The organism is Gammaproteobacteria bacterium, assembly GCA_029882975.1.
Taxonomy (GTDB): domain Bacteria; phylum Pseudomonadota; class Gammaproteobacteria; order SZUA-152; family SZUA-152; genus JAJDNG01.
Genome location: JAOUJW010000043.1, coordinates 1 through 46517, shown reverse-complemented (window position 1 = coordinate 46517; position 46517 = coordinate 1). Strand labels below are relative to the sequence as shown.

The 46517-nt window shown below is 48.4% G+C and carries 46 protein-coding genes, 1 tRNA gene and 1 pseudogene; 19 read left to right on the top strand and 29 right to left on the bottom strand.

Features of this window, described 5'->3' with window-relative positions; translation table 11 throughout:
* The 11 genes from OEY58_21295 to OEY58_21245 form a co-directional block, all read right to left on the bottom strand.
* Positions 1 to 2020, bottom strand: a 2020-nt coding sequence (locus tag OEY58_21295; protein ID MDH5327997.1) for a hypothetical protein, incomplete at its 3' end; no start/stop codon positions are given.
* A gap of 70 nt (positions 2021 to 2090) precedes the next feature.
* Entirely contained in the window at positions 2091 to 2702 is a 612-nt protein-coding gene (locus OEY58_21290) for a hypothetical protein (GenBank protein MDH5327996.1), read from the bottom strand.
* Positions 2699 to 3178 (bottom strand): M50 family metallopeptidase, encoded by a 480-nt coding sequence (locus tag OEY58_21285; protein MDH5327995.1) that lies wholly within the window; start codon positions 3176 to 3178, stop codon positions 2699 to 2701. The genes OEY58_21290 and OEY58_21285 overlap by 4 nt, the downstream gene beginning before the upstream one ends.
* Positions 3175 to 3924, bottom strand: a complete 750-nt coding sequence (locus OEY58_21280; GenBank protein MDH5327994.1) for a S49 family peptidase — start codon at positions 3922 to 3924, stop codon at positions 3175 to 3177. The genes OEY58_21285 and OEY58_21280 overlap by 4 nt, the downstream gene beginning before the upstream one ends.
* 179 nt (positions 3925 to 4103) lie before the next feature.
* A complete protein-coding gene (locus OEY58_21275; protein ID MDH5327993.1) occupies positions 4104 to 4556 on the bottom strand; it encodes a phage terminase small subunit P27 family in 453 nt (150 codons plus the stop codon).
* Positions 4557 to 4823: 267 nt separating this feature from the next.
* Positions 4824 to 5024, bottom strand: a complete 201-nt coding sequence (locus OEY58_21270; GenBank protein ID MDH5327992.1) for a hypothetical protein — start codon at positions 5022 to 5024, stop codon at positions 4824 to 4826.
* Positions 5021 to 5269, bottom strand: a complete 249-nt coding sequence (locus tag OEY58_21265; protein ID MDH5327991.1) for a hypothetical protein — start codon at positions 5267 to 5269, stop codon at positions 5021 to 5023. Before OEY58_21265 ends, OEY58_21270 begins: the two co-directional genes overlap by 4 nt.
* Positions 5270 to 5275: 6 nt before the next feature.
* Complete coding sequence (locus tag OEY58_21260) at positions 5276 to 5590, bottom strand: hypothetical protein (GenBank protein MDH5327990.1); 315 nt, start codon at positions 5588 to 5590, stop codon at positions 5276 to 5278.
* Positions 5591 to 5688: 98 nt separating this feature from the next.
* Positions 5689 to 7371 (bottom strand): phage/plasmid primase, P4 family, encoded by a 1683-nt coding sequence (locus OEY58_21255; GenBank protein MDH5327989.1) that lies wholly within the window; start codon positions 7369 to 7371, stop codon positions 5689 to 5691.
* Positions 7353 to 7487, bottom strand: coding sequence for a hypothetical protein (locus tag OEY58_21250; protein MDH5327988.1), 135 nt, complete (start codon positions 7485 to 7487; stop codon positions 7353 to 7355). The genes OEY58_21255 and OEY58_21250 overlap by 19 nt, the downstream gene beginning before the upstream one ends.
* A 6-nt stretch (positions 7488 to 7493) precedes the next feature.
* Positions 7494 to 7676 carry a helix-turn-helix domain-containing protein gene (locus tag OEY58_21245; GenBank protein MDH5327987.1) on the bottom strand — a complete coding sequence of 61 codons (183 nt, stop codon included), beginning with the start codon at positions 7674 to 7676 and terminating at the stop codon, positions 7494 to 7496.
* Positions 7677 to 7796: 120 nt separating this feature from the next.
* On the opposite strand from OEY58_21245, the gene OEY58_21240 reads away from it, so the two are divergent.
* From OEY58_21240 to OEY58_21230, 3 genes and pseudogenes are all read left to right on the top strand, one after another.
* Positions 7797 to 8624: a hypothetical protein gene (locus OEY58_21240; protein ID MDH5327986.1), complete on the top strand. Its 828-nt coding sequence runs from the start codon at positions 7797 to 7799 to the stop codon at positions 8622 to 8624.
* Positions 8621 to 8959, top strand: a pseudogene (locus OEY58_21235) (Arm DNA-binding domain-containing protein). Before OEY58_21240 ends, OEY58_21235 begins: the two are co-directional and overlap by 4 nt.
* Before the next feature lie 102 nt (positions 8960 to 9061).
* Positions 9062 to 9778 (top strand): site-specific integrase, encoded by a 717-nt coding sequence (locus tag OEY58_21230; GenBank protein ID MDH5327985.1) that lies wholly within the window; start codon positions 9062 to 9064, stop codon positions 9776 to 9778.
* Here OEY58_21230 and OEY58_21225 read toward each other — a convergent pair.
* The 3 genes from OEY58_21225 to OEY58_21215 all read right to left on the bottom strand — a co-directional run bounded on the left by OEY58_21225 (position 9775) and on the right by OEY58_21215 (position 11525).
* Entirely contained in the window at positions 9775 to 10221 is a 447-nt protein-coding gene (locus tag OEY58_21225) for a hypothetical protein (protein ID MDH5327984.1), read from the bottom strand. The genes OEY58_21230 and OEY58_21225 overlap by 4 nt on opposite strands.
* Positions 10222 to 10224: 3 nt before the next feature.
* Positions 10225 to 10941, bottom strand: coding sequence for a hypothetical protein (locus OEY58_21220; GenBank protein MDH5327983.1), 717 nt, complete (start codon positions 10939 to 10941; stop codon positions 10225 to 10227).
* Between the two features lie 496 nt (positions 10942 to 11437).
* Positions 11438 to 11525: transfer RNA gene (locus OEY58_21215), tRNA-Ser, on the bottom strand.
* Between the two features lie 996 nt (positions 11526 to 12521).
* Between OEY58_21215 and OEY58_21210 the strand changes: the two genes are divergently transcribed.
* The 4 genes from OEY58_21210 to OEY58_21195 all read left to right on the top strand — a co-directional run bounded on the left by OEY58_21210 (position 12522) and on the right by OEY58_21195 (position 14337).
* On the top strand, positions 12522 to 13193 hold the full coding sequence (locus OEY58_21210; GenBank protein MDH5327982.1) for a Bax inhibitor-1/YccA family protein: 672 nt from the start codon (positions 12522 to 12524) through the stop codon (positions 13191 to 13193).
* Between the two features lie 99 nt (positions 13194 to 13292).
* A complete protein-coding gene (locus OEY58_21205) occupies positions 13293 to 13475 on the top strand; it encodes a hypothetical protein (protein MDH5327981.1) in 183 nt (60 codons plus the stop codon).
* Positions 13476 to 13620: 145 nt separating this feature from the next.
* Positions 13621 to 13854 (top strand): ribosomal protein L7/L12, encoded by a 234-nt coding sequence (locus OEY58_21200; protein ID MDH5327980.1) that lies wholly within the window; start codon positions 13621 to 13623, stop codon positions 13852 to 13854.
* A gap of 18 nt (positions 13855 to 13872) precedes the next feature.
* Positions 13873 to 14337 (top strand): hypothetical protein, encoded by a 465-nt coding sequence (locus OEY58_21195; protein ID MDH5327979.1) that lies wholly within the window; start codon positions 13873 to 13875, stop codon positions 14335 to 14337.
* A gap of 166 nt (positions 14338 to 14503) precedes the next feature.
* Here OEY58_21195 and OEY58_21190 read toward each other — a convergent pair whose 3' ends face one another.
* Positions 14504 to 15373 carry a hypothetical protein gene (locus tag OEY58_21190; GenBank protein ID MDH5327978.1) on the bottom strand — a complete coding sequence of 290 codons (870 nt, stop codon included), beginning with the start codon at positions 15371 to 15373 and terminating at the stop codon, positions 14504 to 14506.
* A gap of 203 nt (positions 15374 to 15576) precedes the next feature.
* Here OEY58_21190 and OEY58_21185 point away from each other — a divergent pair, with 203 nt between their 5' ends.
* The 5 genes from OEY58_21185 (at position 15577) to OEY58_21165 (ending at position 24477) form a co-directional block, all read left to right on the top strand.
* A complete protein-coding gene (locus OEY58_21185; GenBank protein ID MDH5327977.1) occupies positions 15577 to 16029 on the top strand; it encodes a leucine-rich repeat domain-containing protein in 453 nt (150 codons plus the stop codon).
* A 341-nt stretch (positions 16030 to 16370) separates the two neighbouring features.
* The gene (locus tag OEY58_21180; protein ID MDH5327976.1) at positions 16371 to 17318 is read left to right on the top strand and encodes a HAMP domain-containing histidine kinase; all 948 of its coding nucleotides are present in this window, start codon (positions 16371 to 16373) and stop codon (positions 17316 to 17318) included.
* A gap of 46 nt (positions 17319 to 17364) precedes the next feature.
* Positions 17365 to 18648: an HD domain-containing protein gene (locus OEY58_21175; protein ID MDH5327975.1), complete on the top strand. Its 1284-nt coding sequence runs from the start codon at positions 17365 to 17367 to the stop codon at positions 18646 to 18648.
* A 373-nt stretch (positions 18649 to 19021) separates the two neighbouring features.
* Positions 19022 to 21631: a hypothetical protein gene (locus tag OEY58_21170; protein ID MDH5327974.1), complete on the top strand. Its 2610-nt coding sequence runs from the start codon at positions 19022 to 19024 to the stop codon at positions 21629 to 21631.
* A gap of 230 nt (positions 21632 to 21861) precedes the next feature.
* On the top strand, positions 21862 to 24477 hold the full coding sequence (locus OEY58_21165; protein ID MDH5327973.1) for a hypothetical protein: 2616 nt from the start codon (positions 21862 to 21864) through the stop codon (positions 24475 to 24477).
* Positions 24478 to 24489: 12 nt separating this feature from the next.
* Here OEY58_21165 and OEY58_21160 read toward each other — a convergent pair whose 3' ends face one another.
* Together OEY58_21160 and OEY58_21155 are read right to left on the bottom strand one after the other, a co-directional pair.
* Positions 24490 to 24927 (bottom strand): secondary thiamine-phosphate synthase enzyme YjbQ, encoded by a 438-nt coding sequence (locus OEY58_21160; protein ID MDH5327972.1) that lies wholly within the window; start codon positions 24925 to 24927, stop codon positions 24490 to 24492.
* A gap of 87 nt (positions 24928 to 25014) precedes the next feature.
* Positions 25015 to 25509, bottom strand: coding sequence for a DUF4240 domain-containing protein (locus OEY58_21155; GenBank protein MDH5327971.1), 495 nt, complete (start codon positions 25507 to 25509; stop codon positions 25015 to 25017).
* A 323-nt stretch (positions 25510 to 25832) separates the two neighbouring features.
* Here OEY58_21155 and OEY58_21150 point away from each other — a divergent pair, with 323 nt between their 5' ends.
* The gene (locus tag OEY58_21150; protein ID MDH5327970.1) at positions 25833 to 26801 is read left to right on the top strand and encodes an MBL fold metallo-hydrolase; all 969 of its coding nucleotides are present in this window, start codon (positions 25833 to 25835) and stop codon (positions 26799 to 26801) included.
* Positions 26802 to 26919: 118 nt separating this feature from the next.
* Here OEY58_21150 and mtnC read toward each other — a convergent pair whose 3' ends face one another.
* From mtnC to OEY58_21130, 4 genes are all read right to left on the bottom strand, one after another.
* Positions 26920 to 27594, bottom strand: a complete 675-nt coding sequence (gene mtnC, locus OEY58_21145; protein ID MDH5327969.1) for an acireductone synthase — start codon at positions 27592 to 27594, stop codon at positions 26920 to 26922.
* Positions 27595 to 27621: 27 nt separating this feature from the next.
* The gene (locus tag OEY58_21140; protein ID MDH5327968.1) at positions 27622 to 28194 is read right to left on the bottom strand and encodes a cupin; all 573 of its coding nucleotides are present in this window, start codon (positions 28192 to 28194) and stop codon (positions 27622 to 27624) included.
* Positions 28191 to 28805 carry a methylthioribulose 1-phosphate dehydratase gene (locus OEY58_21135; protein ID MDH5327967.1) on the bottom strand — a complete coding sequence of 205 codons (615 nt, stop codon included), beginning with the start codon at positions 28803 to 28805 and terminating at the stop codon, positions 28191 to 28193. The genes OEY58_21140 and OEY58_21135 overlap by 4 nt, the downstream gene beginning before the upstream one ends.
* Positions 28806 to 28966: 161 nt before the next feature.
* On the bottom strand, positions 28967 to 30436 hold the full coding sequence (locus OEY58_21130) for a hypothetical protein (GenBank protein ID MDH5327966.1): 1470 nt from the start codon (positions 30434 to 30436) through the stop codon (positions 28967 to 28969).
* A 254-nt stretch (positions 30437 to 30690) separates the two neighbouring features.
* On the opposite strand from OEY58_21130, the gene OEY58_21125 reads away from it, so the two are divergent.
* The gene (locus OEY58_21125) at positions 30691 to 32247 is read left to right on the top strand and encodes a fused MFS/spermidine synthase (protein ID MDH5327965.1); all 1557 of its coding nucleotides are present in this window, start codon (positions 30691 to 30693) and stop codon (positions 32245 to 32247) included.
* 12 nt (positions 32248 to 32259) lie between these two features.
* Here OEY58_21125 and OEY58_21120 read toward each other — a convergent pair whose 3' ends face one another.
* Positions 32260 to 32574 carry a DUF4389 domain-containing protein gene (locus OEY58_21120; protein ID MDH5327964.1) on the bottom strand — a complete coding sequence of 105 codons (315 nt, stop codon included), beginning with the start codon at positions 32572 to 32574 and terminating at the stop codon, positions 32260 to 32262.
* A gap of 323 nt (positions 32575 to 32897) precedes the next feature.
* On the opposite strand from OEY58_21120, the gene OEY58_21115 reads away from it, so the two are divergent.
* A complete protein-coding gene (locus OEY58_21115) occupies positions 32898 to 36347 on the top strand; it encodes a DUF6531 domain-containing protein (protein ID MDH5327963.1) in 3450 nt (1149 codons plus the stop codon).
* Here the strand turns inward: OEY58_21115 and OEY58_21110 are convergent.
* Together OEY58_21110 and OEY58_21105 are read right to left on the bottom strand one after the other, a co-directional pair.
* Positions 36344 to 37339 carry a hypothetical protein gene (locus OEY58_21110; protein ID MDH5327962.1) on the bottom strand — a complete coding sequence of 332 codons (996 nt, stop codon included), beginning with the start codon at positions 37337 to 37339 and terminating at the stop codon, positions 36344 to 36346. The two genes, OEY58_21115 and OEY58_21110, sit on opposite strands and share 4 nt — an antisense overlap.
* A 188-nt stretch (positions 37340 to 37527) precedes the next feature.
* Positions 37528 to 37788, bottom strand: coding sequence for a GlsB/YeaQ/YmgE family stress response membrane protein (locus OEY58_21105; GenBank protein MDH5327961.1), 261 nt, complete (start codon positions 37786 to 37788; stop codon positions 37528 to 37530).
* A gap of 226 nt (positions 37789 to 38014) precedes the next feature.
* Here OEY58_21105 and OEY58_21100 point away from each other — a divergent pair, with 226 nt between their 5' ends.
* Positions 38015 to 40876 carry a choice-of-anchor D domain-containing protein gene (locus OEY58_21100; GenBank protein MDH5327960.1) on the top strand — a complete coding sequence of 954 codons (2862 nt, stop codon included), beginning with the start codon at positions 38015 to 38017 and terminating at the stop codon, positions 40874 to 40876.
* 33 nt (positions 40877 to 40909) lie between these two features.
* Here the strand turns inward: OEY58_21100 and OEY58_21095 are convergent, their stop codons facing one another.
* The 5 genes from OEY58_21095 to OEY58_21075 all read right to left on the bottom strand — a co-directional run bounded on the left by OEY58_21095 (position 40910) and on the right by OEY58_21075 (position 45401).
* On the bottom strand, positions 40910 to 41968 hold the full coding sequence (locus tag OEY58_21095; GenBank protein ID MDH5327959.1) for a succinylglutamate desuccinylase/aspartoacylase family protein: 1059 nt from the start codon (positions 41966 to 41968) through the stop codon (positions 40910 to 40912).
* Positions 41968 to 42873, bottom strand: a complete 906-nt coding sequence (gene rimK / locus OEY58_21090; GenBank protein ID MDH5327958.1) for a 30S ribosomal protein S6--L-glutamate ligase — start codon at positions 42871 to 42873, stop codon at positions 41968 to 41970. Before rimK ends, OEY58_21095 begins: the two co-directional genes overlap by 1 nt.
* Before the next feature lie 69 nt (positions 42874 to 42942).
* Positions 42943 to 43386: an ATP-dependent zinc protease gene (locus OEY58_21085; protein ID MDH5327957.1), complete on the bottom strand. Its 444-nt coding sequence runs from the start codon at positions 43384 to 43386 to the stop codon at positions 42943 to 42945.
* Between the two features lie 6 nt (positions 43387 to 43392).
* Positions 43393 to 44469: a magnesium/cobalt transporter CorA gene (corA, locus tag OEY58_21080; protein MDH5327956.1), complete on the bottom strand. Its 1077-nt coding sequence runs from the start codon at positions 44467 to 44469 to the stop codon at positions 43393 to 43395.
* A 95-nt stretch (positions 44470 to 44564) separates the two neighbouring features.
* Complete coding sequence (locus OEY58_21075; protein ID MDH5327955.1) at positions 44565 to 45401, bottom strand: LysR family transcriptional regulator; 837 nt, start codon at positions 45399 to 45401, stop codon at positions 44565 to 44567.
* Between the two features lie 193 nt (positions 45402 to 45594).
* Between OEY58_21075 and OEY58_21070 the strand changes: the two genes are divergently transcribed.
* The 3 genes from OEY58_21070 to OEY58_21060 form a co-directional block, all read left to right on the top strand.
* Positions 45595 to 45822, top strand: a complete 228-nt coding sequence (locus OEY58_21070; GenBank protein ID MDH5327954.1) for a hypothetical protein — start codon at positions 45595 to 45597, stop codon at positions 45820 to 45822.
* A gap of 21 nt (positions 45823 to 45843) precedes the next feature.
* Positions 45844 to 46014 carry a hypothetical protein gene (locus OEY58_21065; protein ID MDH5327953.1) on the top strand — a complete coding sequence of 57 codons (171 nt, stop codon included), beginning with the start codon at positions 45844 to 45846 and terminating at the stop codon, positions 46012 to 46014.
* A 257-nt stretch (positions 46015 to 46271) separates the two neighbouring features.
* The coding region (locus OEY58_21060) for a UPF0149 family protein (GenBank protein ID MDH5327952.1) at positions 46272 to 46517 on the top strand (246 nt) is incomplete at its 3' end.

Below are 46517 nucleotides of genomic sequence, written 5' to 3'. Positions count from 1 at the left end.
GTGCTTTTTCACCTAATACGGTAATGTTTATGTGATCCGAGTCCACGAGATCCGTGAAAACTTCCTTAAAATATTCCTTCATGTCTTGATTAGCAATCCAATTGCCGTTCATGTTCATGTTAACCGTGATATTCCTACCCTCTGTAGTGGCTGCATTGTTTTGGGGGCTTTGCTGTTGCGTTAGTGGGGAGGTCGTTGGACTTGGACTGTAACCACCACCGGTGCCGCCCGCGCTAATGGATCCGCCGCCGCCAAAAGTGGACCGGTTAATCGTGGCAAGGGATGCCGCGCCCTTGAGGGCTACCGAAGCCGCCGCCAATACCGCAACCGGATAGGGAAGCCCAGAGTTAAAGGCCTTCATAATACCGCCGGCGGTATCTATTAGAACCGCGGACCTTGCATACTTCTTGTTTTCTTCAAACTGCTTCTTGTTGGCGTTTCCGTTTATGGCTGCCAAAGAATTCATCAGGCTTGCAGCGCTTGAAAACGCTAACTGTCTGTTGGCTTGACGTTTCTGCTCTTCGGCTTCTGCAATCTTGGTTTTGTCGTTCTCAAACTCAGCCGTTAACCCCAGAATAATGGCGTTTTTTCGAGTTTCCGAGATAATCTCATTCTGGAATGCCGTCTCAATGATAAATAAACGGTTTTCGTAAACATTCTCAAGCTTTTGTAGGTCCGTTGATCGTGCGTTATCCACGTAAGTCTGCACGTCGGCCATTTGCTGCTTAATAGTGTCCACCTCGGCAATCGAGATACCCACCCCGGCAGAGGTTGTGGTTTTTTTGGTCTCTTGCGCATCCGCTTTGACTTGCTGCTGTCTCTCAATGGCCGCTGTCATTTTGTCGATTGCTTCGACTCCCTGGGAAACCAAACCAATGTTTTGCGCATCAAGCTTGGCCTGATCCGCTAACATGCCGTTTAGTGTTGCCTGCAGGCCTCTGCGCTTCTCCAGTAGTGCCGCTTGTTCGCGTGCTGTGTGGCTGAACCCTGCACCTCTGGCCAGTTCTTTATTGACCTTTTCTATCTCTTCCCGCAGCCTGGCTACCGGCGTGCCGATTTCGTCATTAATTACACCGATTTCAACCAGGAATTGCTTAACTTGGCTTAGCCCATTGATAAATTCATCCACCCCTAATAGCGCGGTACGTATGCCGTTTAAGATCTGTATTGCGAAATCTTTCGCCAGATTCTTAATGCCGCCTCGTGCTTTTGCGGTCTCTAAGATCCAGTCACGGAATGTGTCAACGGCTTTTTGTAGAGAGGGGGCTAGAGCCGCTGTCATTTGCGTTACAAGGCCCTCTACTATGTACCGAAGCTTGGTCATGGCGTCATTGGCGTTCTCTACACCCTTAACCGCTGAGGCGTTCAGCGTGAGGCCAAATAGGTCTGCTTGCTCTCGGTACTTGCGCATTTGTTCCGCGCCGCCAGCCAAGGCAGGCAGCAATTCGGTTGCCCGACCACCGAACAGTTGCGCGGCCAAGGCTGTTTTTATGTTCCCGTCTTCCAGCTGGTTTAGCTTGTCCCCAATCAAACCCATAACTGCAGCAGAGTCGTTGATTATGGGTGTTAGGTCAGAAACAGATATACCTAATTGAGCGAATGCGTCTTTGGCTAGGCCCGTGTCCCTGACAACAAAGTCATAGACATTGGTTGAGACACGTCGTGCCGCCTTAGCGAAAGTCTCTAATGAGGTGCCGCCTAAATCTGCAGCCACGCGGAAAGAGGAAAGCTCTTCCGTAGCTATGCCGTAGGTTTTGGACAACTTGCCGATGTTATCAATAACCTTAAGCGAGGCGCTGGCAACCAAGGCGAGCCCTCCCGCGCCCGCCAATAGCACTAATGCCGACTTAAAGGAAAATACAGAAGAGATGGCATTGCCAATGCTCTTTTTGAAAGAGCGAAAAGTTTTGTTGACCTTTTTGGCGAATTTATCCAAGGCCGTACGGGATCGCTTTAATTCCTCTTGGAATTTAGCAGCGTTCAAGCCTAAGGATATTGCTATCGAGCCTATGATTGCCATTTCTCTGTCCTCACGACAGTGATTTTAAAAATCCCCCGCCCATACGATAAATGTTGCGAGGGAATTTATGTTAGTTAAATTTAAACCGGGCGTACCACTTTGGCGCGGGCGCGCCTGAGAGCTCTTTATCTAGCTCCGCCTCAATAGTCTCTAGTTGCGCCCCAATATCCAAATCCTGAGAGTAGACCAAGTTTCGCGCCTTATCCGCTGCCTTTCGAATGGCCGCTATCTGTGCGTTTATTCGTTCCACGTTGCTGCCTATTTGGTTACCTGCCGTCAGTAGAGTGTCACTGTTCATTTTTCTGTAAACCTGCTGATCCAGTTCCCGGACAAACTCTGTAATGGCGTCCTTCTCCTGATCAAGGAGCATCCGTTCCAACGCTATACGATTGCCATTGATTAACCGTTCATATTCAAGACTATTGGACCAGCGTGAGCTTTCTGCTTTTGCCTTTTGAATCTCCAGTTCTTTCACCCGCCGGCGGGCTGCCTCCAATTCAGATTCGACGCATTCGCAATTCTGGTTATGAGCAATGGCTTCTTTTTCGCGTTTGGCTTGAAGTGCGCTGATTTCATCTACAAGAGCCTTTCTTTGTTGACGCCGCTCACTGTAGTACTCATCCATGATTTTTCCACCATGGGCCTGAGCAATGCTATTGATAACAATTTGATCCGGATTCATGCTTGCTGTCTCCTTTGTTGGTTGAATACTGAAAATATTTCATTACCTGAAATTTCTCGCTGGTGAAATAGCGTGCTGGCCAGTTCCGTAATAATTCGCCAGTGGGAACTTACTACCTCCTTAGTGTGCCGTATGGCGGAATAGTATTCCTGTCGCTTGCGGATACCCGCGTGAGTAATACCATGTAACCTGGTAACCGTTAAAAGGTCTCCGTTCCAGCTCTCGGAATCGGTGGTATCGGTTTGGGTAAAGTACCCTTCCGCAATCGGACCGGCCAGGGAGTAAGCCAGGCTTGTAAACAAATCGGATTCCGAAAGATTCGAAGTACATAGGCCTGAGGAATCCGGGCGAATGATGGCGGAACACTGGGTGGCACCAGACAAAACGGCATAAACCGCGTGCCCGGCTTCGTGGTGAGATGCAATTCTTAGTTGGTATGCGGAAGCCTTTGGGCCTAAAACATGTCGCATTTTCATAACAGCCTCATTCGCGCTCTGGCCTGACTGGTTGTCATAACTGCGAGCTTTTTCATGGTCACGTCTAATGTTTGAATTTTGTCTATCAACCCCAGCTCCATGGCCTCATCGGCAAAAAACATTCTACCGTCCGCCATTGTCTGGATTTTTTGGCTTGACAGCCTGCGCCCCCTTGAGAGCACCATTTTGAAGTCTTGGAAATAACGGTCAACAATGCGCCTTAATTCGCTTTGTTGAGATTCGGTAATCACAGTGCCAATAGCTCCGGTTGACTTGTGTTCACCGGTGTCTATCGGAATCGGTCTAATTCCTTCCTTTCTAAAAGCCTCTGAGTAGTCGTATAGCATCAACCTCGTACCTATCGATCCAATCAGGTCATTTCGCCCGGCATAGATTTCTGTGCCTTGGCTGCCAACATACAGGGCTGCTGAATGCATTTGCCCCTCAACCTGGGTTAGCACGGGCTTAACTTTTCGCGCTTGGTAAACCGTGTCTCCAAGCTCTGCCAAACCATCCACGGAGCCGCCGGGGGAATCAATGCGCAATACAATGGTGTCTATCGCGGAATCCAGCTTGGCGGCGTCTATGGCCTGCTTAATGTGTACCGTGGAAGCCAGGCCAAAGAAGCTGCGTTTAATCATTGGTCCGACAATGGGAATAATTGCGGTTTTACCCACTATCTGCACTGGCAAACCGCTGCGTGCTGCGTCATCCACTGGCCCCGCGTTGAACGCACGAACGTACATTATCAGCTCGTTGAAAGCGTTTGGCTCCATAGCCCATAGCAGGGGGAGGTAATTCACAATTGTGCCTTTACTGTCAGTATTTACGTTATTAAACAGTATAGTGCGGCGCTGTGTATTTGTTAGTTTTGTATTTGATTTCAATATTATTCTCCGTCATCGCGACAGTGAAAAGAGCGAAATTATCCAAGCAGTCCGTCTGAATCGTCTTCAACCGGCTTCCTTGGTATTTGAATAGCTAATCGTGATGTTGGGCTCAATCCCAGCGAGCTACCAATTTGGTTAATCAGACCGATTTGCTTATCTCGAATCATGCAAGAAGGATTACGCCGCTCCTGCATGTTTTTGTCCACAAACCGTTGCCCCCGGGCATATATGTCTCGCAGTGCTTCCTCCAAGGACTCAACCGCAATCGCGTAGGATGAAATCAAAAACTCGTCAGCGCCTGTATACACACCGGCGGGCATGGAATCGACAACTCGCTGAAATACTTCTTTTGCCCTTGGGCCTAAGAATGCAGGACACACCGGCTCGCCCTTGGGAACTGGTTCAGATGTATTGAGAGGCCGTTTCCCGGGATTGCCCTCTATTAGCTTCAATTGCGTTGGTTTTGGCTTTCTGCCTCTTTTGCCCATTTTCGTTTCCTCTTTTTTGTCGAATTTCGTGAAAGTAAAATTAAAGGGGCCCCTCCGGTCTAGAACACAAAGCTCTAGAGAGTAAACACCCCACTCCCTATACACTCGGATCCAGCCCCTTCAACACCCTCGACAACTGAACGTTACACAGCAGGACGCGGTGGATTAGGTGCCGCTCTTGAGTCGTTAATGAGAATTCACAATACCCTTGTAATTGCTTACGCTGACCATCCAGCAATTTAATCAGCTCCCTGGTATGCCTCGGTGTCATACTTGTCCTTCCAGATATGCTTGTACCAGCATCCTACCTAACTCTATTGAGCTTAAGCCGCATTCATCCAAGCGACTGACCCACAATGGCCCCATAGCAAATAACAATTCTCCGGCTCTTAGGCGAAGCTCTACCGCGTCTCGACCCTGCCTTTCAGCTTGATTAAGTAAGTCCTTTATCTGTTGTTCTCGTGTCATATCACCGGTTTCCGTTTCTGTATCTTTGGCCTTGCTTTGTTCGCTATCTCGTTTAAATGCATACCAACCAACACTTGAGCAAACCCTTCACTGCTAATGCCGTACGCTTCCAGGGCGGGACCGTTCCATCGAGTAGGCCCATGTTCGTGAATCAGCTTTCCAGCCTCGATCCGCTTGCGCCGGGCTTTGTGGTCCAGGTCGCTGGCCTGTTGCAGTAATCGTTTTGTTTTATCGCTTGGTTCCACGGCTACTCATTCACTCTCTGAAATCGGTTGTAAGAAATAATTCCGGCTCCATGGCCCACCTCGTACAGACTGCCAAGTAATGCTGTCCAGCTCCACAGGAAAGCGACCGAGTGCGGATTCTATTCCTGTTTTGGGTACCGGTTTTCGGGTTCCTTCGGCAAAGCAGCCATCAGGGGACAGGTTAAGGCCGGTAACAAAGTAGCACCCGCGGGTGGAAGATTTGGCGATATGGAAAAAGTAATCACCGGACCGGCCTTCGAGGTGGTGGCCGCGATCTGGAATGCAGTTAATCTGCGTGATGTTAAGAGCCAGTTGGTTCATAGTTTTACCTTGTGTCACACCAATTCACACCCGTGCCGGATGTGCCCCCCCGCGCGCGCGGGAGTATATACGGAACGCCTGTGATCAAGTGTGACATCTTACCTATCATATTGATTTGCCAAGTCTAGTTTGACGGCTATACCAAGGTATCCGCGAGTACGAATTCCGGGTAATTTGTCTTTGTATTTGAATCCTGCGCGTATCATGGCATCCTTAAAACCACCTGGTGTACCAGCGTCTCCGCCCTGCTGTGTTGCAAAATTCTTCCATGATTTGAAAAGAACAGACGAAGATTCACCCACGGTAGCGCCGCTGTGCTCGGTACATTCCTCAAGCCATTGCGTAAAAAGGTCTTGGTCCGAAAAATATTCGTCAGTTTCAGCCCGCACGATATCCGGCACGATCAAACCATTTTGTTGCCAGTCTTTGCAGCCATCCAAAGCCCATTGCAAAATACCCGGATATTCCTCACGGAGCTTCTGCGGTAAACCAGTATCTTTAACATTTGGCTTGAAGTTGAACGGTACTATGTGAAACCGACGCCGCGCGGCTTCGTCTACGTTGTGCAATGCCGGTTTATGGTTACCGACAAACAGCAGCTTGAACTTGGGCACGAACTCAAAAAAGTCTTTACGCATGAACCGAGCGCTTATTTTGTCGCCTCCAGTCAGTTCTTTCAGCCTAGACTCCATCCATCGGTGCCCATGCTCGGTTTCCGCAGCGGAAACCAACCTGGGGCCGTCAAGTCTTGCTAGTTCGGTAGGGTGGCGTTCGTATTTGCTAGCGGTGAATGTCGCCATGTTTGCGTTAATCGCGTAGGTGTGGAGTATCTCCATCATCACATTCAGGAGGACACTTTTGCCATTCCCGCCAGGGCCGTAGATGAAAATTATTATTTGCTCGACGGTCACCCCCGTGAGGAAGTAGCCGAACAACTGTTGAATAAACCGTATCAACTGGGTGTCGTTGCGGGTTATCTCTTTTAGGAATTTCTCGAAAATTGGAATTGGAATTGTTTTCGGGCTTACAAGGGTTGATCGAGTAATAAAATCATCTGGATTGTTTCTCCAGGTCCGGCCGGTTTTTAGGTCTATTGTAAATTGGCGCGTATTCAGCAGCCACGGATCGGCGTCCCATCGCTCGTGCGTGGTCGCGAATTTCCGGTCCTGCCTGGCAAATTCTTCAACATTTGCTGAGGTGCGGTATTTATGAAGGTGCGCCCCTGGGTGTATTTTTGACATATCTCTGCATATTTCACGGCACCATTCGGCAGCTAATCTGGTTCTTTCGATTGCCCAATAGCAACCTGTCCACCAATACCATTTCCCAATGTCGTGATCGAATTGCAGTTGTCCGGTGTATTTCTCCGCGAAGGCCCGCGCTAAATCGTCCTCGGTAGCTCCATACTGTTTGAGAAGGGTTGCGTCGGCATCTTTCGCCGCTTGGATATCGTCCGGTGTCAACTCCACACCACGCTCCCTATCTGAATCCGCTATGACCTTAATGGTTTTTGCGCGTTCCAACTGCTTTGGTGGTACCCGTGGCCTTTCGCCATCCAATGATTTTCCGTAAAAATCACCTGGTTCGATACCATAGACCCTGGAGGAATCAACGACTTCACCAAAAGCGCAGCCAGCGAAACAATGCGCCAGAGTATTTCCGTTTTCCCCCTCGCTGATTTTTAGGCTTGGATTCTTATCATCATGAGCAGGGCATCGGGCCATCCAATATGTACCACAGCGCCTCGCGTTGAGCCGTTCTGCTATTTCTTCGGTGCGCATTGGTTTCTCGCTGCCTTTATGGCTTCGCCGTGGCGTGTCCCGGTCGCGGTATTGCGGATGGCCTCGCGGATGCGCCGGGTTTGGTCTGGGGGAATGAGTAGGGCAGAGGTTGACATTGGTCTCTATCCTTTGCAGCCTGCAAGTTTCTTATGAAGGGCGTCTTTTGGAACAAGAATTCTCGTTCCTATAGTGATGTGAGGTATTTCACCACGCTTAACCCCTTCATATGCTTGATTTTTTCCGATTCCAAGTATTTTGGCCGCTTCTGTTACGGAATAGGTGGCGCAATTTTGTTCGATAGTCATGATTTATCACCGTTGCGATTAATAAGTATGTTATGGTAACGTGCTATTGTTTATAGTAACTAAATATAACTCATGAATTTATACAGGTTACGGTCTCATAGCCGTAACAAAGGACGGAAAATGGCTAACGGTGCAGATTTTTTCCAGTTTTTTTGGCCGGTTCACGAGAATGGCTATGTTTGGCGAGATGCCAGGAAAGACATGGAAGGCAATACTTCTATGGAACCATATTTAACTTTAAAAAAACCGCTAACGGATCAGAGAATGTATGAGCCGCTCACAAAAAAAAGTGGCCTGTTTAGAACATTTGCTTCATTAAGACCTACAAAGAGTGAGATAGCCAATTTTGCGAATAGATACGGCATGCTGGGAGGCGACGTTGATGCGTTTATTGTACCAGACGCGAGTCCTTCACCGGTGGAAGTTGGGGAATCACTTTCCAAATGGAAAAATGAAATAATTTTAATGAAAAACGCGCTTACTCTTTGGGATTTTGCGATGTTGAATGACAGAAAAGGTTTAGCGCAGCATATTGTTTGGGAAGGCACCGGGATGATTAAATGCCGTATGACTAGGTTTAGGGGGTGCGTAGCTTCGCGTGAACTTAGGGCGCACCTACTGGAGAAGTTTGCATTGGGCGATTTGGTTAAACCTGCTCTTTATCAAGTAAATTTGTTTATAAACGAAAGTATTAAGTCCAGGGTCACTCTTCGAAATATGTGGGATCAAGATTATAAACACCACAATTTGCATGCTTTGCCCAATGGGTTGATCGGGGCATTGTGGTTGCAATTTGCAAATGCGTTTAACGGAACAAAGCAGTTCCGCCAATGTAGTTGCGGTGAATGGTTTGAAATATCACCGCCCATAACAAGAAAAACTCGAAAACATTGTTCCTCTGCTTGTAAGCAAAAAGCTTATAGAAGCAAAAAGGAGATAACACAATGAAAGGCCACATCACAAAACGGGGTAAAAATTCCTGGTCACTGGTAATTGACCTCGGACGTGACACCAACGGTAAGCGCAAGCAAAAATGGCATACAGTCACAGGTAAAAAGTCCGAAGCTCAAAAGGAACTCAGGCGCCTGCTGACTGAGTTGGAAGAGGGCACATACATCGAGCCCACCAAACTAACTACCGGCGAATTTTTGGAACGCTGGTTAAAGCAGGTCAAACCGTTGATTGCAACTAAGACATACATACGGTATGAGGAAATATGCAGGCTTCATCTTATTCCCGCTCTGGGCCACCACCTGCTTACTAAATTAAACGGCATTCATATTGAGGACCATTACGCTGAGGCCCGGGAGAGTGGTCGTATAAATGGGGAAGGGGGGCTGTCTGAGCGCACTCTATTACACCACCACCGCGTATTATTTGAAGCCATGAAGCGGGCGGTAAAATTGAAGCTACGGTCCCGGAACCCAGTTGAAGACGTTGAGTCTCCACGCCCAGTTAGCAAAGAGGTTCAGGCATTAGATGAAGAACAAACCGTTGCACTCTTAAAGGTTGCTGAGGGAACTCCCTTATATATGCCAATATTGTTCGCGGTCACCACCGGTTTACGCCGCGGTGAATTGGTCGGCTTAAAATGGAAAGATATCGACTTGGAAACATCAGGTGTCACCGTGAGCCGATCCATTCAGCAAACAAAGGGAAAGGTGGAAATCAAGAAACCGAAAACTGAATCCAGTAAACGTACTGTAACTATTCCAAGTATCGCAATGGAAGCCTTGCAAACCCACAGGATCGAACAAAACAAACAACGGTTAAAGCTGGGCAAGATTTATCAGAATGAGGATTGGGTTTTTGCTAAGCCGGATGGTTCTTTATGGAAGCCGGACAGTCTTACACAGGCTTTCCGTAAGTTGATTAGTGATTCAGGCTTGCCCAAGGTTCGATTCCATGACTTGCGCCATTCCCATGCATCACAGCTGCTAAAAAAAGGTGTTCACCCGAAGGTTGCACAGGAGCGGCTTGGGCATTCGTCTATAGCGATTACGTTGGATTTGTATTCCCACTTGCTCAAGGGTGTGCAGGAGGAAGCTGCCAGTAAAGTGGATGAGGCTTTGCGGAGCGCAATTAAAAAACCATCTAGCTAGGGAGTTTTTGACGGTGAATTTGATGATAAGGAAACTCTATCGTTAAAGCCTTGTGTTGCAATTACACTTCCGCCTATAAACCCAACATAAGAAAAAGCAACTAACAATATTGCGAAAAACCTGAAAAATTTACCCGCTGATAGATAAGCGTAGTCATTGGTTTTAAGCGACTCCAAAAAGTACAACTGTGCAAAATAGGAAAGAAAAGTTGTTATGCCCGCGCAAGCGACCCCGAAGACGAACCAATATAGTGATTCAGCTATGCGTTCTGAGCCAGCGAATTGGGCATTCCCCAGAAATGTCAATAATGCTATTACAGCACCCCCGTTAATAATCATTACGGTTTTCTGTGCCGTGGCGGCAACTTGCATCAAAGAGCGAAACTGTTCAATTATTCGCTTTGATTCAATATTTGATTTTGACTCTGATTCGGAATTTGGCATAATTTAGACAGTGTTGATGGCAGAGGTTAGTGAGTAGTAATGAGGAACCTTTAAAATAGTATTAGCGCATGTCATTTCTTTAGGATATGCGCGTTGAATTTGTTGAAAATATTCTGCAATCCGTTTATCGACAATTATAATATCTACATAGAATGCAAGTGGGGCGAGGTATTTGTCGGTAACATTACTCCCGCTAGCTCTGACTTCTTTTCTAATTCTTTTTTCTAATTCTAACCATAGCCACCACGACGGCATTTTTGACCACGGTAAAGTATATAGAGTATCAGTGTCGCACCCAAGTGGTTTGGAGATTATGTTCATTTTCTCAATAAAAACTCCTAGGGTACCTAGCTCACCAATAGTCATTTGGTCGTTTATAAGCTTGGTAGGTATTCCGAAGAATTTGGCTGCATGCTCAATATCGGTTCTAGAGCTTTTGAGAGTTTTACTAGTGTCGCTTTTAACGACGTTCGTAAAAGATTCCGCTACCTCGGCTGAGTTAGCAAGTTTCTTATCGCCAATTCTTGACAGTTCTTTTTCTAAATTTTGTTGAAAACCTTCCCAATCTGCTGGGGAGGACTTTGTTCGAGTATCACAAAGTTTCATGTTTTGTATGGCAGGCGACTGCGCCTGAAGAATAGATTCAATTTCTTTTTGTCGACGTGTTTCGAAATACCCCGCATCTCGCAATATGTAGCACTGATGTTCAAAGAGATCCACAAATTCCTCACCGGAGCAATACTGAAAACCTAACCTGTCTTTCGTAAGTCGAACAATTTGGCAAAAATCCCGGCTTCGATTTTCCAATAGGCACTTTGTTTCCGTGGCATGTATTTCTGCAATCGATCCCGGAAAAACTTCTATGGAATTGCCTAACCAACAGACGACTGGGAATTTTCGAATGAGCGACCAATGACGCCAAACGATCTCGTCATCTTTGTGCTGTAGGATTTCTTTTAGGTGATGCAAAGTGAAAAAGGGAACTAGTCCGTTGTTTGCTATGAAACCTACAATCTTTTTTGCTTTTTTTATTTTGGATGGGTCGCGGCAGAATAGGTCTTTGACTATTGCTCCAAAGATAGATTTATCTATAGAAATTAATTTCGACGAAATTAGATTACTGATACCAAGCCACCCTATGTTAGCAACTGGTTAGCAATATGAGGCATATCTCATTTAGACATAACCTAAATTATTCAGTAAGTGATTGATTAAATGGCGGAGAGGCAGGGATTCGAACCCTGGGAAGGTTGCCCTTCAACGGTTTTCAAGACCGCCGCTTTCGACCACTCAGCCACCTCTCCAAAAATCGTATGTATCTTCTAAGTTACTGCTAAATCTAATCTCCGTGCTTAGAAAGGTCTCAAGCGCCTCCGCCGTCGACCACTACAAAAACCATCCGTGGTTTTTGCCCCCCAAGGGGGCCATCGTCGCTATGGCTCCGATGTTCAAAATCGTTCCATACGATTTTGTCAGCCACCTCTCCAAAAATCGTATGTATCTTCTAAGTTACTGCTAAATCTAATCTCCGTGCTTAGAAGGGTCTCAAGCGTCGGTTCCCGCCGCTTTGCTCGTCTCATCCGTGAGACTCGTCCCTTCGGGACCAGCCTGCGGCTGTCCAATTTTGTTCCCTACAAAATTGTCGACCACTCAGCCACCTCTCCATAAACTTTATATTGTGGCTTAGCCACCTCGACAACTTGTTCCCGACGTTGTCTCGACAATTCATTCCAGACATTGTCTACCACGGCCTTCCGTGGCCGCGTACCACCGCCAATCGCTATCGGCTCCATGCCTTCCGCGATACTTGTACTTCCTGTACTTCGTCCAAGACTCGTTTAAGACCAGTCTATCGTTAGCTCAACTTATATATAGTCTAATTTCTTCGAATTCTACCACTATTTTTATGATGTTTTGTGAAATCATCAATAAGTTGCCAACTATAATTTTACATACTTGCCAACAGTGGTTTTAAGCTGGAGCCTGATCGTTTATTGACCAGTCTCACGGTCTCGCCTGTGTTTGTGGCGTCTTTAGTTAAACTATATTAATCAGCTACTTATAGCGGAAATTTGAATTATGTCAATAGTTTTTCGGTTTTGTGATATTTCGAAAACGCTATTGAAAGCTACTATATTGCCGCTATATAACTAATAAGGCGACGAATAATACTGTAGTTGGAGGCAGAGTTCCAGCTTGTCTTTGATTTAGGTTGGATATATGCTTCGGAACTAGTTACCAAGTGTTTGGTCTTATTATCAGTCAAACTAAATTTTTAACCAACTGGAGGTTAGCCAGAAATGAATCAAAATACTCCTGTTTTTACCGGACAGGCTACATCGGCTTTATCAACTAATAAAGTCATTCGCAATACATACACTCTACTGTCCATGACGCTGCTGTTCAGTGCTTTGACGGCTGGTTTGTCTATGTTCTTGAATGTTCCGCCCATGGTGCACTTGTTCACTTTCGGTGGTTCCATTGTATTGCTGTGGTTCGTTTTGCCTAAGGTAGCTAATTCCGGTGCCGGTATCGGTGTAGTGTTTGCTATAACCGGTTTGATGGGTTTTGGACTGGGTCCCATGTTGAACATGTACTTGTCTCTGCCCGGTGGTAGCCAGATTGTGGCGACTGCTTTGGGTGGTACCGGTGTGATCTTCCTGGGTCTGTCTGGTTACGCTTTAACCACTCGTAAAGATTTCAGCTTCCTAGGCGGTTTCCTGGTTGTTGGCTTTCTGGTGGTTCTGGTTGCTGCTCTGGCCAATATCTTCCTGGCTATACCGGCATTGGCTCTGGCCATTTCCGCAGCGGTTATTATGATCATGAGCGGTTTCATCCTGTATGACACCAGCCGTATGGTGAATGGCGGTGAGACCAACTACATCATGGCCACCATCGGACTGTATCTGTCTATCTACAATATTTTCGTCAGCCTGCTTCAATTGCTGTCAGCGTTCGGCGGTGACGATTGATCGGCTCTAAACTGATCAAGTAACAACCAAACCCCGGCGCCGCCGGGGTTTGTTTTTTCAGGCTCTGTTTTTATTTATTAATTGAATTGGGGGATTGGTATGGGTTGGGAAAAATGGGTTATGGCGGCCATGCTTCTTGCCATGGTGGTGTATTTGTTTCCGCGAGCCAAAGCCATGATGCAAAATACGCGCAAAGGTACTTCTAGTGAGTGGACTGGGTTTTTTATGGTAATTGGGGCGGTGGCTTTGTTTATTGGCTTGTTGATTATGATGGTGAGGTGATCAATATTGCTTCAATTACTATTCTGGTAATATTTCACATAATTGGGCATCGATTTGTATTGAATCTCATGCTAAATTAAACGGGAATTGAACTAACGAATCTGATGGTAGGCAACTCACTGGTTTGTAAGAATTGGATGCTGATATGAATTTTATAGAAATTGTATTACTGTTTGTTGCTGTTTCCGTCGTGGTTACGGTGATTACACTTATAGTTAATAGGAAGTCAGTCCCTGGAATTGAGAGTGATAGTGATGTTCTAGCTATTTTAAATGCTGGCGACAAAATTAAAGCGATAAAAGCATACCGTCAATTGCATGGCGTAGGCCTTAAAGAAGCCAAACAGTCATTGGAAAAAATGACACAAAATACGAATTAATATTATTTGGAGGTTAAAATGGCTGACAAAACTTTTGGGGAAGCATTTAGGGCTAATATGGAGTCTATGGGCTTACCTGTTCCAAGTACTGTGTTTGGTAGCGTTAGTGCTGCTCTGGGTACAGTCGGTGCTCTCGCTGGTGCAATCGCCAAGGTCGGTGCTACTGCAACTGTTAGTGAAATCTTTCTAACAGTATCACTAGGGGCTGGCGGTACCGCTGTTGCCGCAGCGATTGGTGAAGTTGTTGCCGTTCTTGGTGCATGTGCTGCGGCTTTTTACGTGGGAGCGTGTATTGGTTCACTACTAGTAGCTGCTTACGAGACTTTGGATGTATTTGAGATGGCGAAAGTTGCTAGCTTTTTTAGCGATATTCAAGATAAGTTAGGTCAAGCTCTGGACAAATTTATGGCTCACGTGCTTGCTACTTATCCAAAATCGTCGCCTATTCGTCAATCTGTAGTGCTGCTTGATAAATTTGTATAATACAAAAACAGATTTTTAGTCAGTCTACACAACACTATCTGATGCGGAACAGGACAAGCTGTTCCGTGATCGGTAAACAATAATAGATATTCCAGTTTTCAACGCTTGAATTTTCATCCCGCCTCAACTTCAGCATGAACTTCGTTGATTTTTTCATTTAGATCCATTAGGCGTATGGTGGTCTCACGGCCTTTAAGAATATTGAGTCTGCGGGACTAAAATCAGCAACAACAAAAACTGCGACTTCGCCGGTAAAACAGGTTTGGTTGATGTCACCATCCAGTTCCCGTAATTCTTTAATTTGTTTCAGCAGGGCGTGTTTCATTGTTGCGTCGGGCTTGGTGTTAAGTGCTGCCAGTTGTTTTCGGAGTTTTTGTTCGCACAGTTGCAGGTATTGTTGATGATGGCTGCTGTAAATGGGATACAAGTCCATGCATTGTTTTAACTTGATGATGGCTTTGTCGTTCTCGCCCAAGTTTTGATACAGTTCGGCAATGCGAAAGTAGCTGAAACGATACTCTCCGGCTCTTTCGTAGGCGGCTAGGGCTTTATGGGCATAGGATTTTTTGCCTTGACGTTCGGTTTGAGGTAGTAGTTCGTCTTGGTAGATTTGGCTTTGGTATAGTTTTCCGAGCAAGTAGTGGGCTTTTTGTTTGTTGGGATTGAGTCGGATGGCGTGGTGCAAATAAGCTTCCGTTCGACTACGACTGTTTTCCGTCAGGAACTCATGCAGTTCCCGGTGTTCCAGAGCATGGATATACAGGGCGCTTAAATCGATATAGGGGTCGGCGAAGCCGGAGGGGAGGTGGTAGCCTATGGCCCATTTTAGGAACTTTTCTGATTTTAAAAACAGTTCTTTTAGTTTTGCACGATTGTGGGGTTCTGTTGCTAAGCAACGTTTGAGTTCGGTGTATGTGGCCCGGCCTACCGAATTGTGTGCAACAGCGTGGGAGTAGGCGTATATGTTGCGATTCTCATTAAATACCTGCCTGCGTTTTTCTGCGAACCAAAGTTCTATGCTTTCAATCAATGCCAATAATTGCTGACTTAGTTTTTTCGCTGGTTTTGACGTCGTGCAATAATTCTATATCGGATTCCGGTCCAACTAAGACTCTAAAAAGTACTACGCATGAGTTGCAGGAGTTTGACAATAATTGTAAAAACACTCGGTTAACATTAAATGAGAGAGTTAGGAATTGTATAGCGTCTGTAAAAGCCCAGGGGTCGAAGAAACTTGATTTGGTAGGTTTTGGTTTGAATTCTATACCGCAGGCTGTATTTGAGTTAATACAACTAGAGGTGTTAATGCTTAATGACAATCAAATCTCAAAAATACCGCGTGATATAAAGAAGTTACAAAATTTACAACAACTCGATATCGGATATAACAATATTGCCGATGTTCCAGACGAATTGTTTGAAGTGACATCATTGAAAACTGTCTCTTTGGATAAAAACAAACTGGAGCAGTTACCAGAGTCCATAGGTCGATTAGTAAATTTAAGTAGGCTCGAAAGATTTTTATTGGGTCTTGTTGGTCAATGCGTGCTCCGCTGTTTCTGTCAAATATGGCGTAAGCTCCGCGGCCGAAAACGGCAATTTTTTGCTCCAAAAGCCAAATTCCCGATATTAGGCCCAAATTGTCGCTGTGTATCGGTAGTAGTAAATTCGGTCCTTGTTTTCGGGGGATGAGTTCTATCGTGAAATAGTCTTGCCATGATTGCTTTTTTCTTGTTCGGTTGCCAGTCGGGTTTTTGCTACGCTGGTGGTGCCAGGTGACGTTTCTTTGCAAATTGCCCACGCTTTCTGAATGTGTGAATTCACGGTATCCGTGCAGTAACCTCGCTGAGAACTTTCTTTGAAATTTTCAACGTGCTTAATTGTTTGATTGGTAGCTTGGGGGAAGGAAAAACTCTCGCATTTACATTTTCTTCACAATTTTGCTTAATGTATTGAATTTTCGGTAGAAAGTATCAAAAAAAGCCGTTTTGGGTCGATACAGAATGTGGACATTCAAATAGGGTTGGGCACCTATGAAAACAGAATTTGTGAAACTCAGTCAGTTGTATCTATGTTTTTGTATTATCTTGTTATCTGTAAATGCTATATCGATATCTTGGGAGTTTTATTTAGAGGAGTTGATCACCGGGGAGCAAGAAGCGTTTGATACGCAGATGGAGTTTGTGTCCACGGTAGTGGTTTTTTCGGTTTTGTCTTTATTGTATCCGTTCTGCCGATTGCGCCGTTGGTTAATTGTACAAAATCAAGTCCAATTAGAGTTGGAGGAAGCCAAGCGGATTGCGGACCAGGCCAGTAGTGCCAAGACATTGTTTGTCGCCCAGCTTAGCCATGAATTGAAAACTCCCATGAGTGCCATTAAGGGGTATGCCGAATTTTTGAGAACTGAACCTTGTGATGCAAAGCTACAGAGTGATTTGTTGGCACGGATTGAGAGCGCTTGTGAATACACTCTGTCAATTGTGCATGATTCTCTGGATCTGGCGGCGGTGGAGTCGGGGCATGTGGTTGTCAGAGATTCGGATTTTGATTTAAACCAGGTGTTGGACGAGTGCCGTGATTTGATTATGCCCCAGCTTCAGAAAAAGTCCTTGGATCTGTCTGTTAACTATGCGGAAGAGTCCCATTGGGTTTGTGCGGATCGGACCCTGGTAAAGCAGATTGTTCTAAATTTGCTTTCCAATGCGGTTAAGTACAATAGCGAGTCGGGCAAAATAATTTTGACTTGCGACAATGATGCCAATGGCGGGGTGCGTTTGGACGTGCAGGATACCGGTCCCGGATTGTCTGAACAGGACCAGAAAAAGATTTTCTTACCGTTTGTTCGTTTGAGTTCAGGAGAGGAGGGCGCCGGTATTGGTTTGAGTGTTACGCAAAAACTGGCTGAAACTCAGGGGATCAAGCTGGGCGTCAACAGTGTTCAAGGTCAGGGTGCTACGTTTTGGTTGAAATTTGCCTGTTAGTGTTTTCGTGTTGATGTAAACGTTTTGATGTGAAGCAATAATAATAATGCTGAACAAGCCAGGGTTAAATAAACGACTGATTCTGCGCCTGATCCTGGTGTGGCTTTCCTTGTCCAGCCTAATCGGCGTGTTGGTGTATTACCTGGAACTCGCCGATGTGGATGAGTATGTTGTGGAATTGGTGGTTAATGATGCCAAAACATTTGATCGGGCGTTGATCGACCTTATTGACTCCCCGGATCAGGGGCAAATTACCAAGCTGCAACGTAAGGCGGATAGTTTAATCGAACGGCACTATTCACTGGTGGATGTTTATGATTTGAATCAGGCCCATGTGGTAACCGCTGAGCGTGAGTTGGATCATGATATTCGTAACATCATCGAGCCACGTCATCATCAACTACCGTTGGACAGGCGGATACACTTTGATAAATTCAGTATAAATGGCCAATTGTATTTACAGGTTTTGGTACCATTAAAAAATTCCCAAAGTGAAGTCGCTGGATATTTCGAAGGGGTGTATCTGGTCGAGGACGAGGTACTGTCCGCCATCAATCGGCGCATTTACCGCACCTTGTTGTTGGTGGTGGTGTCGTTGCTGGCTTGTGCGGTGGTTTTGTATCCGGTGATTTTACGCTTGAACCAGCATTTGTACAATTTCTCAAAGAAAATGCTGCATGCCAATTTGCAGTTGATGGATGTGTTGGGTAATGCCATTGCTGTACGCGATGAGACCACAAATAGCCACAATTACCGTGTCACGCTGTACGCGGTGCGCATTGGTGAGGCGGTTAGTCTTAATCACAAGGATATGCGCAGTCTGATTGCCGGGTCTTTTTTGCACGATGTGGGCAAAATCGGTATTCGGGATGAAGTGTTACGTAAGCCCCACGGGTTGAATGAAGCAGAGCAACAACATATGCGCGAGCATGTGTTGTTGGGATTGGATGTGGTAGGGAATACGGAATGGTTGGAGGGTGCGCGTGATGTCATTGAGTTTCATCACGAACGATTCGACGGCAGTGGCTATATGGGAGGACTAAAGGGGGTTAATATCCCTTTAATTGCCCGAATCTTTGCCATTGCCGATGTGTTTGATGCCTTAACAACCAAACGGGATTACAAGGAAGCGTATGACTTTACTGATGCCATGAATATGATGTGGCAGGAAAAGGGTAAGCACTTTGATCCCTGGTTACTAACCCTGTTTAAAGGTTTCGCTGCGGAGTTGTACAAGCAGATTCACAGTGCGGATGATGCGACCTTGGAGAATATTCTTACGCAGGAGATAGATCGTTATTTTTTTGAGCAGCAGTTGTATTCTATTTGAACATTAAAAACCTCCGTTCTACGAGCACCTTTCTTTTAGTATTATCGTTTTGCATAACCCACTGCCTAAGTGTTGTTAGTGCACGACAAAAAATACACTACAATTTCAATGGCCTAGTAGCCTCACCGTGATTGTTGTCGCACTTAAGCAACGCCGCCGCTGTGTTTGTTGTCCAGGAAAACGGAATTTTTAGCGTAACTGATTGAATAAGCAGTCAATAAAACTCCTGGCTCGGTTTTTGCCATAGCGGTAAAGATAATGGCAATTAACAAGTTAAGCGGGTGATGTTGCATAGTGAGAAACAGGACCCGTTTAATGCCAAATAATAATGTTATTCAGCTGTTCTATCGCTGGATACTGAGTGAGGGTGGTTATGGGCTATCGTTTCAGAAGCAGAATTTTAAGCGGTTTGTTGTTGTTTTCTTTAGTGGGGCTCAGCGCTTGTGGGGGAGACGAAGAGGCGGTTTCTGATAATTCATCGGCGTCCATTTATGCGGTAGTCGGTGGAATTCTGGAGGTTGGTGTAGGCGATACGGTACAGCTGGATGGAAGTCGTTCCAATATTGATTCCCAAGAAGGATTAAGCTATCGCTGGACATTTCTCTCCAAGCCAATGGGCAGTACCGCGCAATTGACAGGGGCCAATAGTGCCAAACCTTCCTTTGTGGCCGATATGTATGGTGCTTACAAAGTCGAGTTGGTGGTGAGTGCACGCGCCGTGAAGAGTGAGCGGGCGATTGTTACGGTTATGGCATTTGATCTTAAGCCGGCAGGCTACAACTATCATTTCGGCTTGCCTTCAAAGTGTGCCAATTGTCATAACGGAGAGCCCGACAAGTTAAGCGGCATGTCCGGCAATCATCCGTCTACGTCCGGAGTCTGCGAGGCTTGTCATATTACCTTTTCCTTTGCTGAGATTTCGTTGGTGGATCATCTGGAGGTACTGGGGGCTTGCAGTTCCTGTCACAATGGCTCCGGCGCTATCGGTAAGTCCGCAAACCATTTGCCCACCAGTATAGAGTGTGATCGATGTCACAGCACCGCCAGTTTTGTGGAACGGGCAATGGATGGCAGTTTTGATCATACCGGCATAAGCCAAGGCTGTTCCACCTGCCACAATGGTCGTATCGCTACCGGTAAACACGATACTCATCCTGCTACGGTGAGTGATTGTTATTTTTGTCATACTACGGTGGATTTTGTTGCGGTGTTGTTTGACCATAGCACCATTACCGAAGTCTGTTCCGCCTGTCATAACGGTGTTCGGGCTATAGGTCAGTCCAACACGCACCCGCCAACGACAGAAGAGTGTAACTTGTGTCATAGTACCCGCAGTTTCAGAATGGTGGACTATTTTGATCACACGGTTTTGGAAGTAACCCAACAGCGTTGCGATTCCTGTCATGACAACGCTTTTGCCATCGGCAAGCACGCCAATCATATTCCGGTGACACAGGATTGCGGTGTCTGCCATATTCCGGGTCTGTTTGCCGGAGCTCAGTATGATCACAACGGTGTAGTCAACAATTGTTCCAGTTGCCATGGAAGTGGCAGTGCTATTGGCAAGGATGCCGACCATATTCCTACGCAGGAGGATTGTTCCGTGTGTCATCAAGACACCAATGCTTTCTTAACGGTGGTGTTTACTCACACGGGGATTGTCGATGGTTGTGGTGGTTGCCATAACGGGCGTTTGGCTTTGGGCAAAGCTGCGCTGACCCACTTACCCACGAGTGCGGATTGCTCTGTGTGCCATACCAGTACAAGCACGTTTACCGCTGTGCTGTTTACTCACGCGGGGATACTGTCAGGCTGCAGAGGTTGTCATGATGGCAGTTTCGTCAATTCCGGTGCTTTAGCGCAACATCCGCAACACAGAGACACATCGGCAGATTGCGGTTTGTGTCATGGTACCACCAGCTTTGCTTTGGCGGTGACGTTCGACCACAGCGGTGAGACCAATAACTGTGTCCGTTGCCACGCGGGTGATCGACCGGCGTTGCACATACCCACCACTCAGGATTGCAGTGTTTGTCATGTGCCCGGTAACTTTGCGGCAACCACGTTCAATCACGAAGGTATCGTGAATAACTGCGGTTCCTGTCATGACGGTACGTCTGCGCGAGGTAAACCGCCGGGCCATGTGCCAACAACCCAAGATTGTGCGCTTTGTCACAATACCACCGTTTTTGCCGGTGCCGGGTTTAATCACACCGGCATCGTGAATAACTGCGCCCAATGTCATAATGGCACAACAGCGCCTGGAAAAAATGGCTCGCACATTCCCGTTACCAATACGCGGGACTGCGGCGAATGTCATTTGACCACCGGTTTTATTCCGGCAAGTTATGATCATTTGGGTGTAACGGGCAACTGCCGGCTTTGTCATGACGGTGTGTTGGCGGTGGGTAAGTCTGCAACCCATGTGAGCACCAGTCAGGACTGCAGTGTTTGTCATAATACCCGTAGTTTTTTGGGTGCCGTGTTTGACCATACCGGTATTAGTAGCAATTGTTCCAGTTGTCATGCGGCGGATAAACCGCTTGGTCATGTGGCCACCAATTTAGATTGTTCCTTTTGTCATGCGCCGGGAACGTTTGTAGGCGGGATCTTTGATCATCAAGGCATTAGCGGTGGTTGTGGCGACTGCCATAACGGTACTACGGCAACCGGTACTTCCCCCGGGCATTTTAATACTGCCGAGGAGTGCAATGTGTGCCATTCCACCGCGGGGTGGGCTCCCATCAGTTTTCGTCACAGCTCTGCTAATTATCCGGGAGATCACAACTCAAGGGTGGTGTGTCTGTCATGTCACCGCAACAATAGTGATGTCATTACCTATTCCTACCCGGCCTACGCACCGCAATGCGCCGCATGTCATGCCGGGCGTTATCGTCCCAATGATCATAACGGTCGCGCCTTATCACAAAATGCGGATTGCGGTCGCAGTGGCTGTCACCGTGTCAGTTCCCGCAGTTGGTGATCTCTTACGCAGTTTATTTGAGAGGGGCATGACTTGCCCCTTGTTTTTCTAACGTAATGATTTTCCCGCAATCAGGATTAAATACCCCCGTCAAACCAATACTTACGAAATGCCTCATCTAAGTACTTATAAACTGAGTCCAAAAGTAATATACTGCGCGAAAATAGTTAGCTATACAAATAACAATGCGATTTCAGTGGATTAACGAAATTTCGTAGATGGGGGCGGTTATGTGGTGTATATCTGAGAGCGGGTTACTCGGTCGCAGTGTATGCTTTTTCGTATTGATGTGGCTTAGTGCCTGTACCGGGGAGCCACAGAACCTGCAATTTGGATATGCCGGGGCAAAATCCACAACCATATATGCTGTGGTCAATGCCATTCAGGAAGTCGCAACTATGACCGTGGTGCAACTGGATGGGAGTGCATCCAGTGTCTCCACGCGCAAACCTTTAACATACACTTGGACATTGATTTCCAAACCGGCTAATAGCAACGCCCAGCTGCAAAATATAGATGGGGCTTTCGCTGAATTTACCGCCGATGTGTATGGAACCTACCGGGCCCAATTGGTCGTCAGTGACGGTGAATTCACCAGCCAGCGCGCCATTGCGTTTATAACCGCGTTTGATTCTCCCCAGCGACCCCCGGTGAATCACCATGGGTACAATTCACACTGCGCCATTTGTCATACCGGGGCCGTTAATACGGGTATGTCGGCAAACCATCCTTCAACGTCCGATACGTGCGAGGTTTGTCATACCACCTTTGGTTTTGATCAGGTCCCTTATGTGGATCATCAGGAAGTGTATGGCGAGTGCAGTACTTGTCACAACGGTCGCATTGCACTGGGTAAATCCGCATCCCATCCCTTGACGCGTTTGGAGTGCGGTCAATGTCATACCACTGAAGATTTTATGGTGGGTGTGCTGGATAACTTTGATCACACCGGAGTGACGCGAGATTGTGCCGCTTGTCATAATGGCGTGGTAGCTCAAGGCAAACACGAGACGCATCCGTTAACGTCCAGCGATTGCAGCTATTGTCATATCACCACGGAATTTATCACCATTCTGTTTGACCACAGTACGGTGACTGAGGTGTGTTCCTCTTGCCACAACGGGGGTAGAGCCATCGGTAAGCCCAATCCCCATCCGACCACCAGTGCCGAATGCGGTATGTGCCATAACACACGCAGTTTTCGCATGGTGGATGTTTTTGATCATACCGTAGTGGCTGTGGCGCAACAGCGTTGCGACACCTGTCACGACAATGTGTTCGCCGTAGGGATGCATAATGGACACATTCCGGTGACACAGGATTGCGGTGCCTGTCATACCCCCGGTTTATTTACCATGGCAGAGTTTAATCACAACGGTATTGTAGACAATTGTGCCCGGTGTCATGGAAACGGTACGTCTGTGGGCAAACCTGTGGGGCATATTCCCACACTGGACGATTGTTCCGTGTGTCATATCAGCACGAGCACCTTTTTATCCATTCAGTTTACCCATGACGGGATTACCGGAGGCTGTGCCGGTTGTCACGATGGCAGCGGCGCCACCGGTCAGGAGGCCGCTCCCAGGCCGCATGTACCCACTTTGGAGGATTGCTCTCTGTGTCATAGCAGTACCGCGAGTTTTGCGACAGTGTTATTCACCCATGCGAATATTTTGGGAAATTGCGGCTCCTGTCACAACGGCGCGTATACAGCATCGGGCGCACCTGGTAAGCACGCCGGTCATGTGGCCACCGAGGAAGATTGTGGTTTGTGTCACGGGACACGAAGTTTTGCCGCCGACTTAACCTTTGATCACACCGGCATTGTTGATAATTGCAATCGTTGTCATGCCACTCGCAAACCGGTGGGTCATTTACCGACAACAGCGGATTGTAGCGTGTGTCACATCGTGGGTAATTTTGCCGCGGTGATTTTTAACCATGCTAACATCGTGCACAACTGCAGTTCCTGTCACAATGGGACATCGGCGCAGGGTAAGCCCACGAATCATGTGCTCACCAGCAGTGATTGCGTTATCTGCCACAATACCACTGCCTTCGCCGGGGCAAGGTTTAATCATTCCGGTATTGTGGGTAATTGCGCCCAGTGTCACGACGGGGTCACTGCTCCCGGAAAGCACGGTTCCCATGTTCCCGTATCCAGTACCCGCGACTGCAGCGAGTGCCATACCATTGCCGGATTTACGCCGGCGACGTTTGATCATCTCGGGGTGGTGTCGAATTGCCAATTGTGTCATAACGGCGTATTGGCGTTGGGTAAGCCCGACAACCATATCCGTACCACGCAGGATTGCAGTTTCTGTCATGTTACTCGTAGTTTTAGGGAAGCGGTGTTTGATCACACGGGTATAGTCAGTAATTGTTCTCAATGCCATGCTGCCGATAAACCACCGGGGCATGTTCCTACCACTCTGGACTGTTCTTTCTGCCATACGCCGGGAACATTTGTCGGTGGTACCTTCGATCACCAGGGGATTACGGGGGGCTGCAGCGCTTGTCATAACGGGCGTTCCGCCATTGGCAAGTCCGGCACGCATTTTGTTACCAACCAGGAATGTAACGTTTGTCATGTCACCACGGGCTGGGTCCCCATTCGATTTACCCATAGTTCCGCCAGATATCCCGGCGATCATAATTCCAGTGTGGTGTGCCGCTCGTGTCACCGCAATAACAGCCAAACCATTATCTATCAATGGCCAACTTATGCGCCTGCGTGTGCGGGGTGTCATGCCGGACGTTACAGCGCCGGAGATCATGGCGGTACATCTGTAGCACAAAATGCCAATTGCGGCCGTTGTCACCGGGTTAATGGGCGCGGCTGGTAAGGCTGCCGGAGATTATTCGCCGATAATTTGCAGGCTCACTTTGCGTGTGCGTGGACCGTCCAGTTCTATCAGCATGACCGATTGGTATTGACCCAGCATCAGTTGACTGTTTGCCAGTGGGACCACTTCGGAGCTTCCCAGTAACATGGCTGCCAAATGGGAATGGGCGTTTTCCGGTTCGTCATCCGGGCAGTCCCTCAGGGCAATATCGTTGTGAAGGTAGCGCTCATTGGGTGGAATGAGGCGGGTTAAAAAAGTTTTTACATCGTCCAGCAGTCTTGCTTCGAATTCATTAATACAGATGGCGGTGGTGGTGTGTTGTGACGTGACGGTGACAAAACCGTTACGGATGCCCGACCTGCTGATTTCAGTGTTAATTTGAGGCAGGATATCGTGTAGTGTGATGCCTTGTCCTGTGTTCAGTTCGATGAATGCACTTGCGATTTTCACTTATGGTTTCCGCCGGATCAAAACGGGCCATTGTAAGCCCAAAGTGGCGGCGTGTGAATGTGTTACTGTTAGCCCGGGGTTTGCTCGTCACCAACCGTACTTGTCCGCCAGGTTGGGATATAATCGACCCAGATCGCCTTCGTCCCATTGTTCGCCGGAGGGTTCGTCGGGGTAGGCCTGGTCATTCTCAGGTATGTCCTTGCCGGTTTTTTCTTCATAGGCTTCCAAGGCGGCGTAACCGAACTCCTCAAACGAAAAGTCCTCCACATCGTCCAATTCCGCCAGGGCTTCGGGGTCTTCCAGAGCGGCATCGTACATTTCCCGGCCTTCGGAAATAAGCCAGTCACAAAAATAGCGAAACCCGTCATCAGAGCAACCGCCGTTGATCACATAGGCGGCACCCCACAAGGGCCAGCGATAGGCGTTGACGATTTGTTCAAAATAAATACTGTCGAACTTTTCAATATCACCCGCCGACAGGTTGGACAGTTTGTCCTTTAGGGTTTGAACCCGTTCGGAAAAATCGGTGCCTGCTTCCACTCGAGTTTCATCAATGAGTTTCCAGAATTTGTCTTCATTCATTTCCTTCACCTATCTTTGGTATCCAGACCATCCTTGGCCTTTAATGCATTACGCCGTCCGTGAGCCTGATTTGTGTCGCAATGCAGTACAGGCTGTTCTCATTCCAATAATAGATCGCCTTGTGGCAATATCAATCGCATTTTTACCTCATTGCCTTAGGGAACCAGCGCACAGTTTTGCAATACGGTTGAGGTTCTTGCCAAGGAGGATTGGCAGAGAGAGGCTGGACAAAACCTTAGTCATCACCAACAATGAGATGGCGCTTTCCTTATTAGGGAGGCACTCAGCAGGCAAGGGTCAATAATTATTTTTGGGGGTGGATCATGTTGGGGCAAGGAATCAAACGGGGTTTGTGGTTAGGTGCATGTCTGGTCTTGGCGAGTGGATCGGTGTGGGCAAAAAACGTCAAGGTGACGCCCTTAGGCAGTCATGATGGGGAGTTTTGTCGCTTGGATCGAGCCCTGGTTTTTGAAGACCCGGATGGTACCCGTTTGCTCTACGACGCCGGTCGTACAGTGGCGGGGCCTGAAGACCCGCGCTTGGGTAAAATCGACGCAGTGTTAGTCAGCCATATGCATGGGGATCATGTGGGTAATGCCCAGATCAAAAACGTGAACGCAGGCAGTTGCGGTAAACCGGAGTTTGTGGATGCCTTACCCAATACCAATACGGTGAATATTGCTCTGGCCAAGCAGGCCAAAATCATTACGGGCAGTGAGATGCCCAAATTTTTTGCCAATAAGCTCAAAGCTTTGGGGGGCGATCCCAAAGCATCACAATTGGTGCGCTTTGGCGCTTCTTTGCAAGTGGGCGGGGTAACCATCACTACGGTTCCCGCGGTTCACTCCAACGGCATAGCCGGTGACATGATCGGGGGCGAGTTGGGGCAGATGATGGAAAGTGCCGGATTGACCGCCTATGCCGGTCCACCTACGGGCTACGTGTTGCGTTTCAGCAATGGTTTGGTGGTGTATTTATCCGGTGATACCGGTGTGACGGCCGAGCAGGATTTGGTGGTGCGGGGCCATTACGGTGCCAAACTGGCGGTAATGAATATTGGTGATACCTATACCACGGGTCCTAAAGAAGCGGCCTATGTGGTTAACAAAATGGTCAAACCTAAAGCGGTGATTGCTTCCCATGCCAATGAAGTGGCGACAGAAGGTGGTAAGCTGATTAAGGGTACGCGCACGGCCATCTTCAAACAGGCTGCCCGGGTGCCGGTTCACGTTCCCTTGAGTGGTCGCACCATGGAGTTTAACGAACGGGCCAAGTGCGTTAAGGGATGTTGAGAAGCACGAGCCGGAACCGCCCATGCACCACGGTCGAATCACCATCGGTTAAAGTTCGTAGCTCCGGTGTTTATGTCTCACCTTGGATTAAACGCAGCCGACGCGGTTCATCGAGTTTTTATAGCTGAATCTCGTCGAAATTTTGCACTTGTGGGTGCGATGGGTCTTCGCTCTTACCTTCGCGCATGCTCCACACGGTTTGCATTCCGGCTTCACGGGCGGCGTCCAGCTCGCCCTTGATGTCGGATAAAAATAAAATCTGTGCTGCCGGCAACTGTAATTGTTCCACAATGGCACGGTAAGCCTGTGCATCTTGCTTGTGACCGATAAGGGTATCAAAATAACCGGAAAACAGCGGCGTCAGGTCTCCGTATTCCGTGTGGGCAAATAACAATTTTTGCGCATACACGGAACCGGAGGAATACACATAGAGTTTGATTCCCTGTTCCTGCCATTGTTTTAAGCAGTGGTAGGCGTCGGGATAAATGTGCCCGTGAAAATCACCGTTGTGGTAACCGTGTTCCCAAATCAAGCCTTGCAGCGCTTTAAGGGGGGTGATTTTTTTGTCGGCGTCAATCCATTGGTTTAATTGGGCAATGGCCTCATCCAAATTCAACTCACGTCCGGCTTCCCGGTTGACGTCTTGTAACAGGGGTTCCACATCCTCTCGGTGGTGGTTTTCCTTGATAAAGGCTTGCATATGTTCTCTGGCGTAAGGAAACAACACATCCTTAACAAAGGAGAGCGAGGAGGTGGTGCCTTCGATATCGGTGACTATGGCCTGGATTTTCACATTTTGTCTCGGAGTTTTATTTCGATGCTAAGCGGGTTGTGCCGCAAAGCGATCGCAAAAGGTATCAAAATCAGGAAAGCGTGTGGCAATATCACTGCCGGTAAACTCTCCCACCCAGCCGTCGGGAATCACAAACAACCGGATACATTTGAAATCCGGGTTTGCACCCATATCAAACCAATGGGTGGTATTGGCCGGTACGCTGATTAAATCACCCTTTTCACACAGTACGTGATATACCTTTTGGTCGATGTGTAAATAAAAAAGACCTTTGCCGTCGACGAAAAAGCGTACTTCAAAATCGCCATGCGTGTGTTCAGCCAGAAACTTTTGTCGGAACTCGCCTTTGTTGGGGTTGTCCCGGCGCAGGGAGACCACATCAACCGATTGAAAACCGTATTGCTCGTTTAGTCGTTGTACGTCCGCATCGTAAGCGGTAAGTACTTCGTCTTGCTGGGCATCGGCGGACAGCGGCTGATCGGTTTGCCATTGCTCAAATTGCACACCGACGGCTTTCAGCTGCGTGGCGATTTCACCATGGTCCGTGTACAGTTGATCCAGAAAATTTCCTTGTTCATCGTATATGGCCAGTGTGCTCATGATGATAATCCTCGCAATGTAAGTTCGCATTGAAACAGAAATTCAAAAGCTTCCAGATGTCGCACCGTGTCCAGCACTGTACTGCCCCAGGCGTATAGACCGTGGCCGGCGATTAAATAGCCGTGTAGGTGTTCATTCTGCTGCAGACGTACGGCCACTTGTTGCGACAAGCGCTCAATATTCTGGTCATTGGGAAACACCGGAATGGTTAAACGGCTTTCGTGGGTATCAATGCCCTCAAAGGCCTTTAATAACTCATAATCTTCCAGAATGAGATCATGGGTGCTGATGCGTGATAACAGCGTGGAATTGACCGAGTGGGTATGCAGGACCGCACCCACATCAGGAAAATGTTTGTACAGCTGGGTATGTAATAGGGTTTCCGCTGATGAGCGTTTCTCGGTGTTGATTCCATTGCCTTCATAATCCACGGCCATGATGGCATCCGTGTTCAGTTCACCCTTGTGGTGACCGGATACGGTAATGGCGAGTGTGGACGCATCCACGCGAGCGGAAAAATTGCCACTGGTGGCAGGCACCCAACCTTGAGTGTGCATGCGTTTTCCGGCGACCACTAACTCTTGTGCCTTTTGTAAAAAAATATCGTTCATGCGGCAGTGTCGTTACAAGTTTAAACGGCGCATTTTCGCATGGATTGCTTGTGAATCCTATGTCTGATTTAACAGGCGGGTAAAAGCCGGGGGGGATTGGGCCGGGATGGCCGCTCGGCCATCCCGGATTTCCATTGCCATCGGGTGCAGCAATTAATCCATTATAAACAATAATCTATTATCACTCCGGCGTCGCCGTCAGTGGTGGGTACGACGCTGAAGTCCAGGCTGGTGGATTCGCCGAACATGCAAGCTGCACTGCCGCTGGACAAAATGGGACCGGCCACACCGGCGGATGAGGTATAGCGCCAGGACACCAGGGAGATGACGGGACCGATACCGTTTTCCATGGGTTGAATCCATGGACCACCGGAAGAGCCCGCCGCTAACAGACAGTCGTTCAACCACCAATTGACCGAGCCTTGGGTGGTCATGTCTTGGGCGCAATACATGAAGTTAGGATCATTGGCATAGGTGTAACCCAGCGCATGGGTGTAATCCACACTGGTGGCACTGGGATCGCCATCATCAACATATGGGGGCAAAAAGCTAAGCGGTAGGGCGCCGGCGGCGTTGTCCAATGCTTCGCTCACGGTTTGACTTCCTACGTGGGCGCCCGTGTCACTGAAAACATAATATGCCACATCCCACGCTTTGTTGTTGGGAAATACCTGGCTGGACCATTGCGCATCTACCACACCGAAAGAAGGAACCCAGCAACCCATGGGATCATTTTCGCAGTTGCGGTCGGATTTCGTACCCGTGGTCTCAGTTTGATTGGGGATAAACAGGACCTTGCGGGCAAAGGCTTTATTGTTGTCGTCATAAACACAATGGGCGGCGGTAATGACGATGGAACGCCCGCTTACCGGATCTTGTACTACGGAGCCGGAGCACACATACGCGGTCCACGGTCCGGTACGGGTGGCTTCCGAAGGCATTTCAAAGTACAGGCGTCCGGAGGCCATTTGTACCGCGCCACCTTCGTTCCAGGCGCCATTAGTGACAATGTAAGAACCGGTGCCGTTAGCGACATCGACGCTAAAGTTCACTGTTGCAGAAGTGGCGGTGTTGAGTTTTCTGCTGGCGTCGGTCGCAACGACATACCAGGACCAATTACCGTCACTAAATCCATCCACAAAGGTTTCCCAACGGTCATTACCTGCATGGGCTGCGCTCAAGGTTTGGGTGCTTATACCATCGGGATACACAATGACAAAGGAAACAGAAGCGATACCGCTGCTGTCAGTGATGTTGGCGGACAATATATAGTTGGAACCGACCGTCTGGTTTTGTACCGGGTCCATATTGCTGATTGAGGGCGCGGTGCTGTCTCTGGTGCCGCCGGTCGGTTTTGCGCTGGTGACCGGTTCGGAAGACTGCAGTTGCATTTGCTGATGGGCGTAGGGGTGCAACATGTTGCTGCTGCCCCGCAAATACCCCAGACCGCGATTATCAATGAACAAATCTCGGGGGACTGCCTGCGACCGGCGAGTTGCAGTCCAATGATCCACTATGGCCTGCGCATCGGCACCTACGGCGTGGCTGTTGAAGGGAACACTCATACCGCTTGTCAATACGGTTAAAATGACACTGAAGGCGGCGCAACGTCGGGGGCAAATTGCAAACATGCAGGCTTTCCTTTCTGGTAAATAAACAAGTCTAGACAATTTCGCGGACATGTATGGGCGCAGTTCTCAAAACCGCGGCGGGAGAGAGTGTGAAAATTCACAATATCTCACTCCGGGAACCGTCGACGGATTCACAATTAGGTTGTGGCTGGACTGTGTTGGGGGGTACAATCCTTTGCTATAAAACATCAAATATTAGCAATATCAAAAACAACAAACCCATTTTCGCTTACTACAACTAGGGGTAGCCTGATTTGAATAAGGCTTTTTTAGCGGTTTTGAGTCCCTCCACCCGACGTACAGTCATCTGGTACGGTTTCACTATTTTTTTAAGTTCTGCGGTCTTGCTGGTGTTGGAAATCGCCGCCGGTCGTCTTATCGCTCCCTATGTCGGTGTATCCATTTACAGTTGGACTTCGATTATCGGTGTCATCCTGGCAGGCCTGTCGTTGGGCAATTGGTTGGGCGGGCATTGGGCCGATAAAGGCGCCGGTGAGTTGGGGGTGGGCGTGGTGCTGGTATTATCCGCCTGTTTCAGTCTGGCCAGCTTATTGTTTCTCACCTTTGTCGCACCATTGTTGCAAAGCAGTCAACTGGACTTGATCAGTTCCAGTTTTATTTATGTCATGTCCATGTTTTTTATTCCATCGGTGTTATTGGGTGTGGTGACTCCCGTTCTGACAACCTTGGCCTTACGCCTGGATGATCGTCTGGGGCACATCGTGGGACGTATGAATGCCTTGGCCGCTTTGGGCAGTATTTTCGGTACGTTTATTACCGGTTATTGGTTATTGCAGTATTTTGGTACCCGCAAAGTGATAATAGGCAGTGCCGTGTGTTTGGCTCTGTTGGCCTTACCCTATTTGCGTAAGATTCGCGCCAAACAGGCAATTGCCGTCTTGCTGGTCGGCAGCGGCGTCATTGGGCTGACCGAACACCGCCGGGGTTTTGCGGATCCTTGCCAGTGGGAAAGCAATTATTTTTGTTTGCGCGTGGATGATGCCTCCGATCCCAATTATGGTAATGCCGTGGCCTTGATACTGGATCATTTGATTCACGGTATCAATCACGTTTCCGACCCGGAATTGTTGATTTCGCCATATGTGCATGCCATGGATGAGTTGGTAAAAGTGCATTTCAACGCCGATCCCGGTTCCGAGTTGAGCTATTTTTTTGCCGGTGGCGGTGCTTATACTCAACAACGTGCGGTTAAGGCCATGTATCCATCGGCCAGCGTGACCGTGGCTGAGTTGGACCCCACCGTAACTCGCGTGGTACAAGAAGCTTTGTTTGTGGATATTAAGGGTATGAACATCATCCATGAGGATGCCCGGGTGGTGTTGCAAAAACGAACCGGACCCAGGGAGCCTTTTGATGTGATCGTAGCGGATGCGTTTCATGATATTTCCGTACCTTACCACATGGTCACCCTGGAATTCATACAAACAGTGAAGCGCAATTTAAAACCCAATGGTTTGTATTTGCTAAACATCATTGATGGTTTTCCAGATGCAAGATTGGCAAAAAGTCTGGTTAAAACCTTGCAGCAGGAATTTGATTATGTGGATGTGTGGTTGGATCAGGCTCCTGCCGAGGTGACTCGTGTCACTTATGTGATTTCTGCCCAAAATGAAGCACCATTCCCGGACATGGTATTTTCACAGCAGGGATTTCAGCGTCGTTGGCTTCGCATCAATGTACCCCTTATCGCCAGTGGCACCCCCTTGGAATCGTTGCCCATTTTGACGGATGATTATGTACCCGTGGACCGCTTGTTGTCCAAGATTCTGTTTGGCGCCGGGGCTTTGTAATTTTCCAGAATACTATTGCTTCGGCGCTTGTCCTTCCTGATTCCAGGGTCGGAACGGGAACGGTTTATCTTCCTTGTTAAACGTTTGAAATTGAATAATGGAGTACAGGTAGTTGCTGAGCTGATCACCAAACGTCAATAAATTGGCATTGGTGCTGCCTGTGGCCGCTTTGAAAACAAACTGGACCAGCATGATCAGTGCAATGACCAACTCCGTTAAACGTGTAACGATAAGAAACAACAACATGTACAAGCCGCGTATCCAAATGGATGGTTCGGTTTGTATTTGTTCGGGTTGGGTGGATTCGGGAGTGGTTACAGTAGCCATTTGCTGTCCTCCTATTAAAGAAAGTCCTCCTGTAACAAGCAATATTTGAAGTCTACAACGTATTTTATTCCTTGACATTGATCTACGTTGGCTTGGAATCGATTAGTTTAAAATCTCATTAGCAGATATGTTAATCCGGCTTTGGAACAAAAAGGCTTTCGCTTTGCTTGTAGCCTACATTGTTTTAGAATCACTTCTTTCGGATGACCTGTTTATTCGCTTATCGCGGATGCTTATTTAAAGAAATTCCTACGTAATTTTCGGCTGTAAAGTTCTTCTTAATCTGGCATTCTGTCTAAAACTTATGCAACAGGATTTGCACAATGACGACCGATGCTGTGGGTACGGACCCAGCTTGTGATGAAAAATTATCCACTTCTACTGTAGCCCCTGACGAAGAAAAACACGTGTCACCTGCGCTGACAGCGCTTGGCGGCCGCTGCGCAGATTATCCTCAGGAACTGAGTTGCCAGGATATGGGGCACACGTTAAGCCGTATCCACGTACCCAAAAACACGGTGTTGGAACCGGTGTGTGTGGTAAGTGGGGAGAAAGTGCTGACACAAACAGACTTTGATTTGGGTGGGGCTGTACCCCTGCAGTGGAACAGAACCTATCGCAGCAGTAATAATACGGATCTGGGGCAGGGAGCAGGTTGGATCACTCTTTGGCACAGCCGTGTTCTGGTAGGTGAGAAACAGGTGACCTATGTCGATGCACTGGGGCGCTTTATTGCTTTTAAACGGCCCGGCGTCGGCGGTAGTTCCTGTAATAGTACAGAAGCCTTGAGTTTGTATTGTGACAGCGAAGAACACTACCGCATTCAGGACCAGCGGGGTCTTCAGTATGTGTTTTCGGGACAAGGCCAGCGGAAAAGGTTGTTGCAAATCAGCAATCCTGCCGGGGCGTGGTGCTATTGTCACTACGATGCTGCGAATCGCTTGGAGCATATCGAAGATAATGCCGGTCGCAATTTGCAACTGCAGTATGGTGGTGGCGAAGAGAGCCGCGTCGTGGCCGTGTTATTGCTCCACCAAGCGCCCGAAACGCATGTAACCGTTCTGGTAGAGTATGTTTATGATGCCGCGGGTGATCTGGTGGCCGTGGTGGATGGTAATGGTAATGCGCAACGTTACACTTACCGCAATCATGTGTTGACACGCCACAGTACACGGGATGGATTTACGCATCGATTTCAATGGGACCGTTACGACAAATTGGGACGCTGTGTGCGCAGCTGGGGTGATCGCGGTTTTGACAATTACCGTATCACCTATGAACCGGAAAAAATGATTACTCGCTGTGAAGACAGTCGTGGATGTAACGAGTATCACTACAATGCCTTGGGTTTGATAACCCGGCATGTCGATGCCGAAGGCGGTGTAACACAGTACCAATACAGCAGCCACGCCAGGCTTATTGTCCAAACCGATCCTTTGGGTCATTCTACACGCTATGTTTACGATGATCAGGATCGGTTGGTCAACGTTATTCAAGCCGATAAGTCCAGCATAAGATTAAGCTACGGCGCTTTCGATAAACCCATAATGATACGGGATGCGCTGGGGCAGTCGTGGTCTTTTGATTTCGACAGCCAAGGCAAGCGGGTCAGCTGCACGGATCCTTCGGGGGCATTGACCCGTTTCTGTTACGATGCCAGAGGTAATGTCACCCGTGTGGAGGATCCTGCCGGCCGTAGCCTTTGCTATGAATGGAATCAACGCAATGAATTGGTGGCGCAAACGGACGCCTCCGGTGTACGTACGGATTTTGAATATAATGAACGCGGTCTGTTAACCCGAGCCAGAAGCCTGGGGCGTACGACTCAGTACTATTATGATGGCAACGGCGCGTTAACGCAGGTGTATTTTGCCGATGGCAGCAGTATCCAATTGCAATATTCTCCAGGTGGCCACTTAACGCATTATATTGACCCGGTTGGCAGAACCACACGTTACCGCTACGATGGTATGAATTATCCTGCTGAGCGTATTGATGCTGCAGGGCGCTGCATTTACTTCGAATATGACGGGCGCCGCCGTGTTACAGCGGTAACCAATGAGAACAATGAGCGCTATGAGTTTTCTTACGACCGCAACGGCCGCTTGGTCAAAGAGGTGGGCTTTGACGGTAGGGAACAGCAATACGGTTATGATGCCGCAGGGCATTTGATTCAGCACAAAGACGGCAGCAGTCGGATTACAGTATATTCCCGCGATGAAATGGGCCGCGTGATACAAAAGCAAAGCACTGACGATTTGTGTTTATATGACTACGACGCACTGGGTCGCTTGATTCAAGCTTGCAACAATAGCAGTGAAATCAAGTTCAAATACAATGAACAAGGCCGGCTGGTGGAGGAGCATCAAAACGGTTTGAGAGTTTGCTACGAATACAATTCACTGGGGCAGAAGACCTGGGTGCGTCTGCCCGGCGGTGAGCGGTTGCGGTATGAGTATGATTCCAGTGGTCTATTTACTCGCCTGAGCTATAGTCGCGAGATCGAGACAGCGAAAGATGAGACTGCTATAGATGAGACAATAGAAGCAGGAAAAGCCTCCTTAAGTGATATCTGTACCATTCGACGAGATCGCTGGGGCCGGGAAACGGGTCGGGATTATGGCTTCTATCGGAGCCTGGATGAATACGACTCCATGGGACGTTTGGTCCACCGTCGTGTGGGAAAAAGCCGCATGGGTGATGCAGTCATGGACTGTACTTATCGTTATAACAAGACCGGTACGCTTAAAGTCTTGGAGGATGCTCTGTGGGGCCAGGTGCAATTTCATTATGATCCCACGGATCGACTGCAATCGGTGGAAACCGATGCACTGGAGTACATGGTTTCTGACCCCGCCGGAAATATGGCAGCAACGAGTGATGTTCCGGTAGATTCAAACAGTCAGCATACAAGTGGCAATCGATTAGCTGAGTGGCAAGGGCATAAGCTGGAGTATGATTATCCCGGGAATTTGATCGCAATGTCCGGGCTCCACGACAACGTTCGATACAACTACGATGGTTCGAATCGTTTGGTAAAAGTCGAAAAAAACGGGCAAGAGTTTCAATATACGTATGATCCGCTGGGGCGCCGCATCCGAAAAACCGATACCTTTGGTGAAACCCTGTTTTTATGGAGTGGTAACATCGTTATCAGTGAATTTCGAAATAAAATGCAAACCTTGTATTTGCATGATCCAGAAGGTTTGGAGTTGCTGGCAAAAGTTTGCGAGGGGGAGATTGGTTTTTGTCACACGGATTTTCAGGGGACACCGCAGGTGTTCACCGATCTTGATGGAAATGTCATCTGGCAGGCACATACGACGTATTTTGGAGAAGTGACCGCTCTATCGGTGGAACTGCAAAAAAATACTATCCGATTTCGTGGCTGGTACTATGATGCCGAAAGTGGTTTGTTATTTGATGGTGAGCGCTATTATCATGGTGCAATGGGTCGCTATGTGAGTCAGGCTCGAAGCGGTTTAGGCGAAGTCTATAATTCCTATGCCTGCCAAAACCCGTGTATACCGAATCTGCTTTCCCGCGGCTTTGTTCCATCGGGTGATGATTTGGCTATAACATTTATACGAAATGTTTTGAATGTCGCCCTGGAGCCGGATCGAGTCATTCTCAATCGCATCCATCCAAGAGCGGCGGAGTTTGGCTCTTTTCGCCCGGACGCCTGTTTGGCAACCGTTAGCGAAACGCTGTGCTATTCCAACCTACTTTTTTCGAAGGACTGCTTTAGTAGGTGGAATAGCGGTTTGTCTTAGCGCGTTCGTAAAGCAGGATATACCCGAACCACGTTTGTGGGTTCGCTTTCTCCCAAGCGGTATAAAGCGGTTATATAGTATTCCGCATATTGTTCGCCGGATGGGATGTCGTCCACATACACGGTTGTCTCCATTTCAGCGACAGGAATAAAATCGGTTTCGCTGCTAAAGCGACGATAGACGACATAACGTTCTTGCTGGTCCGAGCCTTCCCATGCCACATTCACATGATGGTTCTTGGCGCGTGCAATCAGGTTCGTCGGAGTGTAACGGTTTTCCACTAAAATGGGAGGCACCGGGACAAAGCTGTTCAGAAGAAACAAGGTTGCCTCTTTCGTATCGGTAATGTTGCCGTACCCATCGACCGCCTCTACGTAGAGATGGTGAAAACCATTGTCGACGGTGGTGGTATCCCAGGAAAATGAATAGTGTTTCCCTCCTGTGGCACCAGTCGAGACGGCTTGGGATTGAGTGGCCAAAAGAACGCCTTCATCCCGATAAAAACGCACTAATTCAACATCACTTTCATCCCAGGCATACAAAGTGATGTTGTACATGCCGGAAGCAAAATCACCTGGCCTGATCAGTGGCGAGGGACGGGTTTGCCGCAACATAGGGCCGATTGTGTCCGGATTGGCCGTGGTGACAAAGGCCCAATCGCATTCCGAACTGAATTCGCCGAGATCATTCTCCAACTGGGCGCAGGCAATATATAAATGCTTGCCATTGCGGAGCAGGCCCGTGTCCATGCGAAAGCTGACCTCCGGTTGCGGCGACAGGCTGATAGAGTCGGGATAGTTTCCGCCACCGTTCGCAGTGTAGAGAAGCTGGTGACGTAAATACACCTGATTGATTTTTTTATCCGTGACAGTAGTAATGTGGATATCTTTTACGCCGGTTAAGATATCGCCATCTTCAAGGTTGAGTGCGATTTGCGCCTGACTGTTGACGCAAGCCATTCCCAGACTCATATACCAAAACAATTGTTTCATTGTAGACTCCGTTTTACATGAATAAGACTGGCAATGTATTCTGCAAATATGACATTACAATAGCATTCTCGGGATCAATTGAGGCAACAGTGAAGGAACTATGAAGTGGCCGCATGGCATCATGGATGCGCATGCTCCGGTAACGTCGGGGTTTGAGCGGCCGGACAAAACGGGTTGGTGGAGAACGGTTACAGTAATCTAAGCAAAAATAAAAATACCAAAGCTCCGACAAAGGCGGTAATGATTTTGCCCACCATTCCCGCAGCAATGCTGATACCCAGGAAGGAGAACAACCAGGTACCGATGATGGCTCCCAGAACACCCACGATGAGAACAACGATTAGGCTGCGGCGTTTTTTGCCCATGACCAGATTCGCAAGCCAGCCGGCGACTAAGCCGCTCAGTAGCAAAATGAGGATGCTTTCCAGGCTCATTTGGGCATGTATCATTGTTTTTCCTTCTATTTATGAGGGTACGTCTGTTTAATATACATCGGCGGGTGAGAGGTCTATGTGAGTGATTTTTGTCACAAAATACCGGTAGTGTAAGCTCGCTGTAAGTGTTTTTGCATATATTCTTGAGTTGAGGTAATTTGGAATAATTAAGGTCTTAAAAGGCTAAATTTGGATAGATTCCAAAAGTTGTTGATTTTCTGAGTATTATGTAGGGGGCCGCATGAATCGCAATGTAGTACTGGTGGGTTTTAAACTTCTTCTTGTATTTTCCATAGTATTTTTAAGCGCCTGCTCCAGTGGAGATGGTGTTGATATTCCCAAAAAAGCCCAGATTGAAATCACCGATTCGGTGAGTCCGGAAAATGATCTTTCTATTGAATTCGGTAGTGTGACGATTGGGACGACATCGGAAAAGTCCCTGTTGATTCGAAACAGTGGTAATGCTGATTTGACCCTGAATCCTATTGATACCACTAACCTGGATGCTCAATTTCAGATCATTTCGGACAACTGTTCCGGTCAGGTGCTGAGCCCCACCAGCAGTTGCAGTGCTTCTATACAGTTTACGCCCATGTCGGCGACTTCGGTGTCCTCCGGTTTTGACATTTTGTCTTCGGACGAGGATGAAGGCGTTATTACCATTAGCGTTAGCGGAACCGGAGAGCCCGTACCGGTGCCGAATATCGTGGTTTCGGATTCCATAGCGCCCAACGATGATTTGGAAATGGTTTTCGGTAACGTTACCATCGACAATGCGACAACGGCGACCTTAACGCTCACAAACGAGGGTGCGGCGGCTTTAAATATCGGTGCTATCGCCTCGGCCAATCCGGTCTCCGGTTCATTCAGCATCACTGTCGATAACTGTTCCAATCAAAGTTTGCAGCCACAAGCGGCGTGTACTTTAACCGTACAATATTTACCTCAGGTCCAGGGGCTGGTTGCCGATAGCTTTGATATTCCCAGCAATGATCCGGACCAACCCACTATAGAATTTAGCGTCAACGGTTTTGGTGATCCGCTTCCGGTGCCTGACATACAAATCACCGATACCATTGCACCGAATGATGATTTATCTATTGTGTTTGGCCAGGTAACCGCGGGACAATCTGTCACTGAGACCGTCACCGTGCGCAATATCGGTTTGGCCAATCTCAATCTTGGCGCGATTGGCGGCAGTTTCGCACTTGCGTTTCCTTTTAGTATCAGTAGTGACGGTTGCTCTAACCAAGCATTAACTCCGGATGCCAGTTGTACATTGTCTATTCGATTTGCCCCGGACGCATCCGGCGTATTTAATAGCAGCTTTAATATTCCTTCCAATGATGATGATCAGCCCAATGTGTTTTTCAACGTTTCGGGTACTGGCGAACCCGCACCGGTGGCCAATATTGCTATCCGTGATACTTTGCTACCCAATGACGACCAGCAGTTGACCTTTGGCAATGTGACGGCAAACCAAACCGCTGTGGCTACCGTAACCATCAGCAGTACAGGAACCGCGGATCTGGTTTTGAATTCCATTACCACACCGGCAGCACCCTATAGTTTTTCTGCCAATAATTGTCCCTTACAAGCTATGGCGCCGGGTACGGAGTGCACGATTGAAGTGGTGTTTGCGCCAACAACCACCGGGGTGTTCAATAGCAGTTTTATGGTAAATTCCAACGATCCGGATGCCGGCGATGCCAGTATTACGGTATTCATGAGCGGAACGGGAGATCCGGTTCCAGTTCCGGGGATTAGCATAAGCGATAATGTCGGCGCTACCGGCGATAGCGATTTGCTCTTCGGTAATCTCTTGGTGAATACCGCTGTGATCGGAACCATTACAGTTACCAGTACAGGCACGGCGGATTTGGTGCTGGGTTCCGTTGCAGGTACTAACCCCTTGGCGGCGCCCTATAATGTGACGTCTGATACATGCTCTTCTGCGAGTTTGGCGCCCACCGCCCAGTGCCACATCATGGTTAGTTTTGCCCCCACGATGGTTGGAACATTTAATGACAGCTTCAATATTCCGTCTAATGCAGGTGATATTACTATCGACATTAACGGAGTAGGGATCGCCCCGGATATAGAGGTCACCGATTCCATTAGCCCGGCGAATGACCAACAATTGCCCTTCGGTTCACTGGTAGTAGGTACCACCGGCAATTCCACTGTCACCGTCACCAATATCGGTAGCGCCGACCTGGTTTTGGGCGTGGTGGCAGGGGCAAATCCCTTGGCTGTTCCCTTCAGTATTGTTAATGATAACTGCTCATCCCAGACATTAGCGCCGGGAGCGGCATGTACAGTTGGTGCGCGGTATTCGCCGGTCAGTGCCGTTGCCAGCAGCGACAGCTTCAATATACCGTCTAACGCCGGTGATATCACCGTTAGTATCAGCGGAACCGGGCTGGCGCCGGACATTAGCGTTACCGATTCCTCGGGTAGCAGTACGGATTTGCAGGTACCTTTTGGTTCGCAGAATATAGGGACGACAATCACCCAATCGGTGACCATTACCAATGTGGGTAATGCCAATCTCAATTTGGGGGCGATTGGTGTAGGGAATGGACTGGTGGCTCCATTTGCCTTCGGTAACAACAATTGTAGCGGCACAACTTTGACCGCCGGTACCAGTTGCACCATAGTTCTGACCTTCGCTCCTACAAACGCACAATCCTATAGCGATTCGTTTGCGATTCCGTCCAACGATCCGGACGAGTCGAATGTGACAGTGAGGGTTACCGGTACGGGTGTTTATCCTCCGACTACAATGACGGTTTCGCCTACTAGCATAGCTTTCCCGGATACCTGTGTTACTGCGGTTCGGCGGACTTCTGTTACATTGATTAACACCGGCGCTGCAACCTTATATGCCCAAGCCGGCGTCAGCGGATTGGATTTTTCCGTGAGCAGTAATACCTGCACAACTGTGGCAGTGGGTTCAAGCTGCGCCTTACCTGTTACGTTTGCACCTGCCACCACGGGTATTAAAAGTGGAACCTTAACCATCGTGTTTAACGGTGGGTCCAGATCCGTGCAACTGGGTGGCAGAGGGATAACAGGCGGTACCTGCGGCTTTCCTTTATAAACATAACCATAAGGTCTATGCCGGTCAGCTTGTTCAAATGATAGGGCTGTCCGGCGTGGGCATGGGAACCGGGGCGGGATCGGGGGAATGTTGTTCCTGAAATTCATCCACCTTGGCTTCCACTTCTTCGATGTCACCGAAGCGGGCAATGTGATACAGCGCATCGCCTTCGTTAACCAGGGGCAGATTACTGCGGCCGATAATAATGCCGCTGAAAGGGGCGGTTAGCTGAATTTCCCGTTCACCAAAGGGGTCGGCCACCACACCCAACAGGCTGCCTTTTTTTACCCGGTGACCCAAAGGTACCAAGGCTCTGAGAATACCGCTGTCCGGTGCCCGTACCCAGGAACTGGATCGTGCCACCACCGGTTCCATGTGTTTAATCTTACTTTTTCCCGGCGGCAACATGTCCAGCGCACGCAGCACATTGATAATTCCTTTGACGCCGGCGCGAATGGATATCTCATCGAAGCGCAGCGCTTCCCCGGCTTCGTATAGCAACATGGGAATACCGCATTCCGCTGCAGAGGCCCGTAAGGAGCCGTCACGCAGGTTGGATGAGATAATCACCGGTACATCAAAAGCCCGTGCCAGGCGCAGTGTGTCTTCATCATCCACGTTGGCTCGGACCTGAGGTAAGTTATTGCGGTGCAGGGCGCCGGTGTGTAAATCAATGCCGTGAGTGCTTTTGGAGACGATTTCGTCCATAAACAAATCCGCCAGTCTGGCTGCCAGTGAGCCTTTATCGCTGCCGGGAAAGCTGCGGTTTAAATCGCGCCGGTCCGGTAAATAGCGTGAGTGGTTAATGAATCCGTGCACATTAACAATGGGTACGGCGATAATGGTGCCGCGTAAGCGTTTCAGGGAAGACATTTTCAGCAAGCGACGGATGATTTCCACGCCATTGATTTCATCGCCGTGTATGGCGGCACTGATAAAAACAACGGGTCCCCCGGTTTTTCCATTTACCACATGAACCGGCATGCTCATGGGTGCGTGGGTGTAGAGGCGACCGGCGGGCAGGTCTATGGTGGTGCGCGTGCCCGGAGCGATGGTGCACCCGTTAATAACCAAGGGGCCTGCGCCGAACATCAGCCTTTACCCCGGGTTTTGGTTCGGTGGGGTTTGGCTTTCTTTTCAATAAATGACACGATCATGGCGGCTACATCCTTGCCGGTAGCGGTCTCTATCCCTTCCAGTCCCGGCGATGAGTTCACTTCCATGACCAAGGGACCGCGGTCCGAACGCAATATGTCCACTCCGGCCACATTAAGTCCCATGACTCTGGCGGCTTTCACGGCGGTTTCCCGTTCCGCCGGGCTGATTTTGATCAACGACGCGGTGCCGCCACGGTGCAAATTAGAGCGGAACTCTCCGGGTTGGGCTTGGCGTTTCATGGCGGCCACGACTTTGTCCCCGATGACGAAGCAACGAATATCGGCGCCACCGGCCTCCTTAATGTACTCTTGGACCATAATGTTAACCTTTAGTCCCATGAAGGCCTCCAGTACACTTTCTGCTGCTTTTTTTGTTTCAGCCAGTACTACACCAATACCTTGAGTACCTTCCAATAGTTTGATGACCAGAGGCGTGCCGCCTACCATTTTAATCAGATCGGCGATATCGTCCGGGTTGTTGGCAAACCCGGTGTTGGGCATACCCACACCTTTGCGTGATAATAACTGTAGAGAGCGCAATTTGTCACGTGAGCGGGTAACGGCCACCGACTCGTTCAGCGGGTAGGAACCCATCATTTCAAACTGGCGTAATACGGCAGTGCCATAAAAGGTTACCGATGCACCGATTCGGGGAATGACGGCATCAAACTTGGGTAAGGTTTCACCCTTGAAATGGGCCTCGGGTTTGCTGGAGGCAATGTCCATATAAGTTCGCAACACATCGATGACCATGGGTTCATGGCCCCGCTGTTCACAGGCTTCGATCAGCCGGCGGGTGGAGTAGAGTCTTTTGTTGCGAGATAGTATGGCGATTTTCATTGCTGGTCCCAATTGGATTTTTTGTTAACTGCATGGCTCGGTGTTTCCTGCTGTTGATCCCATGTGGGGTCAGCCGGGTTTGTTTTTCAATAGAAAGGACTCTTTTGGGTTCACAATGATTTTTCCGAGCATGGCGCTTCGCCCCAATAGCATACGAAAGCGCATGGTATCCCGATTGGTTAAGGTGATTTCAATAGGCCAATGGTCATCTGCGAGCTGCAGGGTGGTTTGTATGACCAGGCGGGTTTCCTTGTGGCCGCCGGAATCGGTGACCTCGCGTTGATCTATGACACGTGATTCACAGAATACTTCGGTTTCGGTGTTTTTCTGAAGGGGATGCATGCCGAAACGTACCCACAATTGTCCCGCTTTCTCAAAAGTTTCCAGAGAAAATGCGTGTAAGCAGGAGGTTTTTGCACCGGTATCCACTTTGGCCTTAATATGACTCAGGCCCAGTTCCGGCAGCGATACCCATTCGCGCCAGCCTATCGTGATCATGGAATTTTTTTTCATGAATTTCTACAACCAATTCTTGCGTTTAAAATAGATCAGCATACCCGTGACCAGAACAGCCATAATTAACCACACCATGGGATAGCCATAATACCAACGCAATTCGGGCATGGACCAGGGACTGTTGGGGTTGTTAAAGTTCATGCCATACAGCCCCACCACGAAAGTCAGCGGGATAAAAATAGTGGCAATCATGGTGAGAACTCGCATGATTTCACTGAGGCGATGACTGGCGCTCGATAGGTAGATGTCTATCAGGCCGCCTGCGGTTTCGCGGTAGTTTTCGATTATATCCAAAATCTGGGCTGTGTGATCGTAACAGTCGCGTAAGTATACCCGGGTGCTTTCTTCAAAGAATCCATTTTCACTGCGTAACAGCTGATTGACTATTTCTCTTTGCGGCCACAAGTTTCTTCTTAATATCAACAGTTCACGCCGCAATTGGTGTATCTGGGTTAGGGTTATATTTTTGGATTTGAGCGAGAGGATTTCCTCTTCCAGGGTTTCAATCGTTTCTCCCAACGCATCCAAAACGGGATAGCCCTGATCTACAATGAGATCGATAATGCTGTAACCCAGGTAGTCGGCTTGTTGCTGCCGGGTTCTGCCTTTTTTCTTGCGCAAACGTTGCCGCAAGGGTTCAAAGGGGTCGGATTCCCCATTATGCGCGGTGATGACCAGATTGGAGCCCATGAACAAGGAGACTTGTTGAGTGGTGAGTTTGTGCTCAACAATTTGCGGTAGGGATAACACCACAAACAGCAGTTCGTCATATTCTTCCACTTTGGGACGCTGGCCGGTGTTTAAAACGTCCTCCAGTGCCAGGGCGTGAAGATCGAATAATGTCCCCAGATCCTGAATGATTTCGGCTTGAGTAATATTCTGTAGGTGGACCCAGGTGATGCTTTGAGTATCGATATAGTCTTTACACTCCTGCAGGCTGGATAGTTCCTTGTCGATATAATCCACAGCATTGTAGTCCACCAGCCGAATGCAGGGGTTTGTTCCGGGCAGGGGGGCGGCGCTGGTGAGGGTGCCGGGGGAGGTGCCCGGAGGGTGATACGTTTTGTCGAAGTAATCCATGGCTCAGGTTTGCTTTAACTTTAAGATAAGTGTGACGTTAAAAGTAGCAGATTTCCAGCTTCGGGTCGGGTTTTCCACGCATTGGGAAAGTTTGCTTATCCCAGTGATGCCAGTACCGCTTGCAGTCCGTCTTCCGGTTGTGTAAGTGTAGAAAACATGGCATAAGCGGTGCGCTCTATGATGGGGGCATCCTCGACTTTAAACAATTGACCGTTGTTGATTTCATCAACAACCGTGGATTCCGCCAGATAGGCGGTGCCACCGCAGTTGAGTAGGTAGGCTTTGGCAATATGCCCCAGTGGTAAACGGATGCCGGGTGTACGCAGTGACGGGAAATGTCGGGCATGGTTGATGGCAAAGGAAAGCCCCCAGTCCACTAATACATAGTTGTGGTTCAGTGCCTGGTCCAAGCTTTGTTGATTGCTTGTGCTGACCATGATCAGGGATATGCTGGTAAATTGTCGGGTTTCTATCTGGGGCCGTTGTGACGGCTCAAAAGTGAAACCCAGGTCCAGACTGCCTTCCATGAGGCGTCTCAAAATGGATTCCGTTTCCATCACTTCACCGTGTACGGCAATGTGAGGTTGGCGTTGATGCAGATTTTGTAACCAATCCTGCATAGCGATATCCCATAAACTGGGCGTCGCGGCAATAGCCAGGGAAGTGCTCATTTCTTCCTCAATAGCGACATCGTGTTTGGCTCGCCCCCAAGCTGCCAGAATGTTTTCGGCGTGATTGAGCAGGCGGTTACCCGCAGGTGTCAATTGAATGTCATTGCGATTACGTACAAATAGAGGGGTTCCCAACTGGTCTTCCAGAGCTTTGATGCGACTGCTTACCGCGGATTGGCTCAAGTAAAGATTTTGTGCAGCTCGGCCAAAATGCCGGGTTCGGCTGATTTCTAGAAAGGTTTTTAGCTGGTCTGTGTCCATAGATTATCCCTGGAGGCGATGGTCGCATTGTAATCGGAAATTTCGAACGTGACGATAAAAATATTGCGCTTTACCAAAATCGGCGTTTTCCGTTATTTAAGCAACTACTGATCGATGCGATGTAACGGTCAGAGTTTGTAGCCGGTAGAACGGATTCATTTCGTTCAGTGGTATTTTCCTTAAGGAGATAGATATGAAATTTAAAAGGGTGTTGTCACTTTTGGCTCTAATGTCATTATTGGCAGGCGGCGTGGCATTGGCTGAGGAAGAAATGACTCCTCAACAATCCTGTGAGCAAGCGGCAGAAGAAGCCGGCTTGTCTGATCCAGCCGATGTTAGTGCCTATGTGCAAACCTGTCTGGAAGACATGGGTGCACAAGCCGAAGGTGGCGACGGTCAAAGTAATTCCTCAGGCAACTAGAGAAGTAAGAGGCAGTAAACCATGGTAGAAGATGAATTTGATCTGGACTTGTATGATACTTTCGGTGATGAGAATTTGGAGCTGGACGAGCCATCGGGAGCTAGCAAATTAAACGCACGACAACGCTACGACCGACTAATGGAAGAAAAGCGTGTGAGACAACAATTGGAAGACGATTTCAGGTACTGGTAGAACTTTGGTTTTGCTGTCAGGGCACCCTCTGGAAAGGGGGTGCCCTTTTTTGTCTGCAAATTTCCGCCTTTCCTGTCCGGTGCCTGGGTGTTTACCACAACCCCCCTGATAATCAAATGTCATTCCAATTTTTATAATCTTCGTGATCTGGTGCAGTTTTTCAGCGAATTTGCACGGAAAATACTTCGATAACGGTGGTATTTCCGCGAAATTGTCATTAGACTGCGCACTTGAAGCAGATGCGAAGGTTTTGACTAATGGATGATTTATTCCTGTTGCTCAGTGAAGACGAGCTGGATTGGTTAGATGAGTTTCTTCTCGAACGTATCGATGAAGATGCCGATACCGAGGGAAAAGACGAGGGCGTGCTGGGAATTTCCGAACTTGACGGCATGTTCACAGCCATTGTCAGCGGACCGGTTCCCGTCATGCCCTCGCAATGGTTGCCGCATGTCTGGGGTGATTTTGAACCACAATGGGGCTCGGAGGAAGATTTCTCCGAG

Coding starts and splice junctions, on each gene's coding strand:
- OEY58_21290 (MDH5327996.1), bottom strand. CDS start 2,702: ATGAATCCGGATCAAATTGTTATCAATAGCATTGCTCAGGCCCATGGT.
- OEY58_21285 (MDH5327995.1), bottom strand. CDS start 3,178: ATGAAAATGCGACATGTTTTAGGCCCAAAGGCTTCCGCATACCAACTA.
- OEY58_21280 (MDH5327994.1), bottom strand. CDS start 3,924: ATGTACGTTCGTGCGTTCAACGCGGGGCCAGTGGATGACGCAGCACGC.
- OEY58_21275 (MDH5327993.1), bottom strand. CDS start 4,556: ATGGGCAAAAGAGGCAGAAAGCCAAAACCAACGCAATTGAAGCTAATA.
- OEY58_21270 (MDH5327992.1), bottom strand. CDS start 5,024: ATGACACGAGAACAACAGATAAAGGACTTACTTAATCAAGCTGAAAGG.
- OEY58_21260 (MDH5327990.1), bottom strand. CDS start 5,590: ATGAACCAACTGGCTCTTAACATCACGCAGATTAACTGCATTCCAGAT.
- OEY58_21255 (MDH5327989.1), bottom strand. CDS start 7,371: ATGCGCACCGAAGAAATAGCAGAACGGCTCAACGCGAGGCGCTGTGGT.
- OEY58_21250 (MDH5327988.1), bottom strand. CDS start 7,487: ATGTCAACCTCTGCCCTACTCATTCCCCCAGACCAAACCCGGCGCATC.
- OEY58_21245 (MDH5327987.1), bottom strand. CDS start 7,676: ATGACTATCGAACAAAATTGCGCCACCTATTCCGTAACAGAAGCGGCC.
- OEY58_21240 (MDH5327986.1), top strand. CDS start 7,797: ATGGCTAACGGTGCAGATTTTTTCCAGTTTTTTTGGCCGGTTCACGAG.
- OEY58_21230 (MDH5327985.1), top strand. CDS start 9,062: ATGAAGCGGGCGGTAAAATTGAAGCTACGGTCCCGGAACCCAGTTGAA.
- OEY58_21225 (MDH5327984.1), bottom strand. CDS start 10,221: ATGCCAAATTCCGAATCAGAGTCAAAATCAAATATTGAATCAAAGCGA.
- OEY58_21210 (MDH5327982.1), top strand. CDS start 12,522: ATGAATCAAAATACTCCTGTTTTTACCGGACAGGCTACATCGGCTTTA.
- OEY58_21205 (MDH5327981.1), top strand. CDS start 13,293: ATGGGTTGGGAAAAATGGGTTATGGCGGCCATGCTTCTTGCCATGGTG.
- OEY58_21200 (MDH5327980.1), top strand. CDS start 13,621: ATGAATTTTATAGAAATTGTATTACTGTTTGTTGCTGTTTCCGTCGTG.
- OEY58_21195 (MDH5327979.1), top strand. CDS start 13,873: ATGGCTGACAAAACTTTTGGGGAAGCATTTAGGGCTAATATGGAGTCT.
- OEY58_21180 (MDH5327976.1), top strand. CDS start 16,371: ATGAAAACAGAATTTGTGAAACTCAGTCAGTTGTATCTATGTTTTTGT.
- OEY58_21175 (MDH5327975.1), top strand. CDS start 17,365: ATGCTGAACAAGCCAGGGTTAAATAAACGACTGATTCTGCGCCTGATC.
- OEY58_21170 (MDH5327974.1), top strand. CDS start 19,022: ATGGGCTATCGTTTCAGAAGCAGAATTTTAAGCGGTTTGTTGTTGTTT.
- OEY58_21165 (MDH5327973.1), top strand. CDS start 21,862: ATGTGGTGTATATCTGAGAGCGGGTTACTCGGTCGCAGTGTATGCTTT.
- OEY58_21155 (MDH5327971.1), bottom strand. CDS start 25,509: ATGAATGAAGACAAATTCTGGAAACTCATTGATGAAACTCGAGTGGAA.
- OEY58_21150 (MDH5327970.1), top strand. CDS start 25,833: ATGTTGGGGCAAGGAATCAAACGGGGTTTGTGGTTAGGTGCATGTCTG.
- OEY58_21140 (MDH5327968.1), bottom strand. CDS start 28,194: ATGAGCACACTGGCCATATACGATGAACAAGGAAATTTTCTGGATCAA.
- OEY58_21135 (MDH5327967.1), bottom strand. CDS start 28,805: ATGAACGATATTTTTTTACAAAAGGCACAAGAGTTAGTGGTCGCCGGA.
- OEY58_21130 (MDH5327966.1), bottom strand. CDS start 30,436: ATGTTTGCAATTTGCCCCCGACGTTGCGCCGCCTTCAGTGTCATTTTA.
- OEY58_21120 (MDH5327964.1), bottom strand. CDS start 32,574: ATGGCTACTGTAACCACTCCCGAATCCACCCAACCCGAACAAATACAA.
- OEY58_21115 (MDH5327963.1), top strand. CDS start 32,898: ATGACGACCGATGCTGTGGGTACGGACCCAGCTTGTGATGAAAAATTA.
- OEY58_21110 (MDH5327962.1), bottom strand. CDS start 37,339: ATGAAACAATTGTTTTGGTATATGAGTCTGGGAATGGCTTGCGTCAAC.
- OEY58_21105 (MDH5327961.1), bottom strand. CDS start 37,788: ATGATACATGCCCAAATGAGCCTGGAAAGCATCCTCATTTTGCTACTG.
- OEY58_21100 (MDH5327960.1), top strand. CDS start 38,015: ATGAATCGCAATGTAGTACTGGTGGGTTTTAAACTTCTTCTTGTATTT.
- OEY58_21095 (MDH5327959.1), bottom strand. CDS start 41,968: ATGTTCGGCGCAGGCCCCTTGGTTATTAACGGGTGCACCATCGCTCCG.
- rimK (MDH5327958.1), bottom strand. CDS start 42,873: ATGAAAATCGCCATACTATCTCGCAACAAAAGACTCTACTCCACCCGC.
- OEY58_21085 (MDH5327957.1), bottom strand. CDS start 43,386: ATGAAAAAAAATTCCATGATCACGATAGGCTGGCGCGAATGGGTATCG.
- corA (MDH5327956.1), bottom strand. CDS start 44,469: ATGGATTACTTCGACAAAACGTATCACCCTCCGGGCACCTCCCCCGGC.
- OEY58_21075 (MDH5327955.1), bottom strand. CDS start 45,401: ATGGACACAGACCAGCTAAAAACCTTTCTAGAAATCAGCCGAACCCGG.
- OEY58_21070 (MDH5327954.1), top strand. CDS start 45,595: ATGAAATTTAAAAGGGTGTTGTCACTTTTGGCTCTAATGTCATTATTG.
- OEY58_21065 (MDH5327953.1), top strand. CDS start 45,844: ATGGTAGAAGATGAATTTGATCTGGACTTGTATGATACTTTCGGTGAT.